Origin of the sequence: Meiothermus rufus DSM 22234 (assembly GCF_000423425.1) — a bacterium.
In the GTDB taxonomy this organism is placed as follows: Bacteria; Deinococcota; Deinococci; order Deinococcales; family Thermaceae; genus Meiothermus; species Meiothermus rufus.
Genome location: NZ_AUHY01000005.1, coordinates 1 through 55499, shown reverse-complemented (window position 1 = coordinate 55499; position 55499 = coordinate 1). Strand labels below are relative to the sequence as shown.

Here is a 55499-nt window from a genome sequence, read left to right as displayed (position 1 = left end):
CGAGCCTACCACGATTTCCTGGAGCCCCGGGCGCGGGAGAACGTGGATGCCCTGCTGTTCTACTTTGCCCCTCGCCCACCCCAGAGCCTCGAGGCCCTGCTCGAGCGCCTGGAACTGCTCTCCCGTCAGGCCGACGCCGGCGACGTGCCCCAGTCCGGCGAGGGAGTGCAAATCCTCACCGTTCATCGGGCCAAGGGGCTGGAGTGGCCTTTGGTGGCGGTGTTCGATCTGGGGCGCCGGGAACCCCACCCATCTGTTCCACTGTACCTCTGCCCTGCCGAGGGAATGGCCCTGGTACAGCAGGTGGCCCTTGCGGGCACGCCGGCTTTCGAGCGCTTCAAACAGCGGCAGAAAGCCCTGGAGGAAGAGGAAAGCTACCGCTTATTCTACGTGGCGGCTTCGCGGGCCCGCGATACCCTAATCCTAAGCGCTAGCCTTAGCCGAGGGCAGCCGGAGGGCTGGGCCCGGGTGCTGGAGGCCATGGGGTTGGGGGCCGACGGCCAGCCCTTCGACCGCAGCGACTACCTGCACCAAACCTGGCGCTACCGACCGTTGGCACCGGCCTCCCCAGGGCAAGCCCCAAAGGCTGGCCTCGAGGCTCCCCCCTGGCTTGCGGCCCGCTTTGCCCCCGCGCCTTTTCCCCCGCTTTTTTCGCCTTCGGCCTTCAAGCGCCAGGAGTGGGAGCCCGAACCCCTGCTATTGCCCGATCCCGAGGAGGGCGAGGCCCTGCCGGGCCGGGCCAGGGCGATTGGTACCCTGGTGCACTACGCCATCGGACAGAACTGGCAGGCCGACAACCCCGCCCACCTGGCCAACCTCGAGGCCCAGGAGGTGATGTTTCCCTTCGACCCCAGCGAGCGCGAGGGCATTATGGCTGAGGTCAGGGAACTGCTCCTTGCCTACCAAAGCCTCCTGGGCCACGCCCTACCCTGGCCCCGCGAGGAGGACTACCCCGAGTTTGCCGTAGCCTTGCCCTTGGGCAGCACCGTCTGGCAGGGGGTGATCGACCGGCTGTACCGGGTGGGGGCGCAGTGGTATTTGGAGGACTACAAGACTGATCACGAGGTCAAGCCAGAGCGCTACCACTTCCAGCTTGCGGTTTACCTGGCTGCGGTACGGGAAGCCTGGGGCCTAGAGCCCCAGGTGCGGCTGGTCTACCTGCGCTTCGGCCAGGTGGTGCGGCTCGAGCCAGCGCTTTTGCAGGCTGCCCTGCGCGAGGCTATGCCCTAGGCTTTTTGCACCTCCTCCGGCCAGGGCTCGAGCACCACCCGGGTTTCAATCTGGGCGTTCAGGGTGGCCGAGACCGAGCAGTACTTGGTGTGCGATAGCTCCACAGCCCGCTGCAAAGCCTCCAGGGTTACGTTGGGCCCGGCTCCGTAGTGCGTGACCACAATATGGGTGTAGCGCTTAGGGTGCTCCTCGGCCCGCTCGCCTACCACCTCTACCCGGTAGCGGGCCAAAGGCTGGCGCTTCTTCTCCATGATGTCCACTACATCGTAAGCGGTGCAGCCGGCCAGCGCGGCCAGCAACAGCTCCATAGGGCGCATGCCTGTAGCCGGCTGGTCGCCGTCGATCATCACCTTATCGCCCTGTTCGTTGATGCCTACAAAGCGGTGGCCTACCAGGCGGTGCAGGACTACTTTCTTGGTTGCCATAAACCTCCTATGGGTTGGACATCCCCAACCCTCGAGCCGATGATATCCCAGTGCCTGGGTAAAAATGCCCCATTGGGCAGACCAGGGGATAAAACATGGGCGGGGCAATAGTCGCAGGTTGCTTCGGGGAGGCATAATGGGTTCATGTCGACGCTCGAGGGAAAAGTCTACATCCTCACCGGGGCTGGAGGTGGAATAGCCCAGGCCATTGCCCAGGCTTTTACCCGGGCTGGGGCCCGGCTGGCCCTGGTGGATGCCTATGAGGGGAGTATCCAACAACGAGCCCAGGAGTTTGGCGCACGGGCCTACCAGGCCAACCTGACCCACTACCCCGATGCCGAGGCTGTGGTGCGCCAGGTCAAAGCCCAGATGGGCCGGATAGATGGCCTTATTCACTGTGTGGGGGGGTTTGCCTATGCCCCCATCAAAGAGGCCGAGCCCAGCCTTTACGACCGGATGTTCGACCTCAACATGCGCAGCTTGTTCTACGCCAGTCGTGCGGTGTTGCCCGAGTTGCTGAGCCAGAAGGACGGCTTTATCGCTGGCATCGCGGCTGCCGCTGCCTGGAGTGGGGCTGGGCCTGGGATAGCCCTCTACGCTGCGGCCAAGGCCGCTTTGGCCACCTACTTGCGCTCGCTGGATGCTGAACTGGGGGGCACGGCCATACGGGTGGCCGTTATCTACCCCATGGGCGCGGTAGATACACCGGCCAACCGCCAGGGGATGCCCGAGGCCGACCCCATGAGCTGGGTAGACCCCCTCGAGATCGGCGAGAGCCTGGTTTTCGCCGCCAGCCGCAGCCCCCGGGGCCGCCTGCTCGAGCTGCCCATCTTCCCCCCCCGCTAGCGTTTTCGGCCATTTTTGAAAAACAAACTGCTTGACATTTAAAAGTAGGTGGGTAAAAATTCCAAGTAAGAGGGCCTACAAACCCGCTTTCAGGCCTGCCTTCTTCCTCGCGGAGGTGCGCATGGAAGCTTTGTTCTGGATTGGACGCATCCTTTTGGGTGGGTTTTTCATCCTCAACGGTCTCAACCACTTCACCCAGGCCCGCCAGATGGTGCCCTATGCCCAAAGCAAAAAGGTGCCTTTTCCAGCGCTGGCCGTGTACGTGACCGGTCTGATGCTGCTTTTGGGAGGGCTGGCCATCCTGACCGGCCTGTATGTGCAGGTGGGGTTATGGCTGCTGGTGGTGTTTTTGCTCTTCGTAACCCCCTGGATGCACAACTTCTGGAGTATACCCGACCCCATGCAGCGGATGGGGGAGATGGTTAACTTCATGAAAAACCTGGCCTTGCTGGGGGCGGTGCTGATGTTGCTTTACCTTTGGTCAGCCTAAGCTTCTTGTGGGTAAAGGTGTAGGCCGGGCCCATGTTCATTTGGGCTTGGCCTTTCTCATGCTTATGCCGTAGGGTAGAGAGCATGGATGTAGCGGCCTACGTGCAGGCAGTGGGGTACCTGGGTATTTTTGCCACGGTTTTGGTGGAAACAGGCTTGTTGGTGGGGTTTTTTCTTCCTGGCGATTCGCTTCTAATTGCGGTGGGGTTGCTGGCCGCGGCCAAAAAAATGGAGCTATCCCTGGCGTTGCTAGCCCTTTTCCTGGGCTCGGTGCTGGGGAATAATCTGGGTTACTACCTGGGCCGCCGCTGGGGGCTTCCACTGCTGCATAAGGCCCGGGTCAAGCCAGAAGACCTCGAGCGTACCCGGCGGTTCATGGCCCGCTTTGGCCCCATCTCCATCCTGATCGGGCCCTATGTACCGGTCTTTCGTGCGGTGGTGCCTTTTCTGTGTGGCACGGTGCGTATGCCCTGGCCCCGCTTTTTTCCTCTTAGCCTGCTGGGCAGTCTGCTGTGGACCCAGGGCCTGACCCTGGTGGCCTACTACGTGGGCTCGCAGATTCCCGACCTGGAAAAGTACATCTACCTGATTTTGCTGGCCGGGGTTGGCTTTGCCGTGTTGCTGGCGGCCTGGCGGGCAGGCCGTCTGCGCTGGCGCAAGGCGCCCCGCCCTGTCGAGGGCCAGGAGCTGCCCTAAGGCTCAACCAGCTCGAGCAGCACGCCACCAGACCATTTGGGGTGAACAAAGGCCACCAGATGGCCACCGAAACCAGGACGGGGGCTGGTATCGATGAGCAAGGCCCCCTGATCCTCGAGACGCTTTAACTCGGCCCGAATATCGGAGGTGGCGAGGGCCATATGGTGCAGCCCTGGCCCTCGTTTCTCGATGAAGCGGGCAATGGCCGACTCTGGGTGGGTGGCCCGCAGCAGCTCCAGCCGGCTATGGCCGCTGTTGAGCATCCAGACCTCGACCTTTTGGCTTTCCACCCGGCCCTGGGCCTCGAGGGTGTAGCCCAGCTTTAGGTAGGGCTGGGCGCTCTCTTCCAAGTCGTGTACCGCGATGCCAATGTGGTGAATCTCCATGCCTCCAAACTACCCCAACTGGCCCAAGCACACTATTCCACCGGGATAAAGGCCAGGCTGACAATGCTTTCCTGGAAGCTACCCAGCGTGCTGGAGCGCACCCCGGCGCTGGTGAGGCTGCTGGCGATGTTGGCGGTCAGGTCGATCACCCGCAGGGTGGGGCTGCTTTGGGCTGCGGTGTAGAGAAACTGGTCGAGGCCCACCGTAGCGGTGCTATAGGCAAACGTACGCAATAGCCCGGTTTCGCTTTCGCGGGGTAGCTGGAACCCTCCTTCAAAGCGGGCCAGCCCGGTGCCCAGCACAAGGATGGGTGGGGCACCCCGGGCAAACTGCCGTGCGGCGATGTTGCTATCCCGGCTAAGGCCCACCTCGCTGGTAGCCCCGAGGTTCCAGGAGGCCAGGGTGGTGTCGGTGGTGTTGGGGTCGTTGTCGTCGAAGAGGCCCAGGGCCTGGCCGCCCACAAAAATCAGATCGGAAGGGCTCGAGGTGCTCAGGCTCAGGGGGCGCTCGATAAAGGGGTTGACGAAGTCGTACAGGCCCACCTGCGTGGGGGTCAGGTAGAGGAGCTGATCGGCGGGGCCTAGGGCCAGCCGCACGGGAGCGGTCAGGCGCACCAGGTTGGGGTCGAGAAAATCGATTGGGGTTGGAAGGGTGGTGGCTGTAAAAGGGATAATCCAGGCCCGGTACTCCTCGAGGGGGCGGGGTGGGGTGGCGGGTGGGGGTGGACAAACCAGCAAGAGGTTGCTCTGCCCCTGCCTTAGGTAACCCCGGCTGCAATCCACCCCCAGTTCCTGGTCGAAACCGTCGAGCTGGGGGGTTCCCACCTCGTCTACGGTGAGAGTGTTGGCGATGTAGCGGCGCAGGCGGCTGGGGGTGAGTACCCAGAGTTGGTCGTTGCCCACCCCTAGGCTGCGGCGGTAGAGCAGGGTGACGATCGGCTCCTCCTGGCTCCAGCTTCCCACCAGCCGGGGCTGGTCGAAATTGCCTGGCTGGAGGGTGCTGCCCTGGAAAAAGCGAATCTGGTAGGTGTTGCCGCTGGGGTTGTTAATGGCTGCGGCCAGCAAGGCACGGGTGGGTTCCTCGCGGCTGCCGGTACAGGCCCAGAGGGCCAGAAGTAGACCAAGGGATAGCCAGAACCATTTCATCAGCGTCCTCCTGGGGTGGGCAGCCGGATACCGCCGGGCAGCACAAACTCGCTGGGGCTGAACAAAAACTCGGCAGCCTGGCCGCCCAAGGCAAAGGCAAAGCGGAGTTCTTGCTTGAGGGTGTCGGCGCTGGCCTTGAAAGCCCAGCAGCAGCGGTCGATGACCAGGTCGAAGCGGGGGCGCAGGATGGTGCCCTCGAGGTTGGGTAGAAAGAACTCCCGTCCGCTCTCGGGGGCGTTCCACACAATGCGATAGAACAGGCGGGTTTTTTCGCTGCCCATAAAGCTGAAGGTGGGGCCAAACTCGCGCAGGGTCAGGCGGAAGCGCCCGCTGGTGCCGGGGAGGCGCTCGAGGGCCACAAACCCCTGCAAGGAGAGGCCGGGGGGGTCTTCCGGGCGCAAAGGCGCCGGGAGAATTTCCAGCTCGCCGCTAAAGCGTAAAAAGCGCAGGAAGGCCTGGGTGTCGTCCTCCAGGGTGAGGGGGTTTTCGCTTTCGGGCAGGTGAACCTCTGCCGAGACCTCGTTGATGAACACCTCGGGCTCGCGCACTTGGGCCCTTAGCACCAGGCGGGGGTTGCGCAGCGTGCCCTCGCGGTAGGCCCACAGCAAATCGGCCTGCAATAGGTCGGCGCTGTACTGGTAGCCCAGGCGGAAGCGGCTCTCGCTGCCGGGGCTAAAGCCGAGGGTGTGGGTAAAGACGAAGGTGTGCAGGCTCAGGGTGAGCTGGGCCAGGCCGTCCAGCAGGGCTGGGGTGAGCACGGGGTTGGGGTTGGCTGCCGAGGGCAGGGGGGCATAGAGGTGGGTGAAGGTCTGGCGCAAGCGGAAACTGTCGGGGGGCTCTTGCAAGACCACGTTTAGCTCGGTGCGGATGGCCTGCCCGTTGTTCAGGTCGCGGCTGTGGGCAAGCGCGGTGGTGTTGCCGGGGGGGTTGTAGCTGGCCGCTAGCTCGAGGGGGTCGTAGCGGGCAATCAGGGGTATCTGGGCGATGGGCCGGGTTTCTTTTTCCTGCACGTCCCAGTAGCGGTAGCCGGTGCGCAGCGAGAAGTTGAAGGGCTGGGGGTTGTAGGCGGTACTCAGGGTGAGGAGCCGATCCAGCCCTAGCTCGAGCTGCCGCTCGTAGGCTAGGTTTAGGTTGAAAGGGGCTGGGGAGAGGGCCAGGTTGGCCCGCAGAAAGCCCCAGCGGCCTTGCTCGAGGTCGCGGCTAGCGCTGGTGGACAGGCTAAACCAGGGCCAAGGACGCGAGGCCAGGGTGAAGCTGGCCAGAGGGTCGAAGAGGCCGCGCTCGAGGTCGCGCGAGACTCGGGCGGTGAAGGCAAAGAGGGGATCGGGGTTGAAGCCGAACTAACCCTCGAGGCGGCTGTTGCGCTGGGGACGCTCGAAGTCGAACTGAAAGGGGGTCTCGCCCTCCACCACGTTGCGGCTTACGCTCAGGTTCAGGCTAAAGGCCCCCAGGCTCTGGCCTAGGCTGGCCCGGGTATCCCAGCGAACGAGGCGCTCGAACTCGGTAGGGTTGCCCTCTATGTCGAAGTTCTGCGTGCTGTAGTAGCGCCCGATAAAGGTATTCTCCACGCTAAAGCTAAAACCTGGCCAGGGGGGGGTGGCGGGGCGGTAGCTCTCGCGGTGCTCCACCCACAGCCGCCCTGCACCAATGTAGGGCCCCAGCCGCCGGGCGCTGCGGTTGAGGGGGTTGGAGGGGGCCTGGTAGTAGCCCAGCAACACCCGCCCGTTGAGGCGCAGCTCCCCCTCGAGGCCTCTGGGGAAACTCACCTCGGCCTCGGGCAACCGCTGGGGGGTGGTGCGCTCGTTAGGCAGGGCCAGGGGGTTGTGGTCGAGGTAGCCGTCCAAAGTCAGGCGGTAGAGGGGCTCGGGGTTGGTGGGGGTCTGCCGGGTGGCGGCCTCAATCAAGAAGGTGGTGTAGTCGGGCTGGCCCCCCGCCCCCTGCAAAAAGCGCGGCTCAGCCTGAGGGCTATCGTCGCGCAGCACCAACCCTTCCAACCGCCAGTCGGGCTCCTCCAGCTTGTAGCTCAGGCGGTACTTGAAAATCCCGTCCTTGCGCGGGTCGCTGTCGGGCAGCACCAGCCCAGCGGGCGGGGGCAGGTACAAGAACTGGTACCGCTCCTGGGCCGCGCCCACCCCGTAGTGGTCGAAGCCAAAGCCCCAGCCGCGCCGCTCAAAGTAGCGCAGCAAGGTAAAGCCGAGGCCAAAGTCGGAGACATAGGGCAGGTCGGCGCTAATAAAAACCCCCTCGGTATCGCTTTGGCCAAACTCGAGCTTGGGACGGCGCTCGTTCAGGAACAGCAGCAGCACCGGCAGGTACAAGGTGCGTTCCCCGCGCAAGAGCACCCACACGCCCCGGGCGATGATGCGGTCGCCGGGGTAGAGCACCACCTCGCGGGCCTGAAAGGCGTAGTCGGCCACCTCCTGCTCACAGCGCTGACAGGGGGTCAGGTAGCCCTCTTGCAGCAAAATTTGCCCGGCGGCCCGCTGGCAGACCGGCCCTTCTAGGTAAACCTCGCCGGACTCGATTTTGACCTCGAGGGCCTCGAAGCTTTCGTCGTCGGTGAAGAGCTCGAGTTCCTCGGCCTCGATGAGCTGGCCCTGCTTGTCCTGGTAGCGCACCTTGCCCATCATCAGCAGGCGCTTTTGCTGGCGGTTGTAGATTACCCGTTCGGCCTCGATACGCTCGCCATCCCGATCCATCTTGACCGGGTCGCCCACCAGGATGAGCAGTTCTTCGCCCCCCTCGTTGCGCAGCTCCAGGCGAAGGGCCTCGAGGATTTTCAGCTTCTTACCTCCGCTCGTTTCCTGGGCCAGGGCGGGTGTGCAGAGCAGGAGCAATAGGAGAATAAGCCATCCTCCCTGCCAGTGCCCCAGTACCCCGCTCCTCATCGTTTCCCCAGCCGCAATAAAGCCAGCCCGGCCATGGCGTAGAGCAGGTTGGGCCCCCAGGCGGCCAGCACCGGGTGTAGCACCCCCTGCTCCCCCATAATCCGCCCTACGCTCCAGGTGGCATAGTAGATGAAGGTCAGCACCACCACCCCCAGCATGCCCAGGCTGCGGCTACCCCCCAGCAGGTAAAAGGCCAGCCCCACGGCAAAGAGGGCAAAGGAGTAGACCGCCGCAGGCTCGGCCCATTTGCGCTGCAAAGCGGTTAGCTCGGCGTGGTAGGGCAGCCCCTGGGCCCGGTACTGGGCGATGCGCTGGCGCAGTTCGGCTACACTCAGGGTGAAAAGGCCCCCGGGTGGCTCGAGGGATAGTTCCACCAGCGGCACCACTGCCCGCTCGAAGCGGGCCACCGTGCGCGGGCGAGCCCCCCCGTAGGTCACCCGTAGCCCCTGGGAGAGGACCAGTGTGCCCTCTTCGAAGCGGCCCTCCTCTGCGATCAGCACCTCCTCGGCGGTGAGTACCCGCACCTGGCCGATGCCGCTCTGGCCGACCTGGCCCACATACACGATGCGCCCGTAGGCGTCCACCAGCTTGGTGCCCGGCTGCAAGAGGGCTCGAGGTTTTTGCAAAACCGCCTGGCGCAGGACATTCTGCCCTTGCTGCAGGCTGCGCGGCACCAGGCTGTCGGCGGCCAGTAGGCACACCACAAACAGCACACTGCCCAGCAACAATAGCGGAAACAGCACCCGCAGCTTGGAAACCCCGCCGGCCAGCATGGCCTTAAGTTCGGACTCCTCGCCCATGCGCGAGAGCACCAGCAAAAGGGCGAACAAGAAGGCCAGCGGCATCCCCCGCACCAGCGCCTCGGGCACCCGGTAGGCCAGGTACTGGCTCACCACCCAAGGGTCGGCCCCCCTCGCCAGCAACGGGGCCAGTACCTCGTACAAAGCCCCCCCCAGCAAAGCCAGAACCACCACCGCCAAGGCCCCCAGGAGGTAGGCCCCCACCTCCTTGCTCAGATAGCGGTCGAGGGTGTTCACCGGGCAAGCCTCCAGGTTCCCCAAAGGGCCAGCCCACCATACACAAGGTTGGGCAGCCAGGCCGCAAAAGCCCCCAGCAGGTCGAAGCGGGCTAGCTGGGCCGAGAAGGTGAATAGGGTCCAGTAGCCAAAGATAAGCCCTACCACAGCGATGAAAGCCCAGGCTGATTCGCGCAGCGAAAGGCCAATCACCACCGCCAGCCAGGCCAGTACCACCGTGCCGGCAGCGTTGGCGTAACGGCGGGCCAGGGGGAAGTGGGCGGCGGGGTCGGCCTGGGCCGCGGCTTGCAGCTCCTCCATCCGCATGGCCTCGTAGGAAACGGCCTTGGGCGCTACCCCCACCGGGAAGGGCAGGGGGTGCTCGGCCTCCTGGTAGATGATCCCGTTGGGGTCCACCCGGTAGGCTTTTTCCAGCCGCCAGGCCCCGTTGACCCAGACCCCCTGCTCGGCGCTCCAGACCGAGCCCCCTGGCTCCACCACCCGGATGCCCTCCAGCCTCGAGCCCACCCCACCCTGAGGGGGCGGGTAGATGCGCTGCGCGTAGTAAACCCCTAGGCCCTGGGGGGTGTAGGTGCGCTCGGTGAGAACGCCGGAAGGCTCCGAGCCGTAGTAGATTTTGTACTGCAGGGCCTCGAAGCGTTCCTGGGCGATGGGCTTAATCCAGCCCTCGTTGACCAGCACCACCGCGCCTACTCCCAGGGCCAGCCCGACCACCGGCCCAATAAAGACCTTGGGCGGAACCCCGCTGGCGTAGGTGGCCTTGAGTTCGGACTGGCGAATCCAGCGGGCCAGAGCCACCAGCAAGGCGAACACCAGCCCCAGCGGCAGGGCGATGCCCAGGGTGTAGGGGACACGGTAGGCCACCATCTGGGCAATTTCGCCCACGGGGGTTTTGGCCCTCAAGAAGGCCCCTGAGAGCGAGGAGAGCAGATCGAAGGTGATGAGCCCGACGAATAGCAAAACACCCAGCAGATACAGCGACAACGTCTCGCGCAGTAGATAGCGTTGCAGCATCCCAGTGGGAAGTATACGCCCCGCCTGGGTGAGAATCGGCCTTTATGGCAGGTATAGGCCAGCCAGAGGCTTGGCTTAGCCCTCCAGCACCCGCTTGAGGTGCAGGAAGATTTCGTACCAGTCGCGCTTGGACTCCGGGCGCTTGCCGCGCAACTCAATGCGGGCTAGGGTTTGCTGCCACTCGGGGGTAATCTCGGCACCTAAAACCGGGTCGGCGACCAGCTCGGCCAGGCCCTTGGGTAGGGAGGCCTCGGTGCGCTGGCCGTAGAAGTCTACCGGGGCGAGTAGGTCGTTCACCGAGAGGCTATAGGCGGCAGCCAGGGTTTGCAGGGTATCGAGGGAGGGGTTGGTGCGGCCCCGCTCGAGGTCGGAAAGGTAGGGCACCGAGAGCCCGCTTTTTTCGGACAAGTCCTTCAGGCGCCAGCCCCGCTGGGTGCGCAGCTCGCGCAGACGTTCGGCTAGGGTCATGCTTCTGACGGTAGCACATAAGCTTTGTATGGTCAAGGCGTAATGCCCCCCGAGGGGTATTGCCTTATGCAGATAGATTCTGCTAAAATCAGAATAGGAGACCAGAAAATGAGCCTGAGCGAAAAAGTCTGGCGGAGTATCGGGCAGGGGAGGGCCCATCCCAGCGATGTGCTGAACATCCTCATCGAGCTGGACAACCGCAAAGGCCAGGTGGGGCTTTGGGCGCTGGAAAACGAACTACGTTCCAGCCTGCCCCGGCTGCGTCCGCAAAGCCGCTTGCTGGCTGCAGCCTGGCTCGAGGCCACCGTTTTGTACCGCACCACCTACTACCCTGAAAGCCAGCTGAGCCGGCTATTTAGCCGCCTGGTCAAGGCGGACTCGGGGGGCCGTCCGGATTTACCAGGTCAAGGTATAAGCCGCTCCTCAGGGGCTTGCAGTAAAGCCTGGGCCAAAGCCTCGCCCGGAGCCCCCTCGCCCCGGTAGGCCTGGGGTTCTTTCTCGATCCAGGCGTGGCCCTGGCGGTGGAACTGGATGCTGCGGAAGCCCTGGGCAAAGGCCCTTTGGATGAGCTGACCCAGCGAGCCGGCCTCCCGGCCCTGGGCTTCCAGCTCGGCCAGAAGCGCTGCCGGCAGGTCGGGGTCGAAGCCCTGCCGGGCCAAAAGCACCTGGTAGGCCCCTTCCCGCTTTTCCATGGTGCCCCCCTGGGCGAAGTAGCGCTCGAGTAGCCGGTACCAGTCGCCGCGGGCCATGGGGGCCATATCAGCGTAGGCCTGCTCGAGCTGCTCGGGGGTGTAGGTGGGGTAGTGGTTCTCGTGCACCACCAGCTCGCGGCGGAGCCGGGGGCGGGGGGCTGGGGCCTCGTCGGGCACCCCCACACACAGCCCGGCTACCGGGAAGACTCCTTCCGGCAGGCGGCATAGGGCGCTAATCTGCCGGATGCCGTTCAGCACCCCGCCGATCCAGACGATGCCATAGCCCAGGTTCTCGGCCATGGTGGCCAGGGCGCTGCCGGCTAGCACCGCATCCACAATGGCGAAGTGGGCCGCAGTGCGGGGCCAGTGGCCGAAGCGCCCGCCCCGGTGCTCCACCAGTCGGCGCAGCCGGTGTACATCGGCCAGCACCAGGAAAAACTCGGCGCAGGTCTCGATCTGGGGGTTCTGGCCGGAGTGACTCGAGATTGCCCGGCGCAACCCAGGGTCGCTGATGCGCAGCAGGCTGTAGAGCTGCGCGGTGGCGTCGGTGGGGGCCCGCTGGGCGGCCAGGAGCAGCTTTTCCAGGTCGCCCTCGCGCAGGGGCTCGGGTTTGAACTTGCGCACACTGGCGCGGCGCTGGTAGTAGGCCAACAGGTCGCTCACGGGCCTAAGGCTACCCTGGGTAAGGGCGAAGGAGTGTGGGCTAGCGCAGGGCCTCGATGCCGGGCAGGGTGCCGAGTTCCAAGAGCTCGAGGCTGGCCCCGCCCCCAGTGGAAACGTGGCTGAAGCGGTCGGCCATGCCCAGCTTGTTGGCTGCAGCCACCGAGTCGCCCCCCCCAATCACGGTAAAGGCTCCCTGAAGCCGGGCGATGGCCTCGCCTACGGCCAGCGTCCCCTGGGCGAAGTCGTCCACCTCAAAGACCCCCATGGGGCCGTTCCAAAGCACGGTCTTGGCCCCCTGGAGGGCCTCGGCAAAGGTTTTGGCACTCTCGGGGCCAATGTCCAGGCCCATCCAGCCCGCCTCAATTTGGTGCGCCGGCATGATGCGCTTCTCGGCCCCCGCCTCAATCTTTTGTGCCGCCACCACATCGCTGGGCAGCAGCAGCTTCACCCCTAGCGCGGAAGCCCGCTTTAGCAGGTCACGGGCTAGCTCGAGCTTGTCGTCCTCCACCAGGCTTTGGCCCACCTGGCCGCCCTGGGCCTTGATAAAGGTAAAGGCCATGGCCCCGCCGATCACCATGCCCGTTACCTTGGGCAGCAGGTTCTCGATTACCCCAATCTTGTCCGAGACTTTGGCTCCGCCCAGCACCACCCAGTAGGGCTTCTCGGGGTTGTGCAGAACCTTGCCAATGCTCTCGACCTCTTTTTCCATCAGGAAACCCGCGTAGCTCGGCAGGTACTGGGCCACCCCGGTTACCGAGGCGTGGGCCCGGTGGGCCGAGCCGAAGGCATCCAGCACAAAGGCCTCGCCCAGTCGGGCGTACTTCTGGGCTAAGGCGGGGTCGTTTTTCTCCTCGCCGGGCTCAAAGCGCACGTTGTCCAGCAAAATCACCGAACCACCGGGCGCAGCATTGACCTTTTCCAGCGTGGCCTCGCTGGCCGGGGTTAGCTCGGGGGAACCGCCGATAAAGGTGACGGGATGGCCTAGGTGTTTTTGCAACACTGGGGCCACCGGGGCCAGGCTGCTCGCCGCCTCGTAGCCACCCTTGGGCCGCCCCAGGTGGGAGAACAACACCAGGGTAGCCCCCTGCTGCAGCAGGTGCTTTAGGGTGGGAATGGCGGCCTCGATCCGGGTCTCGTCCTTAACCTGGCCTTCTTTGATGGGCACGTTGAAATCTACCCGAACCAGCACCCGTTTTCCCGCCGCGCTGAAGTCCTTGAGTGTGCGCACCCTGTCCCTCCTCAGAGCCGTGCACCGATGTACTGGGTCAGGTCGGCCACCCGGCAGCTATAGCCCCACTCGTTGTCGTACCAGCTCACCACCTTGGCCAGGTTGCCCACCACCAGGGTATCGAGGGCGCTGAAAATCGAGGAGTGAGGGTCGCCCTTGAGGTCGCTGGAGACCAAGGGCTCTTCGGTGTAGGCCAGGATGCCCTTCATGGGCCCTTCAGCAGCGGCCTTCATGGCCGCGTTGATCTCTTCCTTGCTGGCCTCCTTGCTCAAGACGGCGGTGAAGTCTACCACCGAGACTGTGCTGGTGGGCACACGGAAGGCCATGCCGCCAAACTTGCCCTTGAGCTCCGGAATAACCAGCCCCACCGCCTTGGCTGCGCCGGTCTCGCTGGGCACGATGTTGAGCGCGGCGGCCCGGGCGTCGCGGGGGTCGTCCTTCACCGCGTCTACCAGGCTCTGGCTGGCGGTGTAGGCATGCACGGTGGTGAGCAGGCCCCGTTCAATGCCGAAGTGGTCGTTGAGCACCTTGGCCACCGGGGCCAGGCCGTTGGTGGTGCAGCTAGCATTGGAAACCACATGGTGTTTGGCGGGGTCGTACATATGCTCGTTGACCCCCATCACCACCGTGAGCATGTCCCCCTTGCCCGGGGCGCTAATGATGACCTTTTTGGCCCCGGCTTTGAGGTGGGCCTCGGCGGCCTCGAGCTTGGTGAAGCGGCCCGTGGACTCGATGACGATGTCTACCCCAATTTCGCCCCAGGGTAGGGCGGCGGGGTCTTTTTCCTCGTAGACCCGGATGCGCTGGCCATTGACGGTGAGGCTCTCGGCATCGTAGCTCACACTGCCGGGGAAGCGGCCATAGTTGGAGTCGTACTTGAACAGGTGGGCCAGGATGGCGTTATCGGAGAGGTCATTGATGGCGACAACCTCCACCCCGCGCTCCATCAGAATCCGGAACACCTGGCGGCCAATGCGTCCAAAACCGTTGATGGCTACTTTCATAAAGGCTCCTCCTACGCGGCCATATTCCGCGTTCCGTCCGACACTATACCCCTATCTGGCCGGCTTCAAACATCAGGGCTGCTTATTAGGGCCTCAGGCTAGGCCAATGTACCCCAGATACCACCGTACCAGGGTCTCCCCCCAGAAAAAGGCCACCAGCCCGCCGAGGGCCAGGTAGGGCCCAAAGGGTATCTGGTTGTTGCCCCCCAGCCTTTGCCGCACCAGGCCCACCACTGCTCCGGCCAGCACGGCCACGAACAGCGCGAGCAATAGCTGGGCCCAGCCCAGCCAAACCCCCAGAAAGCCAGCCAGCACCACATCCCCGTAGCCCATCACGCTCACGTAGCCGCTGGCGCTTTGCGCTTCTGCCTCGAGGTCTACCTTATCGGAAGGGTTGCGCAGCCACCAATAAAACATGCCGGCCAGGGCTAGGCCCCCTGCGCTGAGCAGCAGACCGCGCAGGCTTTCCAAGGGGGAAAGACCCAGCCCCAAAGCTGCCAGAGGGGCCAAAGCGGCCAGCCCTAGGGTCAGGGCGTCGGGGAGGGCCAGGACTCTGCCCAGGCGGGCGTTGAGCGAGGCGTTGAGCAGGCCCACCACCAGGCCTAGGCTACCTAGCCAGACCCCACCCACCGTGCCCAGCAGGCCCCCCCAGGCCCCCACCATGGCCGCCAGGTGAACCAGGTGTACGCCAAAAGGGCCTTCGCGTGGGCTGTCCTTGAGGCGGTTGTAGAGCAGGCCACCATAGCCCGCCAGCAAGGCCACCAGCCCAGCCCCTAAAAGGCCCCCCTCGAGGGCCTCTGGCCAGGGTAGGGGGAAGCCCAGCAGCAAAGCCCCCAGCATTCCCAGGAAAATGCCGCCGAAGTTGAGGCTGTTGGGCAGGGTTTGGGTGTCGATGTCGATGAAGGAAAGCGCGATTAAAAGGGCGATAAAAGCCCATATGAAGAGTAATTCGGGCAAGGCCGGGCGCCAAAGGGCGGCCAGGCTGAACAGCATGGCGGTCAGAGCCTCGACCAGGGGATAACGGGGGGAGATGGGGGCCTGGCAGCTGCGGCAGCGGCCCCGTTGTACCACCCAGGAAACGATGGGGATGAGCTCGAGGGGGGAGAGTACCTGCCCGCACCTAGGACAGCGCGAGCGGGGCCGCACCACCGAAAGGCCGGCGGGAAGGCGATAGATCACCACGTTTAAAAACGAGCCCAAGAGGCTGCCTAAAAGAAAAGCGAACACCACCTGTAGGGGTAAAGGGAACCCGTCCACCCCGTTATTCTAGGGGTATAATCCCCCAATGCAGGCCAAAGAAAACCCAAACCCCTCCTTGCCCTGGCCAAAGAGGGGGGGCTTGCTGCACAGCCCCTTGCTGCCCATACCCCACGGCTTTACCACCCGCGAAGGAGGAGTCTCGCCGCCTCCCTACGACAGCCTGAACCTAGGGCTTTCTACCGCCGATAGCCCCCGAAACGTGCTCGAGAACCGCCGGCGGGTGCTGGCCGTTTTTGGCCACCCGCCCCAAGCCGGCCTCCTTCAGGTACACGGCCCTACCGTGCACAGGGTCGAGGGGCCTGGAGAGTGGGAGGGGGATGGCCTGCTCACTGCTACCCCGGGGCTGCTGCTACGGGTGAGCGTGGCCGACTGCTACCCCATTCTGCTATACGACCCGGTGCAAAGGGTGGTGGGGGCTTTGCATGCCGGTTGGCGGGGAGTGGTAGCCGGTATTCTGCCCCGGGCGCTAGAACAGATGTACAGCCAGTTTGCCTCCCGCCCGGAGGACGTTCGGGTGGCGGTGGGGCCAGGTATCAGCGGGGCGCATTTCCAGGTAGGGCCAGAGGTGGTAGAGCAGTTTGCCGCCGCCGGGCTGGCTTTTTACTACCCCGATCCAAACCAGTCGGGCCGCTACCTACTGGATTTGCCACAGGCCATCCGGGCCCAGGCCCAAGCTGGTGGTGTAGCCCCAAAACACTACTGGGCCCTGGGGCGTTGTACCTACGCTGACCCCCTCTTCTTCTCGCACCGGCGCGACCGCGGCCAAACAGGCCGGATGTGGGCGGTGATTATGCTGCCGGACGGGTAGGCCCCCTAGGAGGGTTGCTACAGTCTTTCATACGTTTTCGCTAAACTGAGGGGGTGCTCAGGCCCCGGGCTCGCTTTCCTTCGGTGACCTGCATCACCCCCCAGTGGCTGCGTGAACGGGGGCTTAAGGCGGTTTTGCTTGACTTGGATAACACCCTGGTTCCCTACAAAACCTATGGTGAGCCTCCTACGGAGCTGCTCGACTGGCTGCGTACCCTGGAGGGAGCTGGGCTATCCCTGATGCTGCTTTCCAATGCCACTCCGCGCCGGGTGCGCTACTGGAGCGAGAAGTTGGGGATTCCTGGCCTGGGCCCTGCGGGTAAGCCTTGGTTCGGTTTTGGCCGGGCCCTGCGGCGCTTGGGTCTCAAAGCCCGCGAGGTAGCTGTGGTTGGCGACCAGCTCTTCACCGATGTGTTAGGGGGTAACCTGGTAGGGGCCTACACGGTGCTGGTTCCTCCTCTTTCTAAGGAGGAGCTGGGGTATACCCGGTGGGTACGGCGGCTCGAGCGCTGGGTGTTGCAAAACCCGGCTTCCGGAACCGGCGAGGCATTTGACCTTAAAGAATCCCCGCGAGGGCCCACAATGAAAGAGTAGGGAAGGAAGCGAAGTATGTCTCTAGCAAGCCTGAGCCAGACCACACCCAGCATTGCTTCGGCGTAGGAGGATAGGTCGAATGGCAAATACCTTGACCATTGGGGATAAGCGACTGGGCGCGGCCCTCCTGGACATGGGCCTATTGGGGGACGAAGAACTTCAGCGGGCCTTGGAGCAGCACCGCGAGGTGGGGGGCAACCTTTCCGATGTCATTGTGGAGCTGGGTCTGCTTTCCGAGCGGCGCATTGCCCAAGCCATCGAGGAGACCTTCGGCATACCCATGGTTGATCTGGTGGGTATGGAGATTGCTCCCGAGGCCAAAGCCCTGGTTCCCGCCGAGCGAGCCCGCGACTTAGGGGCCATCCCCTTCAGTCTGGAAGGGGGTACCCTGCGGGTGGCCCTCTTGAACCCCTTGGATAACCTGGTGCTGGAGGAACTGGAGGACCTGACCGGTCAGATTATCGAGCCCTATTTGGCTACTCCTTCCTCCTTCCGCTACGCCCTAGCCGTGCACTACCCCGAGCTGGGTTTGGAAATACCGCCCCCGCCCTCGGATGTTTCGCCCAGCGACATGCAGTTGGGCGAAATCCTGGTGAGCAGGGGGTGGCTGAGCCGTGACGACCTCGAGGCCGCCTTGGTGGAGCAGGAAAAAACCGGGGAGCTTCTGGGCCGCTTGCTGGTGCACAAATACGGCTTGGAAGAGGAGAAGCTCTACCGTGCTTTGGCCGAGCAAGCCGGCTTAGAGTTCCGCCTCGACTTCGAGAACCTCGAGCTGCAAAGCGAGGTTTCCGCCCTCCTGCTGCGCCCCGATGCCCTGCGCTACCAGGCGGTGCCCCTGCGCCAAGAGGAGCAAAAGGTGTGGGTGGCCCTGGCCGACCCACGCCACCGCCACGTGGTGGCCCAGATGCTCGGGCGCCCTGCCCAGTTTGTGCTGACCCTGCCCAAGGTTTGGGAGACCCTCTTCAACAAGATGTACCCCGAGAAAAGCCGCTTGGGCGAGGCCCTGGTGCAGGAAGGCAAGCTGGCCCGGGCGGCCTTACAAGACGCCCTTTCGGTGCAACGGCGCATGGGCAAGACCCGCCCACTGGGTGAGGTGCTGGTGGAGCTGGGCTATGTGACCAGCGAGGACATCGAGGAAGCTCTGGCCAAGCAGCGCCAAGGCGGGGGGCGGTTGGAAGACACCCTGGTGCAGTCGGGCAAGATCAAGCCGGAAATGCTGGCCAAAAGCCTGGCCACCCAGCTGGGCTATCCGTACATCGACCCCACCGATGCCCCACCCGACCCCTCGGTGCTGACCATGGTGCCGGAGTCCACTGTGCGCCGCTACACCGTCTTCCCGCACCACCTCGAGGGTAATGCGCTGGTGGTCTTGATGAAAGACCCCCGCAACATCCTGGCCATCGATGATCTACGCATGCTGACCAAGCGGGAGATCACCCCTGCGGTCTCGGCGGAAGCGGCCATCGTTAAACTGATCGAGCGCTTCTATGGGGGCACCACCGGGGTGGAGGAGCTGGCCCGCGAGTTCGAGGGCAAGCGTAAGGAGGAGGAGACCACCGATACCAGCGCCCTCGACGACAATGCAGTGGTCAAGCTGGTCAACAGCATCATCCGCGAGGCCTACTTGCAGGAAGCCTCGGATATTCACATTGAGCCGCGCCAAGGCGATATTTTGGTGCGCATTCGCATCGATGGAACCCTGCGGGAGTACATGCGTCTGCCCAAGGGGGCTGGCCCAGCCATTGCCTCACGCATCAAGATTATGGCCAACCTGGACATCGCGGAAAAACGCCTGCCCCAGGATGGTCGGGTGCGCTACCGCGACCGGGCGATTGACCTGGACTTGCGCCTTTCCACCTTGCCCACCGTTTACGGGGAAAAAGTCGTCATGCGCCTCTTGCGCAAGGCTACCGATATCCCCGAGATCGAGCAGCTCGGCTTTGCCCCGGACGTTTTCCAGCGCTTTGAGGATGTGATTTCCAAGCCCTACGGCATCTTTCTGATTACCGGCCCTACCGGCTCGGGTAAGTCGTTCACCACCTTTTCCATCCTGAAGCGCATCGCCACCCCAGACAAAAACACCACCACCATTGAAGACCCCGTGGAGTACGAAATTCCCGGCATCAACCAGACCCAGGTCAACCCGGTGGCTGGCCTCACCTTTGCCAAGGCCTTGCGCAGCTTCCTGCGGCAAGACCCGGATATCATCATGGTGGGGGAGATTCGCGACTCGGAAACCGCCAAAATCGCTACCGAGGCCGCCCTTACGGGCCACCTGGTGATCGCCACTCTGCACACCAACGATGCGGCGGGGGCGGTCACCCGGCTGGACGAGATGGGGGTGGAGCTGTTCAACATTTCCGCCGCGCTGGTGGGGGTGTTGGCCCAGCGCTTGGTGCGCCGTATCTGCGAGAATTGCAAGATTCAGGTCGAGCCCGACCCCATGGTGTTGCGCCGCTTGGGGCTTTCCTTGGAGGATGTACGGGGCAAGAACCTGTACAAGGGTACCGGTTGTGATAAGTGTGGCGGCTCTGGCTACAAAGGCCGCACCGCTATTCACGAGCTAATGGTGCTGGACGACGAGATCCGCCGGGCTATTGTGGAGGGGCAGTCGGCCACCCAGATTAAGGAAATCGCCCGCAAGAACGGGATGAAGACCCTGCGGGAAGATGGAATCCAGAAGGCTTTCCTGGGCATTACCACCCTGGAAGAGGTGATGGCCCGCACCAACGAGTAGTGCTCTGGGCTAAAAGGGTAGAATCGGCCTTGGTATGAACTGGAAAGACTACCTTGCCCAGCACCAAGCCACCCACCTCGAGGAGTTCCGCACCTTTCTTTCCATCCCCAGCATCTCGGCCCAGCCAGCCCATGCCGAGGACGTGCGGCGAGCGGCCGCCTGGCTAGCCGAGCGTTTTCGTCGGGCTGGCTTTGCCCAGGCCCAGGTCATGCCCACCGCCGGGCATCCGGTGGTCTATGCCGAGCACACCCCTTTCCCGGGAAAGCCTACGGTGCTCTACTACGGCCACTACGATGTGCAACCCGCCGATAACCCCGAGCGCTGGGACACCCCCCCCTTCCAGCCTACCGTGGTGGACGGGCGCATCGTAGCCCGGGGAGCCTCAGACATGAAGGGCCAGGTCATGGCCTTTTTACTGGCCGCCGAGGCCCTTATTCAAACCGGGACGCTAGCGGTAAATCTGAAGGTCTTGATCGAGGGGGAGGAGGAGATCAGCAGTCCAAGCCTGCCGGGTTTCATCCAGGCCCACCGCGAGCTCTTGCGTTCGGACTACATCATCAACGGGGACAGCGGCCAGCTCTCCGAGACCACCCCCCTGTTGGCTTTAGGGGTGCGGGGCATCTGCGCCCTCGAGTTCGACCTGGTAGGCCCCAGCCACGACCTGCACTCCGGCACCTGGGGCGGCCAGGTGCAAAACCCCCTGCACGCCATAGCCGAGCTGGTCGCCTCGCTGCACAGCCCCGATGGCCGCGTGGCGGTGGCGGGTTTCTACGACGAGGTGGAGCCACTTAGCCCCACGCTGCGCGAGTGGTACAAAAAAATCCCCTGGGACGAGGAAGAGGCCAAGCGCAAGCTGGGGGTGGACGAGTTTTTCGGCGAGGAAGGCTACACCCCCTGGGAGCGCATGACCGGCCGGCCCACCCTCGAGGTCAACGGGATGTGGGGTGGCTATACCGGCCCTGGCACCATGACCGTGATCCCTTCCTCGGCCCACGCTAAGATTACTTGCCGCTTGGTGCCCCACCAGAACCCCGAGAAGATCGTGGCCCTGGTGAAGGCCCACCTCGAGGCCCACTGCCCCAAAGGGGTAAGGCTAGCGGTGCATGTGCGCGAGGCCGGGGCCCCGGCCTTCCGCATGGCCCCCGACCACCCCGGCTGCCAGGCAGCCAAGGAGGTGCTCACCGAGTTATACGGGGTGCCCCCAGTGGAGACCATGTTCGGGGGCTCGGTGCCCATCCTTTCCACCCTCAAGGCCCTGCTGGGGCACGACCCGGTGAGCTTTGGTTTTGGCTTGGAAGACGAGCGGATTCACTCCCCCAACGAGTTCTTCCGGCTTTCCAGCTTCGAGAAGGGCAAGCAGGGCTACGCCATGTTGCTGGGCCGGCTGGCGCGATAATCCTATTGGAGGCGGCCCGCTCTCAATAGAGCGGGTTTTTTGCTCATCTTGCTTGACAATATTAGGCTCAAGTTTCATAATATACTCAGTATGAACCTGGAGCGCTGGACCGAACAAGCCCGTCAAGCCCTGGCCCAGGCCCAGACCCTGGCCCGGGAGAACGCCAACCCACAGATAGACCTAGGCCACCTGGCAGCGGTGCTGTTCCGCGACCCCGCGGGGTTGCCAGCACGTCTTTTGCAAAAGGCGGGCTTGAATCTTTCCGCCATACAGCAAGCCGCCAGCCGCGACCTGGGGCGCTACCCCAAGGTCTCGGGGGCAGAAGGGGGGCAGTACCTCTCGAGCGGGCTCAACCGGGTGCTCGAGCGGGCCGAGAAACTGGCCGAGGAGTTCAAAGACCGCTTTGTGGCCCTGGATACCCTGACGTTGGCCTTGGCCGAAAGCGGCTATGCTGGGCTGGAGGCCCAGGCGGTCAAGGCAGCCCTCCAGGAGATACGGGGAGGAAAGACTGTGAGTAGCGAACATGCCGAGAGCACCTACCAAGCCCTAGAACAGTACGGCCTCGACCTGACCCGCCAGGCCGAGGAAGGCAAGCTAGACCCGGTGATCGGGCGGGATGAGGAGATCCGCCGGGTCATCCAGATTCTCTTGCGCCGCACCAAAAACAACCCGGTGCTGATTGGCCAGCCCGGGGTAGGCAAGACCGCCATCGTGGAGGGGCTGGCCCAGCGCATCGTAAAGGGCGATGTGCCCGAAGGACTCAAGGGCAAGCGCATCGTGAGTTTGCAGATGGGCTCGCTTCTGGCCGGGGCCAAGTACCGGGGCGAGTTCGAAGAGCGCCTCAAGGCGGTGATTCAGGAGACTGTCCAAAGCGCAGGGCAGATCATCCTCTTCATCGACGAGCTGCACACCGTGGTGGGGGCCGGCAAGGCCGAGGGGGCGGTAGACGCCGGCAATATGCTCAAGCCGGCGCTGGCCCGGGGTGAGCTGCACCTGATCGGGGCCACCACCTTAGAGGAGTACCGCGAGATTGAAAAAGACGCGGCCCTCGAGCGCCGCTTCCAGCCAGTGTTTGTGGATGAGCCCAGCGTGGAGGATACCATCTCCATCCTGCGGGGTATCAAGGAAAAATACGAGGTGCACCACGGGGTGCGCATCTCCGACCCGGCGCTCATCGCGGCAGCCCAGCTTTCGCACCGCTACATCGCCGACCGCAAGCTGCCCGACAAGGCCATCGACCTGGTGGACGAGGCGGCGGCCCGGCTGCGCATGGCCCTCGAGAGCAGCCCCGAAAGCATTGATGCCCTGAACCGCCGGAAGCTCCAGCTCGAGATCGAGCGCGAGGCCCTGAAAAAGGAGACCGACGCCGAGAGCAAGTTCAGGCTGGGCGAACTGGAAAAAGAAATTGCAGATCTGGAAGAGGAAATTCGCAAGCAGCAGGCCGAGTGGGAGGCCGAGCGCGAGATTATGCAGAAGCTCCGCGCGGCCCAGCAGCGCCTGGACGAGGTGCGCACCCAGATCGAGCAGGCCGAGCGGGCCTACGACCTGAACAAAGCCGCCCAGCTTCGCTACGGCGAGCTGCCAAAGCTCGAGCAGGAGGTCAACGAACTGGCCGACCGCATGGCCGGGGCCCAGTTTGTGCGGCCCATGGTGACCGAGGAGGACATCGCCGCCATTGTCTCGCGCTGGACGGGCATCCCGGTGGCTAAGCTGATGGAGGGTGAGCGCGAGAAGCTCCTGCGCCTCGAGGACGAACTGCACAAGCGGGTGGTGGGCCAGGATGAGGCCATCGTGGCGGTGGCCGATGCCATCCGGCGGGCCCGCGCCGGCCTCAAAGACCCCAACCGGCCCATTGGTTCCTTCCTCTTCCTAGGGCCTACCGGGGTGGGTAAGACCGAGCTGGCCAAAACCCTGGCGGCCAGCCTCTTCGACAGCGAAGAGAACATGGTGCGCATCGACATGTCGGAGTACCAGGAGAAGCACACCGTGGCCCGCCTGATCGGGGCCCCTCCCGGCTACGTGGGCTACGAGGAGGGCGGCCAGCTCACCGAGGCGGTGCGCCGCCGGCCCTACGCGGTGATCCTCTTCGACGAGATCGAGAAGGCCCACCCCGATGTGTTCAACGTGCTGTTGCAGGTGCTCGACGACGGTCGCCTGACCGACGGGCAGGGCCGCACGGTGGACTTCCGCAACACCGTCATCATCCTCACCTCCAACATCGGCTCGCCCCTCATCTTCGAGGGCATTCAGTCGGGCCAGAGCTACGAGGCCATCCGCGAACGGGTGTTTGGGGTGCTGCAGCAGAACTTCCGCCCCGAGTTTTTGAACCGCCTGGACGAGATTGTGGTCTTCCGTCCGCTGGCCAAAGAGCAGATTGCGGCCATCGTGCAGATACAGCTCGAGGCGGTGCGTAAACGCCTGGCCGAACGCCGGATTACCCTCGAGCTCTCGCAAGAGGCCCTCGACTTCCTGGCCCAACGCGGCTACGACCCGGTCTTTGGGGCCCGGCCCCTGAAGCGGGTAATCCAGCGGGAACTGGAGACCCCCCTCTCGCGCAAAATCCTGGCGGGTGAGGTGCCCGATGGCGCTCATCTGTATGTGAACACCGGCCCCCTGGGACTCACCTTCGAGGTTCGGCAGGCTGCGCTGGCATAAAACGATTATGGCAAGCGACAACATCATCACCTGTATCCACTGCGGTGCAAAAAACCGCTTGGGCAACCCCCCCACAGGCCAGGTTCCGGTCTGCGGGGCCTGCAAAAAGCCCCTGCCCTGGCTGGTGAACGCCACCCAGGGCCTGACCCCCGAGCTTCAGGCCAGCGTGCCGGTGCTGGTGGATTTCTGGGCCGAGTGGTGCGGGCCCTGCAAGATGATTGCCCCGGTGCTCGAGGAGATCGCCCGCGAGTACGCTGGCCGGCTCAAGGTGGTCAAGCTGAACGTGGATCATCACCCCCTGGCCCAGAGCGCCTACCACGTGCAGGGCATCCCCACCCTGATCCTGTTCAAAAACGGCCAGCCGGTTGAGCGCATTGTGGGGGCCGCGCCCAAGCATATGCTCCTGCAAAAACTCCAGCCCCACCTCTAGCAAGCGGCTCCTCCAGTGGAGCACAGGCCATCCCTCCCCAGCGCTGAGGGGTGGCCTGATGTATATTTATGATGTATGCTCCGCAAGCAAGTTTACCTGACACCAGAAGAAGACGCCAAGCTCAAGCGTCTGGCGCAAGCGACCGGGCGTACCGAGGCCGAAATCATTCGCCTGAGCCTCGACCTTCTCCCGGAGGAAGAAGCCCCCGTGTTGCTCAACCTGGCGCAGGAGGGCTTGCTGGAGTTTCCGGAGCGCCCCTGCACACCGGCTAAAGCCCAGGAAGTTTTTCAGCTTTATCTGGCACGGGTAGGGAAGCGCAGATTGGGGCTGTCCCAGGCGGTTATCGAGGGACGGGAGGGTCGGTGATCCCTCCGTACCTGGATACCTCGGCCCTCATCAAGCGCTACGATCCCCAGGAGCCCGGGGCCGGGGCTGTGGTGGCCCGGCTGGAAGAGACGAGGGTGATACTCACGAGCGCCTTAACCCCAGTAGAGGCGGTTTCCGCCTTCCGCATGAAGCAACGAAGCGGGGTTTTCAGTGCGGAGGAGGTGCGCCTGGCCGTGGAGGTGTTGGAGGCTCACACCGCGCTGCAGTACCGCCTGGTATCGCCCAAACCCCCGGTGTACCGTGAGGCCAAACGCCTCCTTTTGCGCTATAAGCTGCGGGCCTACGATGCCCTACAACTGGCCACGGCCCTGGTGGTGGTTCGGGTAAGCGGCCTCGAGGTTGGGGCGCTGGAGTTCTGGACAGCAGACCGTGACCAGGCCGGGGCGGCGCAGGCCGAAGGGCTATCCGTCAGGCTGGTCTAATCTATAAACTACTAAAACTACTTGACAATAGTACACTCAAGTTTTATACTCTCCTACGTAAAGGAGGTTGCTATGATTCGATACAACCCTTTCCGCGAGATTGAACAACTGCAAAACGCACTGCTGCGCAACTTTTTCACCCCCACCGCTGAAAGCGCCCATACCCCCTTGGTGGACGCGCTCGAGGATGCCCAGGGCGTGCACCTGGCCGTTTACCTGCCGGGTGTGGAGCCCTCGCAGGTCGAGGTAACCGCTGAGAACAACACCCTCACCATCCGGGCCGAGCGCCCCTTCAACAAGCCGGAAAATGCCAACCAGTGGCGGCTCGAGGGGCCTTACGGTAAGTTCGAGCGCAGCTTCGTTATTCCCAATACCTTCGACCTAGGTAAAATTGAGGCCACCTTCAAGCACGGCATCCTCTACCTCGATATCCCCAAGGCCGAAGCGGCCCAGCCCCGCCGCATTGAGGTACGGGTCAATCCCTAAAGTTTGTAACCACCACCTGCCCCCGCTTGGCGGGGGTTTTTTGCTGTTCTTGCTGTAACCTGTGGGCATGTTCCCGCTGCACGACATCAACCGGGCCCACCGCCGCCCGTATATGGTCTATCTGCTGGTGGTGCTGAACCTTGTGGGCTTTGTGTACACCTTTGGCCTCACCGACCCCGCCGTGGTGATCGGGGCCTATGGCTTTGTGCCGGCCCGCTTTATGGCCGATCCCTTTGGCGAGTGGATCACGCTCTTCAGCAGCATGTTTTTGCACGGTAGCCTTTTACACATTCTGGGCAATATGTGGTTTTTGTGGGTCTTCGGCGACAACATCGAAGACCGCCTGGGCCACGGGCGTTTTTTGTTGTTCTACCTGCTGGGCGGGGTTGCTGCAGCGTTAATTCAGGGCCTGGTGAGCGGCTTTTCCAGCGACGTGCCCATGATTGGGGCCTCAGGGGCCATCTCGGCCCTGCTGGGCGCTTATATTGTGCTGTACCCCAGGGCCCTGATCCTCTCGCTGGTGGGCTGGATTCCTGTACCCATTCCAGCCATTCTTTACCTGGGCTACTGGCTTCTAATCCAGTTTGTGGGCGATTTTATGGGCGAGGAGGGCATCGCCTTCTGGGCACACATCGGCGGTTTTGTGGCGGGGGTGGTGCTCATTCGGTGGTTCGAGCGTGGGGCGCCAAAACCTGGACGGCAGCGGCGCTGAAGCGCAGGGGCGGGGTGCAGGGCTGATAGCCATAGCGCTGTGGCTAGCCTACCTGAAGTTTGGCCTGGAGGCGCGGTTGAGCCTGCCAAAAGCCTCCCTGCCTAAGGCCCAGAATGGTCCATGGTTTGCAGGATAGCTTCCAAACGCTCCAGCAGGGAGGGAAGGTCTTGTTCGAGAATGGCTGCCACCACCTCCATGTCCACGCCGAAGTACTCGTGGATAAGGAGATTGCGGGTGGCCACGATCTCCCGCCAGGGGATTTCGGGCTGAAGGCTCTTGAGGTCCTCGGAAACGCCCCTGGCCGCTTCACCGAGAATCTCCAGAAGGCGAACGAGGGCGAGGGACGCTTCCTCCTCGGGCGAAAGGGCGCTGAGGTCTTTGCCCTGGGCGATTTCCAGGGCGCGCCTGCAGGCGTCCCGCATGTGCAGGAGCCGGACGCGATCGGAAAGGCTACGCCGCCTCATGCAGGGGGCGGGCCTCCCTCAGAACCGCTTCCCGGAGGTAAGGGCTCAGGCTTCCCGGGGTGTGAAGATCTACCTTGCGTCCGAAAAGGAGGGCCAGCTCCTTCTGAAGTCTGACGAAACCCAGGCCCGGGGTGCGCCCGGGGAAGAACTCCACCAGGAGGTCCAGGTCGCTTTCCTCGTCGGCCTCTCCCCGCGCAAAGGAGCCGAAGAAGAGGAGCCGCCGAACCCCGTACCGCTGGCAGATCTCCGCCAGGGCCTGGGTAGGGACGGGCGCTGACAAAGCCATGGTTGGTTTTATTTTAGCCTTAAGGAGCACCGAATGTCTGTGCCCCCTTTTCAGCTTTTCGGCTGGAAAGGGGCCTAGCTGCGCTGGCCCCAAGGTGTCGCTTTCTGGGCGCATATTGGCGGTTTTTGTGGCGGGGGCGGTGCTTACTTGGTGGTTTGCGTGCGGTGCGCCAAAACCTGGATGGCAGCGGCGCTGAAGCGCAGGGGCGGGGTGCAGGGCTGATAGAATGGCGCTATGGCGACCCTGGCTGGTGAGACCCTGGAATCCATTGTCGCCCTTATCCGAGAGCGGCTGTCGCCACTGGCCATATACCTTTTTGGCTCCCAGGCCGAAGGGCAGGCCCAGCCCGGTAGCGACCTGGATATTGCTGTTTTGGGCAGCGCGCCCTACGACCCCTGGGCGCTGTTTGTGTTAGCCCAGGATTTGGTTGTGCTCCAGGAGTCCCAGCCTGAGGTTGACCTGGTGGATTTAGCCACTGCGCCCCCAGCGCTTAGGGCTAGAGTCGTGACGCAGGGTTGGCGCGTGTATTGTGCGAATCGGCTCCGCTGCGATTTGTTTGAAATCCGTGTGCTGAAAGAGTATGCCTATTTGCAAGAAGAGCGGCGGCCAATATTAGAGGACATCCGCCGTCGAGGGCGGGTCTATGGATGATATTCTCCCGAGCAAGTTTGCGGCGTGGGAGTCCGGGGGGTAAAAGAACGAGCCTCCCGCAAGGGAGGCCCACTAAGGCATCTAGTGCTTTAGGGTAGGGTATAGGTGGTTCCCAACCGGCTTGTAACCGAAACTTCCGGGATGCCATCATTGTTGGAGTCCGATACGGTACAGGCACTTACAGATGAGCCTGGGCTTGGCGCAATATAGCCGCCCGCTGTGTATCCCCCGGTGCAATTGTTGGTGGTAATAACCGACCGGCTGGGGTCTTCGGCCACATAGGCAAAGGCCGCTTTGGAGACATTCTGGGCATGGGCTAGGGCGGCGCGGTCTTCGGCGGTTCGCCTGGCACCTAGCAAGCTAGGCACCAGTACGGCAGCGAGAATTCCAATGATGGCTATCACGATCAGCAGTTCGATGAGCGTGAAGCCTCTTTGCTGCATCGGGGTGCTCCTTATGTGGGAATGGGTGGGATTGCAACCCAATCCCACCCAAGATAGAAGATTGATACCTTATGGGATGGTTTTTGCAGGGCTCGTGGCTCCGTTGTAGGTAACGCTTACAGTCTGCGTTGTGGCATTGTAGGTAACATTGCAATCGCCCCCATTTGAGATTGTTCCAGGAGCGCTACCTGCATCGTAGGTACCACCGCCAGTGATAGCAACTGAATAGCCATTTTTGCAGCTTTTCTGAATTTCAGTTGCAGCGATGTTGGGGTCTTCCGCGATGGCAGCGTTGGCGGCCTTATAGACGTTCTGGGCGTAGGCCTCCTCGGCGCGAACCTGGGCGGTGCGGCGGGCGTTGAGCAGGTTGGGTACCAGCACCGCGGCCAGGATGCCGATGATGGCAATCACAATCAGAAGCTCGATCAGGGTGAAACCGCTTTTCTTCATGGTCTTTCTCCTAAAGGGGCCGCACCGGGATATGGGTATAGGTGCGGTATGGGTAGTGCAGAGGGCTTAGGGCCTCGAGGGAGCGGGCCAATTCCCGAACTCCAGGGCTAAGTATAGCCTTTGCGCGGGTGGAGGTTGTGATATTTGACCAAAGCGTAGGCCGATGGCGTTACGTGGTTGTACAGCAGGGCTAGCGGATCTTGTTGCCCCTTTCGTCGTAGCGGTAGAAACCCCGCCCGCTCTTGCGCCCGTAGAGGCCGGCCTGCACCATCTTGCGCAGCAGGGGCGAGGGGCGGTACTTGTCGTCGCCTAAGCCTTGGTGCAGCACCTCCATAATGGCCAGGCAGGTGTCCAGCCCGATGAAGTCGGCCAGGGTGAGGGGGCCCATGGGGTGGTTCATGCCCAGCTTCATCACCTGGTCGATGGCCTCGGGGGTGGCCACCCCCTCCATCACGCACTGGATGGCCTCGTTGATCATGGGCAGCAGGATGCGGTTGGAGACGAAGCCGGGGTAGTCGTTGACCTCGACCGGGGTCTTGCCCATCTGGCGGGCCACGGCCAGCACCGTCTGGGTGGTGGCCTCGTCGGTCAGGTGGCCCCGGATGACCTCCACCAGGGCCATCAGGGGTACCGGGTTCATGAAGTGCATCCCAATGAAGCGCTCGGGCCGGCGGGTGGCTGCGGCCAGGCGGGTGATGGGGATGGAGGAGGTGTTGGAGGCCAGGATGGCCTGGGGTTGCACCGTGGCGTCTAGCTCGCGGAAGAGCTCGAGCTTGGCCCCCTCGTTTTCCACGATGGCCTCCACCACCAGGTCGCAGTCGGCCAGGTCGGCCAGGCGCACGGTGGTCTGGATGCGGGCCAGGGCGGCCTCGTGGGTGGCCGGGTCGAGCTGGCCTTTTTCCAGGAGTTTGCCCAAAGAGCGCCGAATGGTGGTCAGGCCGCGCTCGAGGTAGGCCGCCTCGAGGTCGCGCAGCACCACGGCATAGCCCGCCTGGGCCGCCACCTGGGCGATGCCAGCCCCCATCTGCCCGGCTCCTACCACGCCAATCTTGCGAATTTCCATGCCCTAATCCTACCGGGTGCGGGTGACCTTGGACAGGTGGCGCGGAGCGTCGGGGTTGCGGCCCCGGGCCAGGGCGAGCTGAACCGCGAAGGGGTAGAAGGCCTGGGCCAGCAGGATAGGGTCGAGCACCGGGTAAAGCCGGATGGGCAGGGGCAGCGGGGTATGGGCCAGGGCCAACGCCTCGGCCTCGGAGGAGGCCACCAGCAGGTGCGCCTCCTTGCCCCGCAGGGTTTCTAGCCCCTCCAGTAGGCCGGGCAGGGGTTTATCCCGCGGGGCCAGCACCAGCAGGGGAAAACCCTCCTCGACCAGGGCCAGTGGGCCGTGCCAAAGCTCGGCGGCGGAGAGGGCCTCGGCCTGGAAGGCGCTGGTCTCCTTGAGCTTGAGGGCCAGCTCCTGGGCCACGGCAAAGGCGTAACCCCGGCCCACCACCAGGCCGCGCTCGGCCTCCAAGAGGGCCTCGAGGCCGGCTTGCCAGTCGGCTTGTAGGGCCTGGTGCAAGGCCTCGGGCAGCCGGGCCAGGGCTTCCTGGAGGGGTTTGTCCTCGGCCCAGGCGGCGGCGAGCTGGGCCAGCAGGGCCACCGAGGCCAGGTAACTTTTGCTGGCGGCCACGGCCTCCTCGGGGCCGGCCAGAAGGGGCAGCACCACCTCGGCAGCCTGGGCCAGGGGGGATTCGCTCTGGTTGACCAAGGCCAGGGTAAGGGCCCCCTCGCGCCGGGCCTGGCGGGTAACCTCGATCAGGTCGGGGCTCTGGCCCGACTGGGAGATGGCGATGAGCAAAGCCCGGTTTAGGGCTAGGCGCTGCCCATAGACGGTGTGCACGGAAGGGGTGGCCGGGGAACAGACCCGGCCCAGTAGGGTCTCGAAGAGGTACTTGCCGTATAAGGCGGCGTGGTCGGAGCTGCCCCGGGCCACGGTGAGGACGAAAGGGGGAGGGTGGCGGCGCAAAAAGGCCCCTAGCTGGGCGATCTCGCGTTGATTTTCCCGCAGGGTCTGCTCCACCACGCTGGGGGCCTGGTGGGCTTCCTGGAACAACTTGCTTTCGGCGGCGTTCACGCGGCACCTACCTTTTTCCCTCCAATATAAACGGCTTCCAGGGTGAAGTTTTCCCGCAGCACCACCAGGTCGGCGGGCTGCCCCACCGCCAGACCGCCCGCCAGGCCCAGGTACTGGGCGGGGCGGCTTGCGGTCATCGCCACGATCTGGGCCAAGGGGTAGCCCCAACCCTTCAGGTTCTTCAGGGCCTCTGCCATGGTCAGGGTGCTCCCCGCCAGGGTGCCCTCGGGGAGGTAGACCCCCCCGCCTTTTTTATAGACCCGCTGCCGGCCCAGCCGGTAGGCCCCTTCGGGCATACCCGCGGCGGCCACCGCGTCGGTGACGGCATAGGTCTGGGGCACCGCCCGGCAAAGGGCCTCTAGCGCGGCAGGGTGGACGTGCCGCCCATCGGGGATGACCTCGGCCCACTGGCCCTGGGCCAGGCCTAGGCCCACCACCCCCGGCTCGCGGTGGTGCAGGGGGGTCATGGCGTTGTAGAAATGGGTAAAGCCCTGCGCACCAGCTTTTAGGGCCGCTTTGGCCTCGGCGTAGGTGGCGTCGGTGTGGCCTAGCTGTACCCGCACCCCCCGCTTTTTAAGGAAGCGTACCAGGGCCAACGCGCCGGGCAGCTCGGGGGCCAGGGTCACCACCCGGATGGGGGCTAGCTCGAGCAGGTGTGCCATGACCTCCAGGCTGGGGGGTAGGGCATAGGGGGGCTGGGCCCCCAGCCGGTTTGGGCTGATGAAGGGGCCCTCCAGGTGTACCCCCAGCACCCGGGCTTCGCCTGGCCCGGGGTGCTCAATGACCCGGGCGATGCCCTTGAGGGCGGCCTCGAGGTCGGCTAAGGGCGCGGTGACGGTGGTGGCCAGCAGCGCGGTGGTGCCGTGCTGGGCATGGAAACGGGCCATCTGCCGCACCGCCGCCTCGCCCTCCATGCAGTCGGCCCCGCCCCCGCCGTGGACGTGCAGGTCCACCAAGCCGGGCAGGATGTAGCGGGACGGGGTGACGGGCAGGGGCTCGATGGCCTCGATATACGAGCCAAAGACCACCCGGCCAGCAAAGGTGGCCTGGGGGGTGCAGAGGAGGCCCTCCAGCCAGGTCGCCATACAACCCACCCAGACTTTACCCGAAAGATGGAGGCGTAGAATACGGTGGCTATGGACAGCCTGCACCTGGCGACCGGCCTGATGATGGTGGACCTTCCCGGCCCCAGCCTGGATGCCACCACTCGCGCCCACCTAAAGCGCTACCGTTTTGCGGGGGTCTGCCTCTTCCGCCGGAACATCCAAAGCCCCGAGCAGGTGCGCGGTCTGGTGGCCGATATCCGGGAGCTGCTGGGCGAGGAGGCCTGGATTGCAATTGACCAGGAGGGGGGGGCGGTGCAGCGGGTGCTGGAGTTCGCCCAGGCCCCCGCACCCATGGCCCTGGGGGCGGTAGGGGATGCGGGCGTGGCCCGGGCCGTGGGGGCCGCGGTGGGCCGGGCCCTCGCCGCTTTGGGCATCAACTGGAACTTCGCCCCCTCGCTGGATGTGAATACCAACCCCAAAAACCCGGTGATCGGCGAGCGCAGTTTTGGTTCCGACCCCAAAAAAGTGGCCCGGCTGGGTCTGGCCTGGGCCCGGGGCCTCGAGGAGGCCGGGGTGATGGGCACGGCCAAGCACTTCCCTGGCCACGGCGACACCGTGCTGGACTCCCACCTGGATTTACCTGTGGTGAACAAGCCCCTGGAGGAACTGGAAAGGCTCGAGCTGTACCCTTTCCGCAAAGCGGTGGAAGCTGGTATTCGCTCGATCATGACCGCCCATATCCTCTACCCGGCCCTGGATGCCCAGTACCCCGCCACCCTTTCCGAGGCCATACTGACCCGTTTCCTCAGGGATAAGCTGGGCTTTCAGGGCATCATCGTGACCGATGCGCTGGATATGAAAGCCATCACCAAAAACTACTCCATCGGCGAGGCCGCGGTCAGAAGCCTTCAGGCCGGGGCCGACCTGATCCTCTCGCTGGGGGGGCCCGAGGTGCAGATCGCCCAGGCCCGGGCCATCCAGCAAGCCTTAGAGGAGGGGGTGCTTCCCCCAGGCCAGGCCCAGCGCAGCCTGCAGCGCCTGCAAGAGGCGGCCCAGCATTTCCCCGGCCAGGTGCGGCCCTACTCCCCGGCCCAGCAGCGGCGCGACCAGGCCCTCATGGATCAGGTAGCCCTGCAGAGCATCACCGCTTACCGACAGCCGCCACGGCCCAAACCCCAAGACCGAATCCTGCTGGTCTCGGCGGGGCAAAGCTACGCCGGTGGCCCCTACGGCGAGACCCTAGCGGTGGCCGAGCTGGCCCACCTCCTCGAGGCCCGCTTTGCTCTGGTTCACTCGTGGGTTTACGACCGGCACAAAGCGGGTGCGGAAATGAGCCGGCTGGAGGAGGCCGCCCTTGGGGCCGACTATGTGCTGGTGGTCTCGGTCAGCCGGGATAGCCTAAGCCCAGAAGAGGCCCGCCTGCTCAGGCGCGCCTTTGCCTTGGGTAAACCCGCGGCCCACATCGCCCTGTGGAACCCCTACCCCATCCTGAGCCTGCGCCAGCCGGCCTTCCTGACCTATGGCTTTCGCACCCCCACCCTGAAGGCCCTGGTGCGGGTGTTGGCCGGGGCCCAGGCCAGGGGGAGGCGGCCTTTTCGGCTCCGCTGATAAGCTATGGGTATGAAAGCCATTCGCGTGCATCAACCGGGCGGCCTCGAGGCTATGGTGCTGGAAGAGCTCCCTATCCCCACCCCTGGCGAGGGGGAGGCTTTGGTGCGGCTGCAGGCCATCGGGGTCAACTACATCGACACCTATAAGCGCTCCGGCCTGTACCGCGTGCCCACCCCCTTCACCTTAGGCGAGGAAGGGGCCGGGGTGGTCGAGGCGGTGGGGCCAGGGGTGGAAGAGGTACGCCCCGGGGAAAAGGTGGTGTACTGCAACGTCCAGGGGAGTTATGCCGAGTACGCCTTGGTGGCTGCCGATAAGCTGGTAAGGGTGCCGGAGGGCCTCGAGGCCAAACAGGCGGTGGCCGGTATGCTCCAGGGCATGACCGCCCACTACCTGGTGCACAGCACCTACCCCCTCAGAGCAGGGGAGACCTGCTTAATCCACGCCGGGGCTGGAGGGGTAGGGCTCCTGCTCATCCAGATGGCCAAGCGGCTGGGGGCTACCGTGATTGCTACCGCCTCCACCGAGGAGAAGCGGGCCTTGGCCCGGGAGGCCGGGGCCGACCACACCCTGCCCTACGAAGGCTTTGATCAACGGGTGCGCGAAATCACCGAGGGCCGGGGGGTGGATGTGGTCTACGACGGGGTGGGGCAGGCCACCTGGGAGGGCAGTCTGAATAGCCTGCGGATTCGCGGGATGCTGGCCCTCTATGGCCAGAGCAGCGGGCCGGTACTGCCCTTCAACCCCCAGGTGCTCAACCAGAAGGGGGGCCTCTACCTTACCCGGCCCTCCTTGTGGCACTATACCCAGACCCGCCAGGAGCTCTTATGGCGGGCCGGCGATGTGCTGCGTTGGATTCAGGAGGGCAGCCTAAAGGTGCGTATTGGGGCGGAGTTTCCCCTCGAGCAGGCGGCCCTAGCCCACCGCGCCTTGCAAGGCCGCCAGACCACCGGCAAGGTGCTGCTTTTGCCCTGAACTCGCCCCAAGCCTATCCCCCGGAGATACCCCGCATCGAGGGCAGCCAGCTACTGAGGCCAGGGAAGGCGATGACCAAAATCAACACAAGGAGCTGTACCGCGATAAAGGGGATCACCCCCCGGTAGATGTCGGTGGTCTTGACCTCGGGCGGGGCTACCCCGCGCAGGTAAAAGAGGGCGAAGCCAAAAGGCGGCGTGAGAAAGCTGGTCTGTAGGTTCATGGCCAGAATGATGCCGAACCAGAGCAGCTTTTGCTGCACGAAGCCCTCGATGGAGAGGTCGTAGTGGCCGGCCATCTGCAAAGCCTCGGCCTGGGCCGTCCAGATGGCGGTGGCGGCGGGCAGAATCAGGGGAACGATGATGAAGCAAATCTCGAAGAAATCGATGAAGAAGCCCAGGATAAAGACCAGCAGCATCACGAAGATGATGAAGCCCAGCTCGCCCCCCGGCAAAGCCACCAGCACGTCCTTGACCAGCTTATCGCCTTCCAGGCCGCGGAAGATCAGGCTGAAGGCGGTGGCCCCAATCAGGATGAAGATGACCATGCTGGTAAAACGGGCGGTTTCCACCACGGCCTCGTGGAAGATTTTCCAGGTAAGCCGTCGGTAGGCCGCGGCCATGACGATGGCTGCCACCGCCCCCACCGCCCCGGCCTCGGTGGGGGTGGCGATGCCGAAGAAGATGCTGCCCAACACGAACAGAATCAGCAGCACCGGAGGCACCAAGGCCACCAAGGCCCGCCGCCAGAGCTCCCAGCCTTGGTAGGGTCGGGCTTCTGGGGGCAGGGCTGGGGCCATTTTGGGGCGTACCAGGGCCACCAGGGCCACCCACAAGGCCAACCCTCCCGAGAGAATCAGCCCGGGAATGAGGGCCCCCAGGAAAAGGTCCCCCACGCTTACCCCGAGCTGGTCACCCAGTACCACCAGCACGATGCTGGGGGGGATGATCTGGCCTAGGGTTCCCGAGGCCGCGATGACCCCGGTGGCCAAAGGCTTGCTGTAGCCGTACCTGAGCATGATGGGCAGGGAGATCAGACCCATGGCCACCACAGTCGCCGCCACCACCCCGGTGGTGGCGGCCAGCAGGGTGCCCACCAGCACCACCGCAATCGCCACCCCACCCCGCACCGGGCCGAAAAGCTGGCCCACCGTGTCTAAAAGCTGCTCGGCCAGCTTGGATTTTTCCAAAATCAGCCCCAGAAAGATGAAGTAGGGGATGGCCAGCAGGGTGTAGTTGGACATGATGCCGAAGATACGCTGGGGCAGGCTGCCCACGAAACGCAGGTCAAACTCGCCAATGGCGATCCCGATGGCCCCAAAGAAGAGGGCCACCCCCCCCAGGGCAAAGGCCACCGGGTAGCCGGTGAAGATGAACACCAGCGCCCCCAGGAACATGGCCCCACCCAGAAGCTCAATGCCCCCACCTTGCAAGACCATCAGGCCACCTCCCCTTCGGCCTCACCGGGCAAGGCTGGTAGGTGGCCCCGCAGGTAGGCCAGGTTCTTGACGAACTCAGAGAAGCCCTGCAAGGCTAGCAGAACAAAAGCCGGCAGCATGGCTAGCTTAAGCGGCCAGCGGGGTAGCCCCCCAGCGTCGGGCGACATCTCCCGCACCTGTACCGAGAAGGCCACCAGGGGCAGGGTGACGTAGAAGAGAATCAACACCGAGGGTACCAAAAACAGAATAGAACCCAGCAGGTTGACCCAGGCCCGGCCCCGGGCCCCTAGGTGGGCATAGATGGCGTCTACCCGGATGTGCCCATTGTGTTTGAGCACATACCCGGCCATGAACAGGAAGATGAGGGAGAAGATGTACCACTGAAGCTCAAAGTAGGTGCTGTAAGAAAGCCGGGTGCCGGCATACTTGTCCAGGGTTCGCCCGATGGCGTTGTACGCGCCGATGGCCACCATGGGCACCACCAGCCACAAGACCACCCGGCCTACCCACTCGTTGAGGGCATCGATGACCCGGGACACGGCCAAAAGTGCCTTCATGCCCCACCTCCTGCAATAGAGCCTGTTCGACGATTGGTCATGGCTGTACCTCGCCTTTTAGACAAACTCGGCTTATCCTAACCACCCTGTCTATGGGCGTCAATGACGAAAAACCAAATCGCTTGGCCCAGGCTACGGGCTGGTCCGCCGGGCCCCCGTGCTCCAGGCCAGGTGTTCGGCCAGGCGGGGCAGCCAGTGGGCTACCCGGTCGAACAGGTATAGCGGCCAGGGGACGAAGCAAATCCGGGCCTCGAGCTCGATGGCCCGCACGATGCCCAAAGCGGCCTGGCGGGCAGTGATGGTGGGAATCAGGCGCCCGATGCGGGGGATGCGCTCGAGGCTACCGGGGTTGCGGCTAAAGTACTCGCTGTCGCGGATTTGGCCGGGAAAGAAGGCGCAAACCCGCAGCCGGGTAGGGTAGAGGTCGGCCCGCAGGGCCTCGGTAAGGCCCTGTAGGGCCCAACGGGCAGCCACATAGCCCGTAGCCCCAGGCCAGGCCAGCCGGCTGGCGGGCGAGCAGACCGAAAGGATGAAGCCGCGATTTTGCGCCAGCATGGCCGGTAGGAAGGCCCGGGTCAGGTAGGCCGCGGCGAAGTAGGGCACCGCCATTAGCCGGGGTATCTCTTCAAAAGGGGTCTCCTCTAAAAAGCGCCAAGCCCCCGCCCCAGCGCTGTGGATGAGGATGTGGGGAGGGCCCAGCCGGTGCAACACCTGCTGGCCTAAGCGCTGGGCTTCCTCGGGCTGGCTGAGGTCGGCGGGGAAGGCCCAGGCCTGCCCCCCAGCGGCCCGTATTTGCCGGGCTAAATCCTCGAGCACCGCTTCTCGGCGGGCCACCAGAACCACCTGGGCTTGGCGCTGGGCCAGCTCGAGGGCGCAGGCCCGACCAATGCCGCTGCTGGCCCCGCTGACCACACACAGGCTGCCGGCGATGTTCATAGCTCGATTAGAGTGTACTCGAATGCATTGACTACCCGTACCCCTTCCGGGCTCAGGTACTTTCGCCGGGGCTGGGCCTCGTAGAGGTGGATGTGCCCGTGGATATGCAGCCGGGGCCGGTATAGCCGATGGAATAGCCCCAGAGCGCGGCTGCCCCGGTGGGCGAAATCGCGGCCGGCATGAGGGCCAGGGGGCGGAGCATGGCTGAGCAGAATGTCTACCCCGTGTCCTTGGGTCAGCCGGCGGGCCATGAGCAGGGGAAACCAGGAGAGGAAGCGGGCCGTGGCCTCACTCTCGCTGTACTGGCCAACCTCGCGCTCGTTGTAGCGGGGGCAGCCCCCCCAGCCAGCAATCCGTAGTCCGGCCACCTCCACCAGGCGTCCGTGGGCTGGGATGGCCCCCCCAGGTGGGCTCAGGTGGCCTAGGTAGTCCTGCACGTACTCCTCTTTGTGGTTGCCGTGCACGTAGACCACGGGAACCCGCACTTTGGTGGCCACAAACTCGATGTAACTGCCGGGTAGGTCGCCCGCTATGAGTACCAGGTCGACAGGGGGGAGGTTGCAAGGGAAACGCTCCTGGTAGATGAAGGGGTGAACCTGGTCGGAAAGGGCTAGAAGGCGCATGGCGAGGTGTTCCTGTTGGCACCGCCTTGAATTCTGCTTGAACACAGTCTATGCCGGCCTGCGCTTTTGTCAAAGCCAAAGACCGCTTGCAGAGTGGGGAAAAGGCGTTAGTATCGACCTGGTGGAACCCGTAGCCCTCTACCTCGAGGCCCAGCCCATGCCCCGGGTATGGGGTGGGGTTCGCTTGAGCCAACGTTGGGGGATAGCCCATCCAGACCCCGTCGGTGAGGTCTGGCTGGCCTACGACCAGAACCGCATCCGCTCGGGGCCCTTGGCCGGGCGGGTTTTGGCTGAGGTGCTGCCTGGGCTAGGCCCGGGGTTTATCGGCCCGGTGCCCTACCGCCGTTATGGCCTCGAGCTGCCTTTGCTGGTCAAGTTTCTCGATACGGCCGACTGGCTTTCGGTGCAGGTGCACCCTGATGACGCCTACGCCCACCAGGTGGAAGCAGTCAGCGGGTTTCACGGTAAGACCGAGGCCTGGTATGTGCTGGAGGGGGAAGGGGAAATTGTCTACGGGCTGCGGGAGGCCGTGAGGCCCGAGACGCTGGCTAAAGCGGCGCAAGAGGGCACAATCTGGGACTACCTACAGCGCGAACGGGTAAGGCCTGGGCAGGTGGTGCCGGTACCGGCGGGTACGCTGCACGCGCTGGGCCCTGGGCTTTTGCTCTACGAGGTGCAGCAGCGCTCCGACCTGACCTACCGGCTTTACGATTATGGCCGGCCCCGTGCGCTACACCTGGAAAAGGCTCTGGCGGTGGCCCGGCTCGAGCCCACCCCCTTGCCCCGCCCTACCCCTCTCCCGGCCCACCAAAAGGAAATCTTGTTGGCGGGTGAGGCCTTTGTGTTGGAGCGCTACGCCCTGCAAGGCCAGCTTACCCTGAGGGCCCCGGCGGAGAGCTTTGTGCTGTTGACCTTGGTGGTGGGCCAGGCCGAGTGGGCCGAGGGGCCGCTTTCCTGGGGCGATACCCTGCTGCTGGGGGCAGGGAAGACCCTCGGGCTATGGGGCCAGGCCCAGTTTCTAGGGGCCTTCGTGCCTCCCCCGGCGTGGCTGGAGGGGTACCCGGCCCACCTGCGGATATAAGCCCAGGTTTTGCTTTTGGGCTTGGCAAGGTGGGGGCGGGGTTGCTAGCCTAAGGGCATGCTGCAATACCCTGAACTGCCCATCGGGGCCGACCTGATCGATGCTGAGCTGCCCGACCTCGAGGGCCGCTTGTGGCGGCTTTCCCAGTTTAGCGAGCCCCTTTTGGTGGTTCTGTTCATCTGCAACCACTGCCCCTACGTCAAGGGCTCTATCCAGGAAATTGTGGAGCTGGCGGAAAAGTACCGCGGCCAGGCGGCCTTCGTCGGTATTAACCCCAACGACTACACCCGCTACCCCGAGGACTCCCCCGAGGGCATGCGGGCCTTTGCGGCCCAGCATGGCCTCAACTTTCCCTATTTACTCGACGAGAGCCAGGCTGTAGCCAAGGCTTACCAGGCTTTGCGTACCCCGGAAGCCTTTGTTTTCGATAGCCAGCGCAAGCTGCGCTACCACGGGCGGGTGAACGACCGGCCCAAAGAGCCTGCTAGCGTGACCGAACACACCTTAGCCCAGGTGTTGGAGGCTCTGGTGCAAGGCCTCGAGCCCCCCTCGAGCCGGGCCGACGCCATCGGCTGCACCATCAAGTGGCGGCCTGGCAACGAGCCCAACATCGGCATTGGTTCCTAGGCCCGCTGCGCGGCCGGGCCCTGTTAAGCCAGCGTTAAGGCCGCGTTAAGCCCCCCCAGGCTACCCTTCTTTCCGAAGCGCCAAGCTTCAGAAAGGAGAAGGCCATGGGTAAGGTTCAGTGGTTGTTGGCTTTAGCACTCGCTGCCTTGCTGGCAGCCTGCTCGAGCCCTGCCGCCCCAGCCAGCCTGGATGAGGCGGGTATGGCCGAGCTTCTGGCCCAGAACCAGCAGGCCGTCCTGGAGGAGCTGGAAGGGCTGGCTGCACAAAGCACCGGGCTGCAAGACATCAAGATGGTCTCTGGAAAAATCCGGCTGGATGGCCAGGAGGTAGGTGGGCTGGTAGCCGGAGGGGTGCTGGACTTTGACCCCCGCCAGGTTGGGGAACATCGACCCCTGGTGTTGCTCTTCTTGAGGGAAGGGCCGAACGGCCTGCAGATCTGGAAGGATCGGCCCACCCTCACGATAACCCAGGATGGACGCACTCTACTGAATCTGGCAGGCAGAGAAGTCCCTATGACCTGCCAAGACACCGACCTGCCGGGGCAGGTAGAGCGACGCATAGGGGTTAGGTTTGACATTCGCTTCGGCAAAGACTACGTAGAAATCAGCATAGAGATACAATTCGCGCGCACCTTCCGCCGCTGTGTGGCCCCTATACCTTTGGAGGGCATTGCCTGGAGTCCCTACCAGGGCCGCATAGCCATTCCCGCCGTCACCATCAAGAACAAAAGCAGCAAGTGGGGGCGACCGCAAAACGTCACCACCGCTACCCTTCTTCCCCTGGCCGACCACCCCGGCAAGGCCCTGCGCCTGGCCCTCATGACCATGCCAGGGGATAACGACCCCATCCTCTTCACCTCAGCGGTTACCGATGGAGGGTGCACCCCATGGCCTCCCCGCTTCCCCTGGCCCTTCCCTTGGCCCAAGCCCTGCAAGGGGCCTGATCTCCCCTGGGTGGTTCGGCTGGAAGGCGACCAGGTACAGCTTACCCCCTTAGACCCCTCTACAGGCCGGCCTATTGAAGATCGTGTGCTCTCTCTCCCCGCCCAGTGGGCTAGCCCCGAGACGCCAGAAGGCATCTACATTGGCCAGGAACCCGACCCCGAAAATCCGAATGCGCTGAAAATCATCATCACAATCACCATAAAAACCAAAGGTGTAACGATTACCATTGTCATTGAAATCTAACAACATCGGAGGCTGAATCCAGTCATCCAGGCCCCCGGGGAAGCCCGGGGGCGGTGTGCTTTGGGGCCGGAAGGGATAGGCTATGGGCCATGAACGCCTATACCTACGCCTACCGGGGCGGCCTTTTGGAAAACCGGCACCGGGTTTCGCTAGCCATCCTGAGCCCCAGCGGCCACCTGCTGGCCTACTGCGGCAACCCCTACCTGGCGGTGCCCATGCGCTCCTCGGCCAAGCCCTTCCAGGCCCTGGCCCTCTACCTTAGCGGGGCCGTAGAGCGCTTCGGGATCACCCCCGCCGAGGTGGCCCTGACCTGTGCTTCGCACGACGGCCTGGAGGAGCACGTGGCTTTGGTGGAAGGCTACCTGCGCCGGATTGGGCTGAACCCGGGCTACCTGGCCTGTGGGGCCCACCCGCCCTTCGACCCCCTGGCCCGCAAGGCCCTGCAACAGGCCAGCCAGGCCCCCAGTGTGCTGCACAACAACTGCTCGGGCAAGCACACTGGGATGCTGGCCGTAGCCCTGGCCTTGGGGCATAGCCCAGAGGGCTACGAACAGCCAGAGCACCCGGTGCAGCAGCTCAACCTGCAAACCCTGCGCGAGCTTTCCGGCCAGCAGCGGATTCCCTATGCGATAGACGGGTGCAGCGTGCCCACCTTTGTGTTGCCGCTGGCCCCAGCCGCCCGGATGTTCGCCCTTTTGGCCCAGCCCCAAGCCGCGCCGGAACGCTACCGTGCGGGCTTGGAAGGGGTTTTCCAGGCCATGCGCCAGCACCCCGAGCTGGTGGCGGGCCCTCGCAGCATAGATACCGTGTTGATGCAGCAAGTGCCGGGGTTGGTGGCCAAGCGGGGGGCCGATGGCTACTACGGTATGGCCCTGCGGGAGACCCGCTGGGGGCCTATTGGGGTTGCGCTCAAGGTGGAAAGCGGGGCCAACGAGGCCCGCGAACCGATGGTGGTGCGGTTGTTGGAGGAGCTGGGCCTTTTGCCCGAGGTGGAGCTACCCTGGCGGCGGCCGGTGATCCACAACGTGCGGGGCCTCGAGGTGGGGCACCTCGAGGCCCGGCTCGAGCTGGCCTGGGTTTAGACTATTCCCCATGCGAGGCGAGTTCGTTGAGGAGGTGGTTGCCCGCCCTCCTTTGGTGCTGGGAGTGGACCCCCGGCCCGAGTGGCACGGCCCAGCACCGTTGGCCCATATCCGCCGCTACACCCTCGAGCTGATGGAGGCTTTGGCCCCAAGGCTGGCCGCGGTTAAGGTTCAGGCGGCCTTTTTTGAGGCCATGGGCCCGGAGGGGTTCGCCCTGATGCACGAGCTACTGGCCGGGGCCCGGGTGCTTTCCCTGCCGGTGATTGTGGATGCCAAGCGGGGGGATATCGGCTCTACCGCCGAGGCCTATGCCCGGGCCTACCTCGAGGCCTACCCTGGGGCCGCCCTGACCGTCAACCCCTACCTAGGCCCCGATACCCTGGAGCCTTTTTTCCGGGCTGCCCAGCGAAGCGGTGGGGCGGTTTTCGTGCTGGTCAAAACCTCCAACCCCGGTTCGGGGGTTTTCCAGGACCTGGCCCTGGCCCAGGGGGGCACCCTTTCCCAGCACCTGGCCCAGCACCTGGCCCAGGCCGCCCAGGCCCAGCGGGTGGGGGCGTATTCGCGCGTTGGAGCGGTGGTGGGGGCGACCTACCCCGAACAGGTGGCCGAGATGCGCCGCCTTATGCCCCACGCGCTGCTGTTGCTGCCGGGGCTGGGGGCCCAGGGGGGGCGTCCGCTACGGGGGCCGGGCCTGCTCAATGCGGCCAGTCGGGCCTTGTACTACCCTGGGGGGAAGCCCGACCTCGAGGCTGCCCTGCGCCAGGCCCAGGTGTATTTGGAAGCCTTGCAGGACTCGCCCTAGCCGGGCCGAAACACGGGGTGATGTATGTTGCCAGAACTCTCCCAGCTCCAGTATGCGGTCGAGGTGGCCATGGGCCGCCGTGCGGGGAGCCTCCTACTCAAGAATGCCCGCCTGGTCAATGTGTTTAGCCTCGAGCTTCAGCCTGCCCACATCCTTTTGGCCGGGCCGCTGGTGGCAGCGGTGGGGCCGGAGTACGCCCAGGCCGAGGCCGAGACGGTGCTCGACCTAGAGGGGCGGGTGGTGGCCCCTGGCCTGATCGATGGCCACGTGCACCTGGAGAGTTCGCTGGTCTCGCCCGCCGAGTACGCCCGGGGCGTGGTGCCGCGGGGGGTGACCGGGGTGGTCACCGACCCCCACGAGATCGCCAATGTGGCCGGGGTGGCCGGGGTGGAGTGGCTGCTCGAGGCCAGCGAGGGGCTGCCGCTGGAAGTCTGGGTCACGGTGCCCTCCTCGGTGCCCTCCACCCCCCTCGAGACCAGCGGGGCGGTGCTGGGCCTGGCCGAGATGGAGCGCCTGCTGGCCCACCCCCGGGTGGTAGGGGTGGCCGAGTTGATGAGCTTCCCGGCCATTCTGGCGGGGGAGGCCCAGGAGCTTTCCAAGGTGAGGCTGGCCGAGCACTGGCGCAAGACCCCCGAGGGGCACGCCCCCACCCTGATGGGCCCTTCCTTGCAGGCCTACCTGGCTACCGGCATCGCCTCCGACCACGAGAGCACCACCCTGGCCGAGGGCCGGGCCAAGCTCGAGGCCGGCTGTTTTCTGATGGTGCGGGAAGGCTCCACCACCCGCAACCTGGAGGTCCTGGCCCCTCTGCTGGTGCCCAAGCACGCCGACCGCATCGGCCTGGTCACCGACGACCGGCTGCCCTCCGATCTGCTGCGTGAGGGTGGGGTGGACTTCCTGGTGCGCAAGGCCATCGCCCTGGGGGCCGACCCCCTGTACGCCATCCGGGCCGGAAGCTGGAACGTGGCCCGCCACTACCGCCTGCCCCGCCGGGGGGCGGTGGCCCCCGGTTTCCAGGCCGATCTGGTGGTTCTGGACGACCTGGAGCGCTTTACCGCGGCCCTGGTCTACCAGCGGGGGCGCCGGGTGGCCGAGGGGGGGCGGCTTTTGCTAAAGCTGCCCCGAACCCCGGCCTCAGCGGCGGTCTCCCGCACGGTGCGGCTGCCCGAGCTTAGCCTGGAGGACCTGCGCATTCCGGCTGTGGCCGGCTTGGTGCGGGTGATCCGGGCCATTCCCCACCAGGTGCTCACCGCCGAGGAGCGCCTTTATCCCACGCTGCGGGATGGGGCCATCGTGGCCGACCCCGGGCGCGACCTGGCCAAGCTGGTCTGCCTCGAGCGCTATGGCCAGCAGGGCCGGGTGGGCAAAGGCCTGGTGACCGCCTTTGGCCTGCAAAAAGGGGCCCTGGCCTGCACGGTGGGCCACGACCACCACAACCTGATGGCGGTGGGGGTCTCGGACGCCGACATCCTGCTAGCGGCCCGGCGCCTAGAGGCTTTAGGTGGGGGGATGATCGCCGTCTGCGATGGGGAAATCCTAGCCGAGCTGGCCCTGCCTATCGCGGGCCTCATCACCGACGAGCCTCTGGAGGAGGTGCACCAGAAGATGGAGGCCCTCGAGGCCGCGGCCCGCCATCTGGGGGTGAGTCTTCCCGACCCCTATATGGTGCTCTCCTTTTTGGGCCTGGCGGTGATTCCCGAGCTGCGTCTGACCGACTTTGGCCTGGTGGACGTGCGCCAGGGCCGGCTGGTGCCGCTGGCGGTGGAGTAGGCCGGTAGAATCCTGCCATGACCCTGCTTCTGCGCGGCCTAGTAGTGCACACGCCACAAAACCCCTTCCGTGAGGAAAAAGCCCTGGAAGCCTATGCCGATGGGGCTATTGCCCTCGAGGGGGGCAGGATTGTCGCCCTGGGGCCCTACCCTCAGGTGCGTCGGGCCTATCCCCAGGCCCCCCTCGAGGACTGCCGGGCGGGTCTATTGCTGCCGGGCCTGGTGGACACCCACGTGCACTACCCCCAGACCCGGGTGATGGGGGCCATGGGCTATACCCTGCTGGACTGGCTGGAACAGCGCACCCTGCCTCAGGAAGCCCGCCTTTCCGACAACAAGCTGGCCCGCGAGCTGGCCCGGGAGTTCGTGCGGCTCTTGCTGCGCAACGGTACCACCACCGCGCTGGTCTTTGGCTCGCATTTCCAGGGGGCCACGGCCAACCTGTTCGGAGCGGCGGAGGAGGTGGGCTTGCGGATCATCGCCGGGCAGGTCTGCTCGGATCGGCTGCTCAGGCCCGAGCTGCACACCACCCCAGAGCGAAGCTATGCCGAGCAGAAGATGCTCATCCAGCGCTTTCATGGGCGGGGCAAGCTACGCTACGCCCTCACCCCGCGCTTCGCCCTCTCGGCCTCCGAGGCTTTGCTCGAGGTCTGCCAGAGCTTACTCTACGAACACCCCGACCTCTACTTCACCTCTCACCTCAACGAAAACACCCAGGAGATTCGCACCGTGGCCGAGCTTTTTCCCTGGAGTGCCCACTACCTCCACACCTACGACCGCTTCGGCCTGGTGGGCCAGCGCTCGGTGTTGGCCCACAACGTTCACCCCACCGAGCCCGAGCTTTTGCGCCTGGCCGAGGCCCGCGCCGCAGTGGCCCACTGCCCCAGCTCCAACGCCTTCATCGGTAGCGGCCTTTTCCCCATGCAAAAGCACCTGCACCACGGGGTGCGCTTCGCCCTGGGCTCGGACGTGGGCGGCGGCACCGGTTTCAGCCTGATCAAGGAGGGCTTCATGGCCTATATCGCCCAGCGCCTGCGGCCCGATGGGGTGGCTTTGGGGCCGGCCCATCTGCTCTACCTGGCCACCCGGGCCGGGGCCGAGGCGTTGGGCCTGGAGGGCCAGATTGGCGACCTGAGCCCGGGCAAACAGGCCGATCTGGTCTACCTCGAGCCCCAGCCGGGGAGCAGCCTCGAGGTGCACTTCCGCCACGCCGCCTCGGTGGAAGAGCTTCTGGGGGCCCTCTTCACCCTGCACGGCGAGGCCCGGGTGGTGCGGGTCTGGCTGGATGGGCAGGAGGCCGTGCTAACCTAGGGGTGCATCCGGTTGCCGATCAACGCTGGGGCACCTTTGCGCGAGCCCGCGACCTGCGGCGGGCCTTGTAGATGAGGCTCTGGCCGAGCGATGGTACAGGATGATTGGGTTTCGCAACCTGCTGGTGCACGACTACCTCGAGCTAGATCGTCGGCCCATAGGGCGGGTCTTTGCTCGCTTTTTGTAGCTGGTATTCTTCAGGCTGTGGAACAGGTGTACGTTCTTCCGGCCAGGGCCTTTCCCAAAGCGCAAGACCGGCTACTCCCGCTGGAGGCCCCGTTTCTTCGCTACCTCGAGCGCGAAGGCTTTTTTCTGCCCCGCCTTGAGGCCGAAGAGAACCCTGCCTACCGTCAGGTCATCCCCTACGCCCTGGTGCGCTACGCCGGGCAGTACCTCCTGATGCGGCGCAAGCGGGCCGGGGGTGAGGCCCGGCTCTTCGACCGCTTCACCCTGGGCGTGGGGGGGCACATCAACCCAGAGGATGCGGGGGAAAACCCGGTAGAGACCGCCCTTGGGCGCGAGCTATACGAAGAGGTGGGCCTGCAGCGCTACACCGCGCGGGCGGTAGGGCTGATTGTGCTGGACGATACCCCGGTGAGCCGGGTGCACGCCGGGGTGGTCTTTGTGGTGGAGGCCGAGGAAGAGCCCGCGGTGGTGGAGCGGGATAAGCTCGAGGGCCGTTTGTGCGGCCTGGAGGAAATCTGGGCGGTGTACGAGGGCCTCGAGGACTGGTCGAAGCGGGTGGCCGACTGGCTTAGGGACGTTGGCTGAGTGGGGTATAGTTGGTAGGGCAATGACCCTGGTCACCTCGCCGCAAAGCACGGAAGAATGGTTTCGCAGTCGTGTAGAGCGGGCGCAAAAATCGGTGGTGGTCGCAGCACCCTATGTGGGCAAGGTGCTAGGGACACTATTGCGCCTGCGACATAAAAAGGTTCAGGCCCGCGTGGTCACCAGCCTCAGGCTAAGCGAGGTGTTGAGTGGATCCACCGATATTGGAGCCATCTGTGAACTGGCTGAAAGCCGCGTGCAAATACAGAGCATTCCCCACCTCCACGCCAAGATTTACCTGATAGACGAAGAAGAGGTTCTGGTGACCTCGGCTAACCCCACCCATAGCGGCTGGCGCTCCAACCTCGAGGTCGGTCTGGCTGCCCAGGACAGCTCTATTGCTCAGCAGATCCTCCAAACTCTGGAGGGAGCCCAGCCCTACCCCTGGAGCACCCAACAGCTAAGGCGTTATGCGCAGTGGGCAGCGGAACGGCGTCTTCCTCGTGTGCGGGTGCCTGTGGAAGTGCCCATAGAGGCGTTGCAGGTAGCTTTTGCTGGCTGGTTGCGCCTTACCATCCAGGGGGTAGCCCGCCTGCCGGAGGAGTTTACCCTGGCGCAGGCCTACCAACAGTTGTTACCCCTGGCTGCTCAAGCCTATCCCAACAACCGGCACCCCAAAGACAAGATTCGCCAGCAGCTGCAAGGGCTACGGGACCTGGGTCTGCTGGAGTTTTTGGCTCCAGGCCGATACCGCCGAGTAAAGGCCCTCGAGCCCCTGCTTTAAGAAGGGCTCTCTGGCTAGACGGCGCTGGGGTCTTGTTATAAACTTTGACTCGGTATAAAAATACCTCAACAAAAACTTCTGGAGGCAGCATGCGAATCAAGAAGGTAGGTGTAGTGGGTTCGGGAACCATGGGGGGCGCCATCGCGGCACTGTGCGCTTCGGCGGGGGTGCCGGTGGTGATGCTCGACCTGCCCGGCCAGGAGGATCGGCTCGAGGTGGTGCGTAAGGGCCTGAAGCGCCAGCTAGAAAGCAAGCCCGCGTCCTTCATGGACAAAGGCCGGGCCAGCCTGATCGAGCTAGGCACCACCGAGGAGCTGGAGAAGCTCAAAGACTGCGACTGGATCGTTGAGGTCATCGTGGAGAAGGTGGAGCCCAAGCAGGCCCTCTTCGCCCGCCTCGAGGCTTTGGGTACCGGGGCCATCGTGAGCTCCAACACCTCGGGGATTCCCATGAAAACCCTGCTCGAGGGCCGGGGCGAGGCCTTCCGCCGGCGTTTTCTGGGGACCCACTTCTTCGCTCCGGTGCGCTACTTGCACCTGCTGGAGCTAATTCCCACCCCAGACACCGACCCGACGGTGCTGCAAACCATGCAGCAGTTTGCCGAGCGCATCCTGGGTAAGGGCACGGTGCTTTGCAAGGACGCCCCAGGCTTCATCGCCAACCGGCTGGGGGTCTACGGTATGAGCCAGGCCATGCGGCTGATGATGGAGGAGGGCCTCAGCATCGACGAGGTCGATGCCCTCACCGGCCCCCTGGTGGGCCGGCCCAAGTCGGCCACCTTCCGCACCGGCGACATCTCCGGCCTGGATGTGCTCAAGCTGGTCTCCACCGAGCTATCCCACACCACCGGCGAGAACTTCGCCATGCCCGAGTGGGTCGAAGGGCTTATCGCCCAGGGCCACCTGGGGGAGAAGACCGGGGCCGGCTTTTACAAGAAGGTGGGCAAGGAAATCCTGACCTACGACTACACCACGGGCGAGTACAAGCCCCAGCAGAAGCTGCGCCTGGACGAGATCGCTGCCATCAAGGAGCTGCCGCTGGGCGAGCGCTTGCGCAAGGTGGGCGAGCTGCCCGGCAAGTATGGGGCCTTTGCTAAGAAGCTCTTCCTCACCACGGCCCACTACGCCCTGGAAAAAGCCCAGGAGATCGCCTACGACATCGTCTCGGTGGATCGGGCGTTGGAGTGGGGTTTTGCCTGGGAGCAGGGGCCCTTCAAGAACATGGACGCGGTGGGCCTGGACTACCTGCGCCAGGGCTTTGCCGAGCTGGGCCTGCCCGAGCCTGAGCTCTTGCAGAAAGCCCAGGGCAGCTTCTACAAAAACGGGCACTACCTGGGCTTCGACGGGCAGTACCACCCCATCCCCGCCGAGGAAGGGGTGATCCGGCTGGCCCCCCTCAAGGCCGCAGGCCGGACCCTGCTCGAGGGTAAGGAGTATGCCCTCATAGACCTGGGCGACGGGGTGGCCCTCTTCGAGAACCGGGCCAAGATGGGCACCTGGGGCGAGGGTTCTATCTCGGGGTTGCACAAGGCTTTGGACTGGGTGGAGGCCCAGGGCTACGCGGGATTGGTGATGGGGGGGGAAGACCCCCGTACCTTCAGTGCGGGGGCCAACCTGGCTTTGGTGCTGATGGCGGCCCAGGAGGGGGCCTGGGACGACCTCGAGCTAGCCACCCGCCGCTTCCAGCAGACCTCCATGCGCCTGCGCCGGGCCCCCTTCCCGGTGGTGGCGGCCCCCTTTGGCCTTACCCTGGGCGGAGGGGCCGAGTTCAGCCTGCACGCCAGCGCCATCCAGGCCCACGCCGAGCTCTACATGGGCCTGGTGGAGGTGGGGGTGGGCCTGCTGCCGGGGGGTGGGGGTACTAAGGAGATGCTCTTCCGCTTTACCCAGGAGCTCTCGGCCTACGGCAGCGAGATCGACCTCTTCGAGGGGGTCAAGCGGGCCTTCCAGCTCATCATGCTGGCCCAGACCTCGACCAGCGCCCTCGAGGCCCGCAACATGGGCTTTCTGCGCCCTTCCGATGGGATCAGCATGAACCGCGACCGGCTGATTGCCGATGCCAAGCGGCGGGTGCTCTTCATGGCCCCCGACTTCGTGCCCCAGCCCCCCCTGCGGGTGCGGGCCTTGGGGGCCAGTGGCCTGGGTAACCTGCGCTATGCGCTGTGGCAGTTCCAGGAGGCCGGCCAGGCCAGCGAGCACGATGTCTTCATCGGCAACCAGGTGGCCTACGTACTGTGTGGGGGCGATGGGCCGGTGCGGGAGGTGAGCGAGCAGGACATCCTAGACCTCGAGCGTGAGGGCTTCCTCAAGCTTCTGGGTACCCGCAAAACCCAGGAGCGCATCGCCCATACCCTCAAGACTGGCAAGCCCCTGCGCAACTAAGGAGGCCTGGATGCAGGCGGTTTTCCCCCGGCCCAAGCCCGAGTCCTGGCAGACCCGGCTTTTCCGCTACGCCATGAACCTCACCCCGGTTTACTTTGGCACCGGGGGCGTACTCACCTACATTGCCCCCGACTGGCGCGAGGTTCACCTGGCTTTGCCGCTGTCCTGGCGTACCCGCAACTATGTGGGCACCCTTTTCGGCGGCAGCATGTACGCGGCCCTCGACCCCATCTACATGCTCATGCTGATCAAAAACCTGGGGCCGGGCTACGTGGTCTGGGACAAGGCAGCCTGCATCCAGTTCAAACGTCCAGGGCGCCAGACCCTGTACGCGCGGTTTGTGCTGCGTGAAGAAGAACTGGTCTATGTGCGCCGCCTGGCCGAAACCCAGCCCTCGCTGGAGCGGGTGTATCCGGTGGAGCTGGTCGACCGCCAGGGGCAGGTGCACGCTTTCTGCGAGAAAACCCTCTACATACGCAAGAAATCTGCTTGAAGGAGTGGCGATGAGAGAAGCGGTAATCGTGAGTGCGGTGCGTAGCGCGGTGGCCCGGGGCAAGAGCGACGGGGCCCTGGCCACGGTGCACCCCATCGATCTGTCGGCGGCGGTGATGCGGGCGGCGGTGGAGCAGGCTGGGGTAGACCCGGCCCTGATCGAGGACATCCAGTGGGGCTGTGCCATGCCCGAGGCCAGCCAGGGCCTGAACATTGCCCGTCTGGCCATGCTCCGAGCGGGCTTCCCGGTGGAGGTGACGGCGGCCACCATCAACCGCTTCTGCTCCTCGGGGCTGCAGAGCGTAGCCTACGCCGCGCAAGCCATCCTCTCGGGCATGAATGAGGTGGTGCTGGCCGGTGGGGTAGAGATGATGAGCCGGGTGCCTATGTCGGGTTACCACACCGAGCTGCACCCCGAGCTGACCGAGGCCTACATCGGGATGGGTTTCACCGCTGAGCGGGTGGCCCAGCGCTGGGGGGTGAGCCGGGAAGACCAGGACGCCTGGGCTTTGCGCAGCCACCAGAAGGCCTTGGAGGCCCAGGCCCGGGGGGCCTTCGACGGCCAGATTGTGCCGATTCCGGTGAAGAAAGTGAGCTGGAAGGGCAGTAAGAAAAGCGTGGAGGAGTGGCTTTTCCGCAAGGACGAGCTGCCCCGGGCCGACACCAGCCTCGAGCGCCTAGCCAAGCTGCGCCCTGCTTTCAAGGAGGGGGGCACCGTGACCGCGGGCAACGCCTCGCCCTACTCCGATGGGGCCGCGGCCCTCTTGGTGATGAGCGCCGAGAAGGCCCAGGCCCTAGGCCTCAAACCCCTAGCCCGGTTTGTCACCTTTGCCACCGGTGGGGTAGACCCCGACATCATGGGCGTAGGGCCCATCAAGGCCGTGCCCAAGGCCCTGGCCAAGGCCGGGATTGGCCTCGACGACCTTAAGCTCATCGAGTTCAACGAGGCCTTTGCCGCCCAGGTGCTGGCGGTAATGGGCGAGCTGGGCATGAACCCCGATAAGGTCAACGTCAACGGTGGGGCCATTGCCCTGGGGCACCCCTTGGGGGCCACCGGGGCCAAGCTCACCACCCAGCTGGTGCACGAGCTAGGCCAGCGCGGAGGCGGGCTGGGCATGGTGACCATGTGCATCGGCGGCGGCATGGGGGCGGCGGGGATTTTCGAGGTCTACCCCAGGGCCTAGCCTCACCCCTCTTAGGGCCGGGCTGGCTAAACTAGGGGCGTGGGCAGATGGTGGCTAGGCCTGCTGGCCCTGGTTGCAGGGGCTTGTGCCCCTACCTACCTGGGCAGCGTCCCCTACCACCCCTACGACCTGGACGATTTTCCCGTCTTCACCAGCCCGGCGGGGGCCCCCCTGTATGGGCAGCGGCGCTACCTGGAACAGCGCGGGACGGCGGTGGCCCGGGGGGCGGGGGGGAGGCTGGGCTTTTTCATCACCCTCGAGTTCGGTCTGCCCGCCAGGCCCACCCCGCCCTTTCCCGACCCGGTGTTTAGCTGCCGCTTTGCAAGCGCAGATGAGCGGCCCGCTGCCGAGGTGCGCCTGGTACCCCTCGAGCTTCCCCCCGGCTTTGCCGTGTACCTGGAGAAGGCCCGCTACCGCCTGCGCTGCGGCCCCTTCGAGCGTCTCGAGGGGGGCCTCGAGGTGTTGCGCTATACCACCTGGCTCGAGGTGCTCTACCGCTTCGAGATGCCCCTGGTGGCCCCCGGTACCTACCGGCTGGCCTGGCAGCTATGGGAGGGAAACCAGCTTCTCGCCGAGGAAGACCGGCGCTTTACCCTGACCCAGTCTCCCTGAGCAAAGGGGTGTGCCGGGCCAGCCAGGCTTGGGCCGCCGCGAGTTCCTCCGGGTAAAGTTCGTGACCGGCTTCCTGCCAGCGCAGCTCAACCTGGGCCCCGGCCCGCTCGAGGTAGTCGGCCAGGGCCTCGACCTGCCCTACGGGAACCCAAGGGTCATGGCGGCCTGCGGCCAGGAAGAGGGCCTTGCCCCGGAGGTCTGGGAGGGTAGGGGGCTTTAAGGGAAGCATTGGGCGTAGCAACACGCCCCCAGCCAGGGTCTTGGGATAGATCAGCATCAGCGCAGCGGCCATGTTGGCCCCATTGGAGTAGCCCAGGGCGTACACCCGGCCCGCGTCGAAGCCATAATGCTCGGCGGCCTCCTGCACGAAGCGCGCGAGGTCGGCGGCCTGGGCCTCGAGGTCGGCCTGGTCGAATACGCCTGGGGCCAGCCGCCGGAAGAAGCGGGGAGCGCCGTTCTCGAGCACCCTCCCCCTGGGCGAGAGTAGCCGGGCGGTGGGGGCGAGCGCGTGGGCCAGCCCGATCAGATCGTGCTCGTTGCCCCCGGTGCCGTGCAGCAGGAGCAGCGTGGCCGCCGAGCTCCCCGGCTCGAAGCGGTGGACAAAGCCCAGCTCGGCGCTCATGGCCGCACCTCGACTTCGGGCAGGCGCAGCTCGGGCAGTACGGCCTCGATGCGCGAGCGCTGGGCCTCGAGCCACGGCGGCAGCACCAGCTTCTCGCCCAGGTGGGCGGGGTCTTCGTCCACGGCGAAGCCGGGGCCGTCGGTGGCCAGCTCGAAGAGGGCGCCGCCCGGCTCGTTGAAGTAGACCGACTTGAACCAGAAGCGGTCGATCTGCGGCGTGGCCCGCACCCCGCTTTCCTCAATGCGACGACGCACCGCTAGCTGGTGGGGGGTGTCTTCCACCCGCCAGGCCAGGTGGTGGATGCTGCCCCGGCCCCAGCGGCCTGGGGGCAGGTTGGGCAACTCTTTGATCTCGAGGAAACGTCCCGATCCGCCCCCCTTGACCACAAAGCGGTGCCAACCCTTTTCTTGCCCTGCGCTCACGAAACCCAAAGCCTGGCTCAAAAACTGCGCAGTGGGGTAGAGTTCACGCTCCCACAGCCGTGCGCCGTGCAGGCCCATGATCTGCTTGTCCTCGGGGATGGGGCTTTTCTCCCAAGGGGTGAAGGGGCGGGGGCCGGTTTCCACCAGGGCCAGCTCGAGGCCGTCGGGGTCCTGGAAGGGCAGGGCCCGTTCCCCGAAGCGCACCTCTACCTCGCCCAGCCTGACCCCGTAGCGCCCCAGGCGCCCGCCCCAATAGGCCAGGCTGCCCTCGGGTACGGCGAGCTGCACCTCCACCGCCAGGCCGGTGCCCTTGCGCGGGGCGGCCAGGTTCTCCCAGGGGAAGAAGGTGAGGTCGGTGCCGGGCCGCCCCTCGGCATCGGCGTAGAAGAGGTGGTAGGTGCTGGGGTCGTCCTGGTTGACGCTCTTCTTCACCAGCCGCATCCCCAACACCCCGGCGTAAAAGTCTAGGTTGCGCTGGGCCTGGGTGGCCATCGCGGTAACGTGATGGAGTCCGGTGACGCCTTCCATTGCTTCGTGCATAGCGATACCTCTTGTGCAATAATAATCATAGCGCTCTAAAAAATCAAGTTAGGTATTCGGCAATCCCCCAAGTCTGGGCGTTTCCGCGCAGTACCGCCCCACTGTGGCGCACCCGGTTGACGCTGGCTGGCGCCTCGGCTAAACTTTATACTCGGTACAAGTTTTCAGGCAAGTGAGGTGCCCCATGATTGCAGATAAGAAGCTCTCCACCAAAGGCGGCGGCTGGCTCCTGGAGCGTCCCGAATCGGTGTGTACCCCAGAGGACTTCGACGAGACCACCCGCATGATCCAGGAGACCGTGCGGCAGTTCGTGGAGAAGGAGTACCGCCCGGTGGCCGAGGCCATGGAGCATGGCGCCCTCGAGCACAACATTCCCCTGCTGCGCAAGTGTGGCGAACTGGGCCTCTTAGGGGTAGAGGTCAGCGAGGAATACGGCGGTCTGGACTTACCCAAGACCGTCTCTACGGTCATCGCCGAGGCCCTGGCCGGCACCGGCGGCTTCAGCGTGACCTATGGGGTGCAGACCTCCATCGGCCTGCTGCCCTTGGTCTACTGGGGGACTAAAGAACAAAAGGACAAATACCTAGCCAAGCTGGTCTCCGGCGAGCTGATCGCGGCCTACTGCCTTACCGAGCCCCAGTCCGGCTCGGATGCCATGGGGGCCAAGACCCGGGCCGAGCTTTCCCCCGACGGCACCCACTACATCCTCAACGGCACCAAGATGTGGATCAGCAACGCAGGCTTTGCCCACCTCTTCACCGTGTTTGCCAAGACCCCCGAGGGCCTAACGGCCTTCTTGGTCGAGCGGGACACCCCCGGCCTGCGCTTTGGCGGCGAGGAGAAGAAGATGGGCATCAAGGCCTCCAGCACCCGGCAGGTCTTCCTGGAAGACGTAAAGGTACCTAAGGAAAACGTGCTGGGCGAGCTGGGCAAGGGGCACAAAATCGCCTTCAACGTGCTCAACGTGGGCCGCTACAAGCTGGGTGCCGGGGCTATTGGGGGAGCTAAGGGGGCCTTGGCCCTCTCGGCCAAGTACGCCAAGGAACGGGTGGCCTTTGGCCAGCCCATCGCCAACTTTGGTCTGATCCAGCACAAGCTGGCTGAGATGGCCAGCCGCATCTTCGCGGGGGAGAGCGCGGTCTACCGCACCATGGGCCTGATTGACCAGGCCCTGACCCACCTGGACAAAGCCAATGCCGCCGAGGCGGTGCTAGCTGGCATCGAGGAGTATGCGGTGGAGGCTAGCATCATCAAGGTGCTAGGTTCGGAAATCCTGGACTACGTGGTTGACGAAGGGGTGCAGATTCACGGCGGCTACGGCTACTCCGCCGAGTATGAGATCGAGCGGGCATACCGCGACAGCCGCATCAACCGCATCTTCGAGGGCACCAACGAGATCAACCGCCTGCTCATCCCAGGCATGCTCTTGCGACGGGCGACCAAGGGTGAACTGCCGCTGTTTGATGCGGCCATGAAGCTGCAAAAGGAGCTTTTGGAACCCAGCTTCGAGGAGCCGGAGGACAAAGAGCTGGCCCAGCTCGAGGGCCTCAAGAAACTGGCGCTAGCAGTGATGGGCCTGGCCGCGCTCAAATACGGCAAGAAGGTGGAGGAGGAGCAGGAGGTGCTGGCAGTAGCTGCCGATATCCTGATCGATGTTTATGCAGCAGAAAGCGCCCTGCTGCGCGCGCGCCGCTTGTCGGATCAGGTGTACGCCGAGATGGCCCAGCTTTACCTCTACCAGGCCCTCGACCGGGCCCAGGCTGCTGCCCTTTCCATCCTGCCGCGGCTGGCCGAGGGGGATGATATGCGGGTGCTGGCCTCGGCGGCCCGCCGCCTGACCAAGCACGACCCCCTCGACCTGGTAGCCCTGCGCCGCCGCATTGCCCAGGTGGTGCTCGAGCGCGACGGCTACCCCCAGCCGCGCTAAACTGAACCGCCTCAGCAGCCGCCCCGAACCGGGGCGGCTTTTTATGGCACAGCCCCATGAGCGGATGAACCCGGACAAACACATGTGAGACTCTAAGCTGGGATAAAAAGAGGGGAACCAACCAAGAAAGGAGGTTCCCCAGGTGCAGTTTACCACCGTTGGCCGAGAGATATGGCAAGGCGCTAGACAAGCACAGAGGCTGGCCGAGGCCAAAGCAGG

58 protein-coding genes (1 of these 58 running past the window's edge) are annotated in these 55499 nt (G+C 64.6%); 33 read left to right on the top strand and 25 right to left on the bottom strand.

Annotation, left to right across the window (positions count from 1 at the left end):
* A protein-coding gene (locus G552_RS0101100) for a UvrD-helicase domain-containing protein (protein ID WP_027881334.1) crosses the window boundary here: on the top strand, positions 1–1230 show its 3' portion. It extends 1482 nt beyond the left edge of the window; only the last 1230 of its 2712 coding nucleotides appear in the window; its start codon lies off the left edge, out of view; the stop codon is at positions 1228–1230.
* Here G552_RS0101100 and G552_RS0101095 read toward each other — a convergent pair.
* Positions 1227–1655 carry an OsmC family protein gene (locus G552_RS0101095; RefSeq protein ID WP_027881333.1) on the bottom strand — a complete coding sequence of 143 codons (429 nt, stop codon included), beginning with the start codon at positions 1653–1655 and terminating at the stop codon, positions 1227–1229. The two genes, G552_RS0101100 and G552_RS0101095, sit on opposite strands and share 4 nt — an antisense overlap.
* A 144-nt stretch (positions 1656–1799) precedes the next feature.
* On the opposite strand from G552_RS0101095, the gene G552_RS0101090 reads away from it, so the two are divergent.
* The 3 genes from G552_RS0101090 (at position 1800) to G552_RS0101080 (ending at position 3686) form a co-directional block, all read left to right on the top strand.
* Positions 1800–2501, top strand: coding sequence for an SDR family oxidoreductase (locus tag G552_RS0101090; RefSeq protein ID WP_027881332.1), 702 nt, complete (start codon positions 1800–1802; stop codon positions 2499–2501).
* 121 nt (positions 2502–2622) lie between these two features.
* Positions 2623–2991 carry a DoxX family membrane protein gene (locus tag G552_RS0101085; RefSeq protein WP_027881331.1) on the top strand — a complete coding sequence of 123 codons (369 nt, stop codon included), beginning with the start codon at positions 2623–2625 and terminating at the stop codon, positions 2989–2991.
* 83 nt (positions 2992–3074) lie between these two features.
* Positions 3075–3686, top strand: a complete 612-nt coding sequence (locus G552_RS0101080) for a DedA family protein (RefSeq protein ID WP_027881330.1) — start codon at positions 3075–3077, stop codon at positions 3684–3686.
* Here G552_RS0101080 and mce read toward each other — a convergent pair.
* The 7 genes from mce to G552_RS0101050 all read right to left on the bottom strand — a co-directional run bounded on the left by mce (position 3683) and on the right by G552_RS0101050 (position 10623).
* Entirely contained in the window at positions 3683–4072 is a 390-nt protein-coding gene (gene mce, locus G552_RS0101075) for a methylmalonyl-CoA epimerase (protein ID WP_027881329.1), read from the bottom strand. The two genes, G552_RS0101080 and mce, sit on opposite strands and share 4 nt — an antisense overlap.
* A gap of 32 nt (positions 4073–4104) precedes the next feature.
* Positions 4105–5217: a hypothetical protein gene (locus G552_RS0101070; RefSeq protein WP_027881328.1), complete on the bottom strand. Its 1113-nt coding sequence runs from the start codon at positions 5215–5217 to the stop codon at positions 4105–4107.
* Positions 5217–6227: a hypothetical protein gene (locus G552_RS16670; protein WP_245575074.1), complete on the bottom strand. Its 1011-nt coding sequence runs from the start codon at positions 6225–6227 to the stop codon at positions 5217–5219. Before G552_RS16670 ends, G552_RS0101070 begins: the two co-directional genes overlap by 1 nt.
* A 330-nt stretch (positions 6228–6557) precedes the next feature.
* Positions 6558–8105, bottom strand: coding sequence for an LPS-assembly protein LptD (locus G552_RS16665; RefSeq protein WP_245575073.1), 1548 nt, complete (start codon positions 8103–8105; stop codon positions 6558–6560).
* Positions 8102–9142 (bottom strand): LptF/LptG family permease, encoded by a 1041-nt coding sequence (locus tag G552_RS0101060; protein WP_027881327.1) that lies wholly within the window; start codon positions 9140–9142, stop codon positions 8102–8104. The genes G552_RS16665 and G552_RS0101060 overlap by 4 nt, the downstream gene beginning before the upstream one ends.
* Positions 9139–10155: an LptF/LptG family permease gene (locus G552_RS0101055; protein ID WP_027881326.1), complete on the bottom strand. Its 1017-nt coding sequence runs from the start codon at positions 10153–10155 to the stop codon at positions 9139–9141. The genes G552_RS0101060 and G552_RS0101055 overlap by 4 nt, the downstream gene beginning before the upstream one ends.
* A 75-nt stretch (positions 10156–10230) precedes the next feature.
* Entirely contained in the window at positions 10231–10623 is a 393-nt protein-coding gene (locus G552_RS0101050; RefSeq protein ID WP_027881325.1) for a helix-turn-helix domain-containing protein, read from the bottom strand.
* 108 nt (positions 10624–10731) lie between these two features.
* Between G552_RS0101050 and G552_RS14525 the strand changes: the two genes are divergently transcribed.
* On the top strand, positions 10732–11106 hold the full coding sequence (locus G552_RS14525; RefSeq protein ID WP_245575072.1) for a hypothetical protein: 375 nt from the start codon (positions 10732–10734) through the stop codon (positions 11104–11106).
* Here the strand turns inward: G552_RS14525 and G552_RS0101040 are convergent.
* The 4 genes from G552_RS0101040 to G552_RS0101025 all read right to left on the bottom strand — a co-directional run bounded on the left by G552_RS0101040 (position 11028) and on the right by G552_RS0101025 (position 15467).
* A complete protein-coding gene (locus G552_RS0101040; protein ID WP_027881324.1) occupies positions 11028–11978 on the bottom strand; it encodes a nitroreductase family protein in 951 nt (316 codons plus the stop codon). The genes G552_RS14525 and G552_RS0101040 overlap by 79 nt on opposite strands.
* 40 nt (positions 11979–12018) lie before the next feature.
* Positions 12019–13206, bottom strand: a complete 1188-nt coding sequence (locus G552_RS0101035) for a phosphoglycerate kinase (protein WP_027881323.1) — start codon at positions 13204–13206, stop codon at positions 12019–12021.
* 11 nt (positions 13207–13217) lie between these two features.
* On the bottom strand, positions 13218–14210 hold the full coding sequence (gene gap, locus G552_RS0101030; RefSeq protein WP_027881322.1) for a type I glyceraldehyde-3-phosphate dehydrogenase: 993 nt from the start codon (positions 14208–14210) through the stop codon (positions 13218–13220).
* Positions 14211–14303: 93 nt separating this feature from the next.
* The gene (locus G552_RS0101025; RefSeq protein ID WP_027881321.1) at positions 14304–15467 is read right to left on the bottom strand and encodes a prepilin peptidase; all 1164 of its coding nucleotides are present in this window, start codon (positions 15465–15467) and stop codon (positions 14304–14306) included.
* Between the two features lie 28 nt (positions 15468–15495).
* On the opposite strand from G552_RS0101025, the gene pgeF reads away from it, so the two are divergent.
* The 10 genes from pgeF to G552_RS0100975 all read left to right on the top strand — a co-directional run bounded on the left by pgeF (position 15496) and on the right by G552_RS0100975 (position 26096).
* Positions 15496–16278 carry a peptidoglycan editing factor PgeF gene (gene pgeF / locus G552_RS0101020; protein WP_051195628.1) on the top strand — a complete coding sequence of 261 codons (783 nt, stop codon included), beginning with the start codon at positions 15496–15498 and terminating at the stop codon, positions 16276–16278.
* Between the two features lie 53 nt (positions 16279–16331).
* Positions 16332–16871 (top strand): YqeG family HAD IIIA-type phosphatase, encoded by a 540-nt coding sequence (locus G552_RS14520; RefSeq protein WP_084640345.1) that lies wholly within the window; start codon positions 16332–16334, stop codon positions 16869–16871.
* Positions 16872–16950: 79 nt separating this feature from the next.
* The gene (locus G552_RS0101010; protein ID WP_027881319.1) at positions 16951–19608 is read left to right on the top strand and encodes an ATPase, T2SS/T4P/T4SS family; all 2658 of its coding nucleotides are present in this window, start codon (positions 16951–16953) and stop codon (positions 19606–19608) included.
* 34 nt (positions 19609–19642) lie between these two features.
* Positions 19643–21004, top strand: coding sequence for a dipeptidase (locus G552_RS0101005; protein WP_027881318.1), 1362 nt, complete (start codon positions 19643–19645; stop codon positions 21002–21004).
* Positions 21005–21094: 90 nt separating this feature from the next.
* The gene (clpB, locus tag G552_RS0101000) at positions 21095–23659 is read left to right on the top strand and encodes an ATP-dependent chaperone ClpB (protein WP_027881317.1); all 2565 of its coding nucleotides are present in this window, start codon (positions 21095–21097) and stop codon (positions 23657–23659) included.
* Between the two features lie 7 nt (positions 23660–23666).
* A complete protein-coding gene (trxA, locus tag G552_RS0100995; RefSeq protein ID WP_036270093.1) occupies positions 23667–24089 on the top strand; it encodes a thioredoxin in 423 nt (140 codons plus the stop codon).
* Between the two features lie 75 nt (positions 24090–24164).
* Complete coding sequence (locus G552_RS0100990) at positions 24165–24455, top strand: ribbon-helix-helix protein, CopG family (protein ID WP_027881315.1); 291 nt, start codon at positions 24165–24167, stop codon at positions 24453–24455.
* Complete coding sequence (locus tag G552_RS0100985) at positions 24452–24898, top strand: type II toxin-antitoxin system VapC family toxin (RefSeq protein WP_013013174.1); 447 nt, start codon at positions 24452–24454, stop codon at positions 24896–24898. Before G552_RS0100990 ends, G552_RS0100985 begins: the two co-directional genes overlap by 4 nt.
* A gap of 72 nt (positions 24899–24970) precedes the next feature.
* Complete coding sequence (locus G552_RS0100980; protein ID WP_027881314.1) at positions 24971–25384, top strand: Hsp20/alpha crystallin family protein; 414 nt, start codon at positions 24971–24973, stop codon at positions 25382–25384.
* 67 nt (positions 25385–25451) lie between these two features.
* Entirely contained in the window at positions 25452–26096 is a 645-nt protein-coding gene (locus G552_RS0100975) for a rhomboid family intramembrane serine protease (protein ID WP_027881313.1), read from the top strand.
* 101 nt (positions 26097–26197) lie between these two features.
* Here the strand turns inward: G552_RS0100975 and G552_RS0100970 are convergent, their stop codons facing one another.
* Both G552_RS0100970 and G552_RS0100965 read right to left on the bottom strand, forming a co-directional pair.
* A complete protein-coding gene (locus G552_RS0100970; protein ID WP_024049983.1) occupies positions 26198–26560 on the bottom strand; it encodes a HepT-like ribonuclease domain-containing protein in 363 nt (120 codons plus the stop codon).
* Complete coding sequence (locus G552_RS0100965; protein ID WP_024049984.1) at positions 26547–26846, bottom strand: nucleotidyltransferase family protein; 300 nt, start codon at positions 26844–26846, stop codon at positions 26547–26549. Before G552_RS0100965 ends, G552_RS0100970 begins: the two co-directional genes overlap by 14 nt.
* Positions 26847–27080: 234 nt before the next feature.
* Here G552_RS0100965 and mntA point away from each other — a divergent pair, with 234 nt between their 5' ends.
* Positions 27081–27497, top strand: a complete 417-nt coding sequence (mntA, locus tag G552_RS0100960; protein WP_024049985.1) for a type VII toxin-antitoxin system MntA family adenylyltransferase antitoxin — start codon at positions 27081–27083, stop codon at positions 27495–27497.
* 89 nt (positions 27498–27586) lie between these two features.
* Here the strand turns inward: mntA and G552_RS16895 are convergent, their stop codons facing one another.
* From G552_RS16895 to nagA, 5 genes are all read right to left on the bottom strand, one after another.
* Complete coding sequence (locus tag G552_RS16895) at positions 27587–27940, bottom strand: type II secretion system protein (RefSeq protein ID WP_024049986.1); 354 nt, start codon at positions 27938–27940, stop codon at positions 27587–27589.
* A 69-nt stretch (positions 27941–28009) separates the two neighbouring features.
* Positions 28010–28390: a type II secretion system protein gene (locus G552_RS16890; protein ID WP_024049987.1), complete on the bottom strand. Its 381-nt coding sequence runs from the start codon at positions 28388–28390 to the stop codon at positions 28010–28012.
* Between the two features lie 190 nt (positions 28391–28580).
* Positions 28581–29453: a 3-hydroxybutyryl-CoA dehydrogenase gene (locus G552_RS0100940; protein ID WP_027881312.1), complete on the bottom strand. Its 873-nt coding sequence runs from the start codon at positions 29451–29453 to the stop codon at positions 28581–28583.
* Between the two features lie 9 nt (positions 29454–29462).
* Positions 29463–30506 carry an SIS domain-containing protein gene (locus tag G552_RS0100935; RefSeq protein ID WP_027881311.1) on the bottom strand — a complete coding sequence of 348 codons (1044 nt, stop codon included), beginning with the start codon at positions 30504–30506 and terminating at the stop codon, positions 29463–29465.
* Positions 30503–31591 (bottom strand): N-acetylglucosamine-6-phosphate deacetylase, encoded by a 1089-nt coding sequence (nagA, locus tag G552_RS0100930; protein ID WP_027881310.1) that lies wholly within the window; start codon positions 31589–31591, stop codon positions 30503–30505. The genes G552_RS0100935 and nagA overlap by 4 nt, the downstream gene beginning before the upstream one ends.
* 51 nt (positions 31592–31642) lie before the next feature.
* On the opposite strand from nagA, the gene nagZ reads away from it, so the two are divergent.
* Positions 31643–33160, top strand: coding sequence for a beta-N-acetylhexosaminidase (nagZ, locus tag G552_RS0100925; RefSeq protein ID WP_027881309.1), 1518 nt, complete (start codon positions 31643–31645; stop codon positions 33158–33160).
* 12 nt (positions 33161–33172) lie between these two features.
* Positions 33173–34135, top strand: a complete 963-nt coding sequence (locus tag G552_RS0100920) for a quinone oxidoreductase family protein (RefSeq protein WP_027881308.1) — start codon at positions 33173–33175, stop codon at positions 34133–34135.
* 13 nt (positions 34136–34148) lie between these two features.
* On the opposite strand, the gene G552_RS0100915 is transcribed toward G552_RS0100920, so the two are convergent.
* From G552_RS0100915 to G552_RS0100900, 4 genes are all read right to left on the bottom strand, one after another.
* Positions 34149–35573: a TRAP transporter large permease gene (locus G552_RS0100915; protein WP_027881307.1), complete on the bottom strand. Its 1425-nt coding sequence runs from the start codon at positions 35571–35573 to the stop codon at positions 34149–34151.
* Complete coding sequence (locus G552_RS0100910; RefSeq protein WP_027881306.1) at positions 35573–36130, bottom strand: TRAP transporter small permease subunit; 558 nt, start codon at positions 36128–36130, stop codon at positions 35573–35575. The genes G552_RS0100915 and G552_RS0100910 overlap by 1 nt, the downstream gene beginning before the upstream one ends.
* A gap of 132 nt (positions 36131–36262) precedes the next feature.
* A complete protein-coding gene (locus G552_RS0100905) occupies positions 36263–37066 on the bottom strand; it encodes an SDR family NAD(P)-dependent oxidoreductase (protein ID WP_027881305.1) in 804 nt (267 codons plus the stop codon).
* Entirely contained in the window at positions 37063–37689 is a 627-nt protein-coding gene (locus G552_RS0100900) for a metallophosphoesterase (protein WP_027881304.1), read from the bottom strand. The genes G552_RS0100905 and G552_RS0100900 overlap by 4 nt, the downstream gene beginning before the upstream one ends.
* A gap of 121 nt (positions 37690–37810) precedes the next feature.
* Between G552_RS0100900 and G552_RS0100895 the strand changes: the two genes are divergently transcribed.
* From G552_RS0100895 to G552_RS0100830, 14 genes are all read left to right on the top strand, one after another.
* Positions 37811–38770 (top strand): type I phosphomannose isomerase catalytic subunit, encoded by a 960-nt coding sequence (locus G552_RS0100895; RefSeq protein ID WP_027881303.1) that lies wholly within the window; start codon positions 37811–37813, stop codon positions 38768–38770.
* A 57-nt stretch (positions 38771–38827) separates the two neighbouring features.
* Positions 38828–39397 (top strand): thioredoxin family protein, encoded by a 570-nt coding sequence (locus G552_RS0100890; RefSeq protein WP_027881302.1) that lies wholly within the window; start codon positions 38828–38830, stop codon positions 39395–39397.
* Positions 39398–39501: 104 nt separating this feature from the next.
* Positions 39502–40584 carry a hypothetical protein gene (locus G552_RS0100885; protein ID WP_027881301.1) on the top strand — a complete coding sequence of 361 codons (1083 nt, stop codon included), beginning with the start codon at positions 39502–39504 and terminating at the stop codon, positions 40582–40584.
* Positions 40585–40673: 89 nt separating this feature from the next.
* On the top strand, positions 40674–41666 hold the full coding sequence (locus G552_RS0100880) for an asparaginase (protein WP_027881300.1): 993 nt from the start codon (positions 40674–40676) through the stop codon (positions 41664–41666).
* A 10-nt stretch (positions 41667–41676) separates the two neighbouring features.
* Positions 41677–42468, top strand: coding sequence for an orotidine-5'-phosphate decarboxylase (gene pyrF / locus G552_RS0100875; protein WP_027881299.1), 792 nt, complete (start codon positions 41677–41679; stop codon positions 42466–42468).
* Positions 42469–42492: 24 nt separating this feature from the next.
* Positions 42493–44238, top strand: coding sequence for an adenine deaminase (gene ade, locus G552_RS0100870; protein ID WP_027881298.1), 1746 nt, complete (start codon positions 42493–42495; stop codon positions 44236–44238).
* Positions 44239–44255: 17 nt separating this feature from the next.
* A complete protein-coding gene (gene guaD, locus G552_RS0100865) occupies positions 44256–45548 on the top strand; it encodes a guanine deaminase (RefSeq protein ID WP_027881297.1) in 1293 nt (430 codons plus the stop codon).
* Positions 45549–45648: 100 nt separating this feature from the next.
* Positions 45649–45735 (top strand): HepT-like ribonuclease domain-containing protein, encoded by an 87-nt coding sequence (locus G552_RS16990; protein WP_342664853.1) that lies wholly within the window; start codon positions 45649–45651, stop codon positions 45733–45735.
* Positions 45736–45752: 17 nt separating this feature from the next.
* Positions 45753–46319, top strand: coding sequence for an NUDIX domain-containing protein (locus tag G552_RS0100855; RefSeq protein ID WP_027881296.1), 567 nt, complete (start codon positions 45753–45755; stop codon positions 46317–46319).
* A 22-nt stretch (positions 46320–46341) separates the two neighbouring features.
* Complete coding sequence (locus tag G552_RS0100850; protein ID WP_027881295.1) at positions 46342–47100, top strand: phospholipase D-like domain-containing protein; 759 nt, start codon at positions 46342–46344, stop codon at positions 47098–47100.
* An 89-nt stretch (positions 47101–47189) separates the two neighbouring features.
* Complete coding sequence (locus G552_RS0100845) at positions 47190–49481, top strand: 3-hydroxyacyl-CoA dehydrogenase/enoyl-CoA hydratase family protein (protein ID WP_027881294.1); 2292 nt, start codon at positions 47190–47192, stop codon at positions 49479–49481.
* Between the two features lie 10 nt (positions 49482–49491).
* Positions 49492–49974 carry a DUF4442 domain-containing protein gene (locus tag G552_RS0100840; protein WP_027881293.1) on the top strand — a complete coding sequence of 161 codons (483 nt, stop codon included), beginning with the start codon at positions 49492–49494 and terminating at the stop codon, positions 49972–49974.
* Between the two features lie 10 nt (positions 49975–49984).
* On the top strand, positions 49985–51157 hold the full coding sequence (locus G552_RS0100835) for a thiolase family protein (protein WP_027881292.1): 1173 nt from the start codon (positions 49985–49987) through the stop codon (positions 51155–51157).
* A 39-nt stretch (positions 51158–51196) separates the two neighbouring features.
* Positions 51197–51769: a hypothetical protein gene (locus G552_RS0100830; protein ID WP_027881291.1), complete on the top strand. Its 573-nt coding sequence runs from the start codon at positions 51197–51199 to the stop codon at positions 51767–51769.
* Here G552_RS0100830 and G552_RS0100825 read toward each other — a convergent pair.
* Both G552_RS0100825 and G552_RS0100820 read right to left on the bottom strand, forming a co-directional pair.
* Positions 51747–52391, bottom strand: a complete 645-nt coding sequence (locus G552_RS0100825) for an alpha/beta hydrolase (protein ID WP_027881290.1) — start codon at positions 52389–52391, stop codon at positions 51747–51749. The genes G552_RS0100830 and G552_RS0100825 overlap by 23 nt on opposite strands.
* Positions 52388–53341: a ring-cleaving dioxygenase gene (locus G552_RS0100820; protein WP_027881289.1), complete on the bottom strand. Its 954-nt coding sequence runs from the start codon at positions 53339–53341 to the stop codon at positions 52388–52390. Before G552_RS0100820 ends, G552_RS0100825 begins: the two co-directional genes overlap by 4 nt.
* 196 nt (positions 53342–53537) lie before the next feature.
* On the opposite strand from G552_RS0100820, the gene G552_RS0100815 reads away from it, so the two are divergent.
* A complete protein-coding gene (locus tag G552_RS0100815; RefSeq protein WP_027881288.1) occupies positions 53538–55280 on the top strand; it encodes an acyl-CoA dehydrogenase family protein in 1743 nt (580 codons plus the stop codon).
* Positions 55281–55499 lie beyond the last annotated feature (219 nt).

Coding starts and splice junctions, on each gene's coding strand:
- G552_RS0101095 (WP_027881333.1), bottom strand. CDS start 1,655: ATGGCAACCAAGAAAGTAGTCCTGCACCGCCTGGTAGGCCACCGCTTT.
- G552_RS0101090 (WP_027881332.1), top strand. CDS start 1,800: ATGTCGACGCTCGAGGGAAAAGTCTACATCCTCACCGGGGCTGGAGGT.
- G552_RS0101085 (WP_027881331.1), top strand. CDS start 2,623: ATGGAAGCTTTGTTCTGGATTGGACGCATCCTTTTGGGTGGGTTTTTC.
- G552_RS0101080 (WP_027881330.1), top strand. CDS start 3,075: ATGGATGTAGCGGCCTACGTGCAGGCAGTGGGGTACCTGGGTATTTTT.
- mce (WP_027881329.1), bottom strand. CDS start 4,072: ATGGAGATTCACCACATTGGCATCGCGGTACACGACTTGGAAGAGAGC.
- G552_RS0101070 (WP_027881328.1), bottom strand. CDS start 5,217: ATGAAATGGTTCTGGCTATCCCTTGGTCTACTTCTGGCCCTCTGGGCC.
- G552_RS16665 (WP_245575073.1), bottom strand. CDS start 8,105: ATGAGGAGCGGGGTACTGGGGCACTGGCAGGGAGGATGGCTTATTCTC.
- G552_RS0101055 (WP_027881326.1), bottom strand. CDS start 10,155: ATGCTGCAACGCTATCTACTGCGCGAGACGTTGTCGCTGTATCTGCTG.
- G552_RS0101050 (WP_027881325.1), bottom strand. CDS start 10,623: ATGACCCTAGCCGAACGTCTGCGCGAGCTGCGCACCCAGCGGGGCTGG.
- G552_RS14525 (WP_245575072.1), top strand. CDS start 10,732: ATGAGCCTGAGCGAAAAAGTCTGGCGGAGTATCGGGCAGGGGAGGGCC.
- gap (WP_027881322.1), bottom strand. CDS start 14,210: ATGAAAGTAGCCATCAACGGTTTTGGACGCATTGGCCGCCAGGTGTTC.
- pgeF (WP_051195628.1), top strand. CDS start 15,496: ATGCAGGCCAAAGAAAACCCAAACCCCTCCTTGCCCTGGCCAAAGAGG.
- G552_RS0101010 (WP_027881319.1), top strand. CDS start 16,951: ATGGCAAATACCTTGACCATTGGGGATAAGCGACTGGGCGCGGCCCTC.
- G552_RS0101005 (WP_027881318.1), top strand. CDS start 19,643: ATGAACTGGAAAGACTACCTTGCCCAGCACCAAGCCACCCACCTCGAG.
- clpB (WP_027881317.1), top strand. CDS start 21,095: ATGAACCTGGAGCGCTGGACCGAACAAGCCCGTCAAGCCCTGGCCCAG.
- trxA (WP_036270093.1), top strand. CDS start 23,667: ATGGCAAGCGACAACATCATCACCTGTATCCACTGCGGTGCAAAAAAC.
- G552_RS0100990 (WP_027881315.1), top strand. CDS start 24,165: ATGCTCCGCAAGCAAGTTTACCTGACACCAGAAGAAGACGCCAAGCTC.
- G552_RS0100980 (WP_027881314.1), top strand. CDS start 24,971: ATGATTCGATACAACCCTTTCCGCGAGATTGAACAACTGCAAAACGCA.
- G552_RS0100975 (WP_027881313.1), top strand. CDS start 25,452: ATGTTCCCGCTGCACGACATCAACCGGGCCCACCGCCGCCCGTATATG.
- G552_RS0100970 (WP_024049983.1), bottom strand. CDS start 26,560: ATGAGGCGGCGTAGCCTTTCCGATCGCGTCCGGCTCCTGCACATGCGG.
- G552_RS0100965 (WP_024049984.1), bottom strand. CDS start 26,846: ATGGCTTTGTCAGCGCCCGTCCCTACCCAGGCCCTGGCGGAGATCTGC.
- mntA (WP_024049985.1), top strand. CDS start 27,081: ATGGCGACCCTGGCTGGTGAGACCCTGGAATCCATTGTCGCCCTTATC.
- G552_RS16895 (WP_024049986.1), bottom strand. CDS start 27,940: ATGCAGCAAAGAGGCTTCACGCTCATCGAACTGCTGATCGTGATAGCC.
- G552_RS16890 (WP_024049987.1), bottom strand. CDS start 28,390: ATGAAGAAAAGCGGTTTCACCCTGATCGAGCTTCTGATTGTGATTGCC.
- G552_RS0100940 (WP_027881312.1), bottom strand. CDS start 29,453: ATGGAAATTCGCAAGATTGGCGTGGTAGGAGCCGGGCAGATGGGGGCT.
- nagA (WP_027881310.1), bottom strand. CDS start 31,591: ATGGCGACCTGGCTGGAGGGCCTCCTCTGCACCCCCCAGGCCACCTTT.
- nagZ (WP_027881309.1), top strand. CDS start 31,643: ATGGACAGCCTGCACCTGGCGACCGGCCTGATGATGGTGGACCTTCCC.
- G552_RS0100920 (WP_027881308.1), top strand. CDS start 33,173: ATGAAAGCCATTCGCGTGCATCAACCGGGCGGCCTCGAGGCTATGGTG.
- G552_RS0100915 (WP_027881307.1), bottom strand. CDS start 35,573: ATGGTCTTGCAAGGTGGGGGCATTGAGCTTCTGGGTGGGGCCATGTTC.
- G552_RS0100910 (WP_027881306.1), bottom strand. CDS start 36,130: ATGAAGGCACTTTTGGCCGTGTCCCGGGTCATCGATGCCCTCAACGAG.
- G552_RS0100905 (WP_027881305.1), bottom strand. CDS start 37,066: ATGAACATCGCCGGCAGCCTGTGTGTGGTCAGCGGGGCCAGCAGCGGC.
- G552_RS0100900 (WP_027881304.1), bottom strand. CDS start 37,689: ATGCGCCTTCTAGCCCTTTCCGACCAGGTTCACCCCTTCATCTACCAG.
- G552_RS0100890 (WP_027881302.1), top strand. CDS start 38,828: ATGCTGCAATACCCTGAACTGCCCATCGGGGCCGACCTGATCGATGCT.
- G552_RS0100885 (WP_027881301.1), top strand. CDS start 39,502: ATGGGTAAGGTTCAGTGGTTGTTGGCTTTAGCACTCGCTGCCTTGCTG.
- G552_RS0100880 (WP_027881300.1), top strand. CDS start 40,674: ATGAACGCCTATACCTACGCCTACCGGGGCGGCCTTTTGGAAAACCGG.
- pyrF (WP_027881299.1), top strand. CDS start 41,677: ATGCGAGGCGAGTTCGTTGAGGAGGTGGTTGCCCGCCCTCCTTTGGTG.
- ade (WP_027881298.1), top strand. CDS start 42,493: ATGTTGCCAGAACTCTCCCAGCTCCAGTATGCGGTCGAGGTGGCCATG.
- guaD (WP_027881297.1), top strand. CDS start 44,256: ATGACCCTGCTTCTGCGCGGCCTAGTAGTGCACACGCCACAAAACCCC.
- G552_RS16990 (WP_342664853.1), top strand. CDS start 45,649: ATGATTGGGTTTCGCAACCTGCTGGTGCACGACTACCTCGAGCTAGAT.
- G552_RS0100850 (WP_027881295.1), top strand. CDS start 46,342: ATGACCCTGGTCACCTCGCCGCAAAGCACGGAAGAATGGTTTCGCAGT.
- G552_RS0100845 (WP_027881294.1), top strand. CDS start 47,190: ATGCGAATCAAGAAGGTAGGTGTAGTGGGTTCGGGAACCATGGGGGGC.
- G552_RS0100840 (WP_027881293.1), top strand. CDS start 49,492: ATGCAGGCGGTTTTCCCCCGGCCCAAGCCCGAGTCCTGGCAGACCCGG.
- G552_RS0100835 (WP_027881292.1), top strand. CDS start 49,985: ATGAGAGAAGCGGTAATCGTGAGTGCGGTGCGTAGCGCGGTGGCCCGG.
- G552_RS0100825 (WP_027881290.1), bottom strand. CDS start 52,391: ATGAGCGCCGAGCTGGGCTTTGTCCACCGCTTCGAGCCGGGGAGCTCG.
- G552_RS0100820 (WP_027881289.1), bottom strand. CDS start 53,341: ATGGAAGGCGTCACCGGACTCCATCACGTTACCGCGATGGCCACCCAG.
- G552_RS0100815 (WP_027881288.1), top strand. CDS start 53,538: ATGATTGCAGATAAGAAGCTCTCCACCAAAGGCGGCGGCTGGCTCCTG.